General features: G+C 70.2%; 57 protein-coding genes and 3 tRNA genes (2 of these 60 cut by a window edge). 34 read left to right on the top strand and 26 right to left on the bottom strand.

Annotation, left to right across the window (positions count from 1 at the left end; translation table 11 throughout):
- Positions 1 to 756, bottom strand: partial view of a transketolase family protein gene (locus tag AC507J_RS00510; protein WP_496287021.1) — the 5' portion only. 135 nt of this gene lie to the left of the window's left edge; 756 of the gene's 891 nt are visible here — the first part of the coding sequence; it begins with the start codon at positions 754 to 756; its stop codon lies beyond the left edge, outside the window.
- 2 nt (positions 757 to 758) lie between these two features.
- On the bottom strand, positions 759 to 1,409 hold the full coding sequence (locus tag AC507J_RS00505; RefSeq protein ID WP_496287355.1) for a thiamine pyrophosphate-binding protein: 651 nt from the start codon (positions 1,407 to 1,409) through the stop codon (positions 759 to 761).
- Between the two features lie 277 nt (positions 1,410 to 1,686).
- Here AC507J_RS00505 and soxR point away from each other — a divergent pair, with 277 nt between their 5' ends.
- On the top strand, positions 1,687 to 2,124 hold the full coding sequence (gene soxR / locus AC507J_RS00500; RefSeq protein ID WP_496287020.1) for a redox-sensitive transcriptional activator SoxR: 438 nt from the start codon (positions 1,687 to 1,689) through the stop codon (positions 2,122 to 2,124).
- 112 nt (positions 2,125 to 2,236) lie between these two features.
- Here the strand turns inward: soxR and AC507J_RS00495 are convergent, their stop codons facing one another.
- The gene (locus AC507J_RS00495) at positions 2,237 to 3,229 is read right to left on the bottom strand and encodes an NAD(P)H-quinone oxidoreductase (protein ID WP_496287019.1); all 993 of its coding nucleotides are present in this window, start codon (positions 3,227 to 3,229) and stop codon (positions 2,237 to 2,239) included.
- A 151-nt stretch (positions 3,230 to 3,380) separates the two neighbouring features.
- Here AC507J_RS00495 and AC507J_RS00490 point away from each other — a divergent pair.
- Positions 3,381 to 3,467: transfer RNA gene (locus AC507J_RS00490), tRNA-Ser, on the top strand.
- 198 nt (positions 3,468 to 3,665) lie between these two features.
- Here the strand turns inward: AC507J_RS00490 and AC507J_RS00485 are convergent.
- Positions 3,666 to 3,893: a winged helix-turn-helix domain-containing protein gene (locus AC507J_RS00485; protein ID WP_496287018.1), complete on the bottom strand. Its 228-nt coding sequence runs from the start codon at positions 3,891 to 3,893 to the stop codon at positions 3,666 to 3,668.
- Positions 3,894 to 4,089: 196 nt separating this feature from the next.
- On the opposite strand from AC507J_RS00485, the gene AC507J_RS00480 reads away from it, so the two are divergent.
- The 3 genes from AC507J_RS00480 to AC507J_RS00470 are packed head-to-tail and all read left to right on the top strand — an operon-like array spanning position 4,090 to position 4,672.
- On the top strand, positions 4,090 to 4,278 hold the full coding sequence (locus AC507J_RS00480; RefSeq protein ID WP_496287017.1) for a hypothetical protein: 189 nt from the start codon (positions 4,090 to 4,092) through the stop codon (positions 4,276 to 4,278).
- Positions 4,275 to 4,469 (top strand): hypothetical protein, encoded by a 195-nt coding sequence (locus AC507J_RS00475; protein ID WP_496287016.1) that lies wholly within the window; start codon positions 4,275 to 4,277, stop codon positions 4,467 to 4,469. Before AC507J_RS00480 ends, AC507J_RS00475 begins: the two co-directional genes overlap by 4 nt.
- Complete coding sequence (locus tag AC507J_RS00470; RefSeq protein ID WP_496287015.1) at positions 4,469 to 4,672, top strand: hypothetical protein; 204 nt, start codon at positions 4,469 to 4,471, stop codon at positions 4,670 to 4,672. The genes AC507J_RS00475 and AC507J_RS00470 overlap by 1 nt, the downstream gene beginning before the upstream one ends.
- Here AC507J_RS00470 and AC507J_RS00465 read toward each other — a convergent pair.
- Positions 4,669 to 5,409 carry a phosphotransferase gene (locus AC507J_RS00465; RefSeq protein ID WP_496287354.1) on the bottom strand — a complete coding sequence of 247 codons (741 nt, stop codon included), beginning with the start codon at positions 5,407 to 5,409 and terminating at the stop codon, positions 4,669 to 4,671. The two genes, AC507J_RS00470 and AC507J_RS00465, sit on opposite strands and share 4 nt — an antisense overlap.
- A gap of 128 nt (positions 5,410 to 5,537) precedes the next feature.
- On the opposite strand from AC507J_RS00465, the gene AC507J_RS00460 reads away from it, so the two are divergent.
- Positions 5,538 to 6,071, top strand: coding sequence for a YbhB/YbcL family Raf kinase inhibitor-like protein (locus tag AC507J_RS00460; RefSeq protein ID WP_496287014.1), 534 nt, complete (start codon positions 5,538 to 5,540; stop codon positions 6,069 to 6,071).
- Between the two features lie 100 nt (positions 6,072 to 6,171).
- On the opposite strand, the gene AC507J_RS00455 is transcribed toward AC507J_RS00460, so the two are convergent.
- Entirely contained in the window at positions 6,172 to 6,882 is a 711-nt protein-coding gene (locus AC507J_RS00455) for a class I SAM-dependent methyltransferase (RefSeq protein ID WP_496287013.1), read from the bottom strand.
- Positions 6,883 to 7,092: 210 nt separating this feature from the next.
- On the opposite strand from AC507J_RS00455, the gene AC507J_RS00450 reads away from it, so the two are divergent.
- A complete protein-coding gene (locus AC507J_RS00450) occupies positions 7,093 to 8,904 on the top strand; it encodes a DUF6311 domain-containing protein (protein ID WP_496287012.1) in 1,812 nt (603 codons plus the stop codon).
- A 5-nt stretch (positions 8,905 to 8,909) separates the two neighbouring features.
- On the opposite strand, the gene AC507J_RS00445 is transcribed toward AC507J_RS00450, so the two are convergent.
- On the bottom strand, positions 8,910 to 9,632 hold the full coding sequence (locus tag AC507J_RS00445; protein WP_496287353.1) for a hypothetical protein: 723 nt from the start codon (positions 9,630 to 9,632) through the stop codon (positions 8,910 to 8,912).
- A 348-nt stretch (positions 9,633 to 9,980) separates the two neighbouring features.
- Between AC507J_RS00445 and AC507J_RS00440 the strand changes: the two genes are divergently transcribed.
- Positions 9,981 to 11,495 (top strand): peptide deformylase, encoded by a 1,515-nt coding sequence (locus tag AC507J_RS00440; RefSeq protein ID WP_496287011.1) that lies wholly within the window; start codon positions 9,981 to 9,983, stop codon positions 11,493 to 11,495.
- A 150-nt stretch (positions 11,496 to 11,645) separates the two neighbouring features.
- On the opposite strand, the gene AC507J_RS00435 is transcribed toward AC507J_RS00440, so the two are convergent.
- Entirely contained in the window at positions 11,646 to 12,764 is a 1,119-nt protein-coding gene (locus AC507J_RS00435) for a globin domain-containing protein (protein WP_496287010.1), read from the bottom strand.
- Positions 12,765 to 12,913: 149 nt separating this feature from the next.
- On the opposite strand from AC507J_RS00435, the gene AC507J_RS00430 reads away from it, so the two are divergent.
- The gene (locus AC507J_RS00430) at positions 12,914 to 13,684 is read left to right on the top strand and encodes a CPBP family intramembrane glutamic endopeptidase (protein ID WP_496287009.1); all 771 of its coding nucleotides are present in this window, start codon (positions 12,914 to 12,916) and stop codon (positions 13,682 to 13,684) included.
- Between the two features lie 125 nt (positions 13,685 to 13,809).
- Here the strand turns inward: AC507J_RS00430 and AC507J_RS00425 are convergent, their stop codons facing one another.
- Positions 13,810 to 14,631 carry a hypothetical protein gene (locus AC507J_RS00425; protein WP_496287007.1) on the bottom strand — a complete coding sequence of 274 codons (822 nt, stop codon included), beginning with the start codon at positions 14,629 to 14,631 and terminating at the stop codon, positions 13,810 to 13,812.
- A gap of 651 nt (positions 14,632 to 15,282) precedes the next feature.
- On the opposite strand from AC507J_RS00425, the gene AC507J_RS00420 reads away from it, so the two are divergent.
- Positions 15,283 to 15,373, top strand: a tRNA-Ser gene (locus AC507J_RS00420).
- A 113-nt stretch (positions 15,374 to 15,486) separates the two neighbouring features.
- Here the strand turns inward: AC507J_RS00420 and AC507J_RS00415 are convergent.
- Complete coding sequence (locus AC507J_RS00415; protein WP_496287006.1) at positions 15,487 to 16,152, bottom strand: hypothetical protein; 666 nt, start codon at positions 16,150 to 16,152, stop codon at positions 15,487 to 15,489.
- 338 nt (positions 16,153 to 16,490) lie between these two features.
- Here AC507J_RS00415 and AC507J_RS00410 point away from each other — a divergent pair.
- Positions 16,491 to 16,563 (top strand) — tRNA-Arg (locus AC507J_RS00410).
- 947 nt (positions 16,564 to 17,510) lie between these two features.
- Here AC507J_RS00410 and AC507J_RS00405 read toward each other — a convergent pair.
- From AC507J_RS00405 to AC507J_RS00385, 5 genes are all read right to left on the bottom strand, one after another.
- Positions 17,511 to 17,732 carry a hypothetical protein gene (locus AC507J_RS00405; protein WP_496287005.1) on the bottom strand — a complete coding sequence of 74 codons (222 nt, stop codon included), beginning with the start codon at positions 17,730 to 17,732 and terminating at the stop codon, positions 17,511 to 17,513.
- 106 nt (positions 17,733 to 17,838) lie between these two features.
- A complete protein-coding gene (locus AC507J_RS00400) occupies positions 17,839 to 18,918 on the bottom strand; it encodes a sporulation protein (protein ID WP_496287003.1) in 1,080 nt (359 codons plus the stop codon).
- A gap of 163 nt (positions 18,919 to 19,081) precedes the next feature.
- Positions 19,082 to 19,498: a hypothetical protein gene (locus tag AC507J_RS00395; protein ID WP_496287002.1), complete on the bottom strand. Its 417-nt coding sequence runs from the start codon at positions 19,496 to 19,498 to the stop codon at positions 19,082 to 19,084.
- A gap of 150 nt (positions 19,499 to 19,648) precedes the next feature.
- Entirely contained in the window at positions 19,649 to 19,909 is a 261-nt protein-coding gene (locus AC507J_RS00390; RefSeq protein ID WP_496287001.1) for a type B 50S ribosomal protein L31, read from the bottom strand.
- Complete coding sequence (locus AC507J_RS00385; RefSeq protein ID WP_496287000.1) at positions 19,906 to 21,201, bottom strand: CobW family GTP-binding protein; 1,296 nt, start codon at positions 21,199 to 21,201, stop codon at positions 19,906 to 19,908. The genes AC507J_RS00390 and AC507J_RS00385 overlap by 4 nt, the downstream gene beginning before the upstream one ends.
- A gap of 45 nt (positions 21,202 to 21,246) precedes the next feature.
- Here AC507J_RS00385 and AC507J_RS00380 point away from each other — a divergent pair, with 45 nt between their 5' ends.
- The 13 genes from AC507J_RS00380 (at position 21,247) to AC507J_RS00320 (ending at position 32,898) form a co-directional block, all read left to right on the top strand.
- Entirely contained in the window at positions 21,247 to 21,756 is a 510-nt protein-coding gene (locus tag AC507J_RS00380) for a winged helix-turn-helix domain-containing protein (RefSeq protein ID WP_496286999.1), read from the top strand.
- 66 nt (positions 21,757 to 21,822) lie between these two features.
- Positions 21,823 to 22,059, top strand: a complete 237-nt coding sequence (rpmB, locus tag AC507J_RS00375; RefSeq protein ID WP_496286998.1) for a 50S ribosomal protein L28 — start codon at positions 21,823 to 21,825, stop codon at positions 22,057 to 22,059.
- Positions 22,059 to 22,226 (top strand): 50S ribosomal protein L33, encoded by a 168-nt coding sequence (rpmG, locus tag AC507J_RS00370; RefSeq protein ID WP_091439946.1) that lies wholly within the window; start codon positions 22,059 to 22,061, stop codon positions 22,224 to 22,226. The genes rpmB and rpmG overlap by 1 nt, the downstream gene beginning before the upstream one ends.
- Positions 22,226 to 22,531, top strand: coding sequence for a 30S ribosomal protein S14 (gene rpsN, locus AC507J_RS00365; protein WP_496286995.1), 306 nt, complete (start codon positions 22,226 to 22,228; stop codon positions 22,529 to 22,531). The genes rpmG and rpsN overlap by 1 nt, the downstream gene beginning before the upstream one ends.
- Before the next feature lie 51 nt (positions 22,532 to 22,582).
- A complete protein-coding gene (locus AC507J_RS00360; protein ID WP_496286994.1) occupies positions 22,583 to 24,055 on the top strand; it encodes a choice-of-anchor M domain-containing protein in 1,473 nt (490 codons plus the stop codon).
- A gap of 131 nt (positions 24,056 to 24,186) precedes the next feature.
- Positions 24,187 to 25,365 carry a WxL protein peptidoglycan domain-containing protein gene (locus tag AC507J_RS00355; protein ID WP_496286993.1) on the top strand — a complete coding sequence of 393 codons (1,179 nt, stop codon included), beginning with the start codon at positions 24,187 to 24,189 and terminating at the stop codon, positions 25,363 to 25,365.
- A 174-nt stretch (positions 25,366 to 25,539) separates the two neighbouring features.
- Complete coding sequence (locus AC507J_RS00350; protein ID WP_496286992.1) at positions 25,540 to 27,132, top strand: TIGR03773 family transporter-associated surface protein; 1,593 nt, start codon at positions 25,540 to 25,542, stop codon at positions 27,130 to 27,132.
- Positions 27,129 to 28,718, top strand: a complete 1,590-nt coding sequence (locus AC507J_RS00345) for an anchored repeat ABC transporter, substrate-binding protein (RefSeq protein ID WP_496286991.1) — start codon at positions 27,129 to 27,131, stop codon at positions 28,716 to 28,718. The genes AC507J_RS00350 and AC507J_RS00345 overlap by 4 nt, the downstream gene beginning before the upstream one ends.
- Positions 28,719 to 28,729: 11 nt before the next feature.
- Positions 28,730 to 29,710: a choice-of-anchor M domain-containing protein gene (locus tag AC507J_RS00340; protein WP_496286990.1), complete on the top strand. Its 981-nt coding sequence runs from the start codon at positions 28,730 to 28,732 to the stop codon at positions 29,708 to 29,710.
- Positions 29,707 to 30,450, top strand: a complete 744-nt coding sequence (locus AC507J_RS00335; RefSeq protein WP_496286989.1) for an anchored repeat-type ABC transporter ATP-binding subunit — start codon at positions 29,707 to 29,709, stop codon at positions 30,448 to 30,450. Before AC507J_RS00340 ends, AC507J_RS00335 begins: the two co-directional genes overlap by 4 nt.
- Positions 30,450 to 31,388, top strand: a complete 939-nt coding sequence (locus AC507J_RS00330; protein WP_496286987.1) for an anchored repeat-type ABC transporter permease subunit — start codon at positions 30,450 to 30,452, stop codon at positions 31,386 to 31,388. The genes AC507J_RS00335 and AC507J_RS00330 overlap by 1 nt, the downstream gene beginning before the upstream one ends.
- Before the next feature lie 212 nt (positions 31,389 to 31,600).
- The gene (locus AC507J_RS00325; protein ID WP_496286986.1) at positions 31,601 to 32,248 is read left to right on the top strand and encodes a choice-of-anchor M domain-containing protein; all 648 of its coding nucleotides are present in this window, start codon (positions 31,601 to 31,603) and stop codon (positions 32,246 to 32,248) included.
- On the top strand, positions 32,245 to 32,898 hold the full coding sequence (locus AC507J_RS00320; RefSeq protein ID WP_496286984.1) for a choice-of-anchor M domain-containing protein: 654 nt from the start codon (positions 32,245 to 32,247) through the stop codon (positions 32,896 to 32,898). The genes AC507J_RS00325 and AC507J_RS00320 overlap by 4 nt, the downstream gene beginning before the upstream one ends.
- A gap of 376 nt (positions 32,899 to 33,274) precedes the next feature.
- Here the strand turns inward: AC507J_RS00320 and AC507J_RS00315 are convergent, their stop codons facing one another.
- Entirely contained in the window at positions 33,275 to 33,832 is a 558-nt protein-coding gene (locus tag AC507J_RS00315; protein WP_496286983.1) for a helix-turn-helix domain-containing protein, read from the bottom strand.
- A gap of 76 nt (positions 33,833 to 33,908) precedes the next feature.
- On the opposite strand from AC507J_RS00315, the gene AC507J_RS00310 reads away from it, so the two are divergent.
- On the top strand, positions 33,909 to 35,528 hold the full coding sequence (locus AC507J_RS00310) for an FAD-dependent oxidoreductase (protein WP_496286981.1): 1,620 nt from the start codon (positions 33,909 to 33,911) through the stop codon (positions 35,526 to 35,528).
- Positions 35,529 to 35,660: 132 nt separating this feature from the next.
- Here the strand turns inward: AC507J_RS00310 and AC507J_RS00305 are convergent, their stop codons facing one another.
- The 4 genes from AC507J_RS00305 to AC507J_RS00290 form a co-directional block, all read right to left on the bottom strand.
- Positions 35,661 to 36,077 (bottom strand): PIN domain nuclease, encoded by a 417-nt coding sequence (locus AC507J_RS00305; protein WP_496286980.1) that lies wholly within the window; start codon positions 36,075 to 36,077, stop codon positions 35,661 to 35,663.
- Positions 36,068 to 36,292, bottom strand: a complete 225-nt coding sequence (gene vapB / locus AC507J_RS00300) for a type II toxin-antitoxin system VapB family antitoxin (protein ID WP_496286978.1) — start codon at positions 36,290 to 36,292, stop codon at positions 36,068 to 36,070. The genes AC507J_RS00305 and vapB overlap by 10 nt, the downstream gene beginning before the upstream one ends.
- Positions 36,293 to 36,579: 287 nt before the next feature.
- Positions 36,580 to 37,200, bottom strand: a complete 621-nt coding sequence (locus tag AC507J_RS00295; protein ID WP_496286977.1) for a class I SAM-dependent methyltransferase — start codon at positions 37,198 to 37,200, stop codon at positions 36,580 to 36,582.
- A gap of 112 nt (positions 37,201 to 37,312) precedes the next feature.
- A complete protein-coding gene (locus AC507J_RS00290) occupies positions 37,313 to 38,065 on the bottom strand; it encodes an SDR family NAD(P)-dependent oxidoreductase (protein ID WP_496286976.1) in 753 nt (250 codons plus the stop codon).
- A 483-nt stretch (positions 38,066 to 38,548) separates the two neighbouring features.
- Between AC507J_RS00290 and AC507J_RS00285 the strand changes: the two genes are divergently transcribed.
- The 4 genes from AC507J_RS00285 to AC507J_RS00270 are packed head-to-tail and all read left to right on the top strand — an operon-like array spanning position 38,549 to position 43,457.
- Positions 38,549 to 39,010 carry a (2Fe-2S)-binding protein gene (locus tag AC507J_RS00285; RefSeq protein WP_496287352.1) on the top strand — a complete coding sequence of 154 codons (462 nt, stop codon included), beginning with the start codon at positions 38,549 to 38,551 and terminating at the stop codon, positions 39,008 to 39,010.
- A complete protein-coding gene (locus tag AC507J_RS00280) occupies positions 39,010 to 39,987 on the top strand; it encodes an FAD binding domain-containing protein (protein WP_496286975.1) in 978 nt (325 codons plus the stop codon). Before AC507J_RS00285 ends, AC507J_RS00280 begins: the two co-directional genes overlap by 1 nt.
- Before the next feature lie 48 nt (positions 39,988 to 40,035).
- Positions 40,036 to 41,247 (top strand): XdhC family protein, encoded by a 1,212-nt coding sequence (locus AC507J_RS00275; RefSeq protein WP_496286974.1) that lies wholly within the window; start codon positions 40,036 to 40,038, stop codon positions 41,245 to 41,247.
- Positions 41,244 to 43,457: a xanthine dehydrogenase family protein molybdopterin-binding subunit gene (locus AC507J_RS00270; protein WP_496286973.1), complete on the top strand. Its 2,214-nt coding sequence runs from the start codon at positions 41,244 to 41,246 to the stop codon at positions 43,455 to 43,457. The genes AC507J_RS00275 and AC507J_RS00270 overlap by 4 nt, the downstream gene beginning before the upstream one ends.
- Before the next feature lie 71 nt (positions 43,458 to 43,528).
- On the opposite strand, the gene AC507J_RS00265 is transcribed toward AC507J_RS00270, so the two are convergent.
- Positions 43,529 to 44,413, bottom strand: coding sequence for a helix-turn-helix transcriptional regulator (locus AC507J_RS00265; protein ID WP_496286972.1), 885 nt, complete (start codon positions 44,411 to 44,413; stop codon positions 43,529 to 43,531).
- A 441-nt stretch (positions 44,414 to 44,854) separates the two neighbouring features.
- Between AC507J_RS00265 and AC507J_RS00260 the strand changes: the two genes are divergently transcribed.
- Positions 44,855 to 46,525: a right-handed parallel beta-helix repeat-containing protein gene (locus AC507J_RS00260; protein WP_496286971.1), complete on the top strand. Its 1,671-nt coding sequence runs from the start codon at positions 44,855 to 44,857 to the stop codon at positions 46,523 to 46,525.
- A 105-nt stretch (positions 46,526 to 46,630) separates the two neighbouring features.
- Here the strand turns inward: AC507J_RS00260 and AC507J_RS00255 are convergent, their stop codons facing one another.
- The gene (locus AC507J_RS00255; RefSeq protein ID WP_496286970.1) at positions 46,631 to 47,494 is read right to left on the bottom strand and encodes a helix-turn-helix transcriptional regulator; all 864 of its coding nucleotides are present in this window, start codon (positions 47,492 to 47,494) and stop codon (positions 46,631 to 46,633) included.
- Positions 47,495 to 47,719: 225 nt separating this feature from the next.
- On the opposite strand from AC507J_RS00255, the gene AC507J_RS00250 reads away from it, so the two are divergent.
- Together AC507J_RS00250 and AC507J_RS00245 are read left to right on the top strand one after the other, a co-directional pair.
- Positions 47,720 to 48,664, top strand: a complete 945-nt coding sequence (locus AC507J_RS00250) for an SDR family oxidoreductase (protein WP_496286969.1) — start codon at positions 47,720 to 47,722, stop codon at positions 48,662 to 48,664.
- 33 nt (positions 48,665 to 48,697) lie between these two features.
- Positions 48,698 to 50,062, top strand: a complete 1,365-nt coding sequence (locus tag AC507J_RS00245) for an MFS transporter (RefSeq protein WP_496286967.1) — start codon at positions 48,698 to 48,700, stop codon at positions 50,060 to 50,062.
- A gap of 23 nt (positions 50,063 to 50,085) precedes the next feature.
- Here AC507J_RS00245 and AC507J_RS00240 read toward each other — a convergent pair whose 3' ends face one another.
- Entirely contained in the window at positions 50,086 to 50,925 is an 840-nt protein-coding gene (locus AC507J_RS00240) for a helix-turn-helix transcriptional regulator (RefSeq protein ID WP_496286966.1), read from the bottom strand.
- A gap of 241 nt (positions 50,926 to 51,166) precedes the next feature.
- Between AC507J_RS00240 and AC507J_RS00235 the strand changes: the two genes are divergently transcribed.
- Positions 51,167 to 51,733, top strand: coding sequence for a nucleotidyltransferase family protein (locus AC507J_RS00235; protein WP_496286964.1), 567 nt, complete (start codon positions 51,167 to 51,169; stop codon positions 51,731 to 51,733).
- A 141-nt stretch (positions 51,734 to 51,874) separates the two neighbouring features.
- Positions 51,875 to 52,720, top strand: a complete 846-nt coding sequence (locus AC507J_RS00230; RefSeq protein ID WP_496286963.1) for a class I SAM-dependent methyltransferase — start codon at positions 51,875 to 51,877, stop codon at positions 52,718 to 52,720.
- Positions 52,721 to 52,822: 102 nt separating this feature from the next.
- Here the strand turns inward: AC507J_RS00230 and AC507J_RS00225 are convergent, their stop codons facing one another.
- The 3 genes from AC507J_RS00225 to AC507J_RS00215 all read right to left on the bottom strand — a co-directional run.
- Positions 52,823 to 53,866 carry a medium chain dehydrogenase/reductase family protein gene (locus AC507J_RS00225; RefSeq protein ID WP_496286962.1) on the bottom strand — a complete coding sequence of 348 codons (1,044 nt, stop codon included), beginning with the start codon at positions 53,864 to 53,866 and terminating at the stop codon, positions 52,823 to 52,825.
- 371 nt (positions 53,867 to 54,237) lie between these two features.
- The gene (locus AC507J_RS00220; RefSeq protein ID WP_496286961.1) at positions 54,238 to 54,603 is read right to left on the bottom strand and encodes a GntR family transcriptional regulator; all 366 of its coding nucleotides are present in this window, start codon (positions 54,601 to 54,603) and stop codon (positions 54,238 to 54,240) included.
- Positions 54,600 to 55,094: the 3' portion of a hypothetical protein gene (locus AC507J_RS00215; RefSeq protein ID WP_496286959.1), read on the bottom strand. It continues 282 nt past the right edge of the window; only the last 495 of its 777 coding nucleotides appear in the window; the start codon falls outside the window, past its right edge — the gene reads right to left on this strand; it ends in the stop codon at positions 54,600 to 54,602. Before AC507J_RS00215 ends, AC507J_RS00220 begins: the two co-directional genes overlap by 4 nt.

The raw sequence follows: 55,094 nt of genomic DNA, 5'->3' as shown, positions 1-55,094 counted from the left end.
CCGATGCAGCCGGTCCGCCAGCGCTGCCGTGACCACCCGGGCCGAGGTGCCGGCCAGGTAGGGCTCGACCAGAATCACCGCGCTGCCGGCCAGGGCACGCAGGCCGGTGGTGTCGAACGGGCGCGGCCGATGGGTGTACGCCACCGTCACCGGTAGGTCCGCCGCCGCCGCGAGCGCCGCGTCCAGCACCGGGCCGACCGCGACCAGCAGCGGCGCGCCCGCCCCCGCGTCCCGCACCACCACCAGGTCGCCGTCGCCGCCGTACGGGCGCGCGTTGCGCTGCGTCGACAACCGCAGGTACGCCGAGGAATCACCGCCCACGGTGGTACGCAGCAGGTCGGGCAACTCGGCCGGGTGCCCCGGCACGTGCACCGTCCAGCCGGAGAGCGTGTCGAAGAGCGCGACGTCGGCCGGGCTGAGGTGGGTCCGGCCAGCCGCCGCCCGGTCGTACGAGGCACCCACGCTGACCAGCACCGCGCTGGCCGCCTGGTGGTCGAGGTCAAGCTTGATCTGCTCGTACGCCCGCTCGACGAGGAACGGCGCATAGCTGTGCACGATCGGCCGGAGCCCGGTCAGCGCCAGCCCACCCGCGACGCCGAGCATCAACTGTTCCCGGATGCCTACGTTGATCACCCGGTCCGGGTGCCGTCGGGCGGCCGGCGCGAACGCGTCGGCGGAGATGTCCGCGAGCACCAGCGCGGTACGCGGATCCTCGGCCAGCAGCGTCGTGGTGGTCTCGATGAAACTCTCTCGCATGGCTACTCCTTGCTGTCCACGACCGCGACGACGGCGTGCGGCCGGTGTCCGTGATGTCCGGTGAGCGCGGCGTGCAGCGCGTCGTGGTCCCGCCCGTCGACCGTGGCGGCGGTCCACCCGTTTACCGTGAACCGGCTCGCCACCCCGCCCGGCCAGCCGTGCGTGGCGGAGGAGTTGTCCACCACGATCGCGGTCAGGTTCGCTAGGCCGGCTGCGCCCGCGTACGCGATCGCCTCGTGGTTGGAGCCCTCGTCCAGCTCGGCGTCGCCGACCAGGACGTACACCTGCGGGTCGAGCAGGCCCTGGGCGCGCAACCCGAGCGCGGTACCGACGGCCAGGCCGAGGCCGTGCCCGAGCGAGCCGGAGCCGATCTCCACCCCCGGCACCAGCGTGCGGTCCGGGTGGTCGCCGAGCCGGCTCTCCGGCCCGCCCTGGTCGTCCAGCCAGTCGGGCGGTACGAAGCCCTTCGCGGCCAGCACCGCGTAGTAGCCGGCTACCGCGTGCCCCTTGGAGAGCAGGAACCGGTCCCGGTCGGGATCATCGACGGTCGCGGGGCTGACCCGGAGAATCCGGTCGTAGAGCACCCAGAGGACGTCGAGGGTCGAGTAGACGTTCGAGCCGAACTCCCGGCCGGCCCGGATCCGCTCCAACAGCGGCCCGACCGGATGCCGCCCGCCGGCGTCTCGCCCAGTCGCTTCGTGTCGTCCGTTGTCGTGTCGTCCGTTGTCGGGGCGCCCGGTGTCGTGTCGTCCGGTGTCGTGTCGTCCGGTGTCGGGGCGCCCGGTGTCGTGTCGCCTGGTGTCGTGTCGCCTGGTGTCGGGGCGCCCGTTGAGCGGTGCGGCGGCCTCGGCGATCCGGGGCGTGCTGGTGGCGAGTGAGGTCATGCGGATAGCCTGCAAGTTGAAGCGAGGTTCAACTCAAGGCAAAGTGATGCAGGAAGCTCTCACCATCGGTCAACTCGCCGCCCGCAGCGGGGTGGCGCCCTCCGCGCTGCGCTACTACGAGCGACTGGGGCTGATCCGCGCCGACCGCACCGGCGGCAACCAGCGCCGCTACCACCGTGGCGAACTGCGCCGGGTGGCCTTCATCCGGATCGCGCAGCAGGTAGGTGTGTCGCTGGAGGAGATCCGGTCCGCGCTGGACTCACTGCCCGCCGCGCGTACGCCCACCGCCGAGGACTGGACGCGGATCTCCACGGTCTGGCGGGAACGGCTGACCGAGAAGATCAGGCTGCTGAACCGGCTCCGGGACGACCTGGACGGCTGTATCGGTTGCGGTTGCCTGTCGCTGCGCCGCTGCTCCCTCTACAACCCCGAGGACCAACTCTCCGACGAAGGCCCCGGCCCCCGCCTCACCCTCCCCCGCTGACCCCCGCTGACCCCCTCAGGCCCCTTTTGCCCCCCTCCTGCCCCCTTTTGCCCGCGTTGATCATGAAGTTATTGCCCGCCCCGCCCGGCGTGTCGTGACAATAACTTCATGATCAACGGGGGGTGGGTCGGGGCAGGGTGAGGAGGACCTTGCCGAGGTGGTCGTTCGACTCGACCAGGTGGTGGGCGGCGGGGGCCTCGGTGATGGGGAAGTGGCGGTCGATGATCGGGCGGATCCGGGCCGCCTCGATCAGGGGCCAGATTTGGTCGCGTACACCTTGGACGATTGCGGCCTTCTGGTCCAGTGGGCGGGAGCGGAGTGCGGTGGCGGCCACCGTGCCACGCTTGGCCAGCAGCGCGCCGAGGTCCAGTTCACCCTTGCGGCCGCCCTGCATGCCGATGACCACGAGCCGCCCGTCGGCGGCCAGGGCGGCGACGTTACGGCCCAGGTACGACGCGCCCATGATGTCGAGGACCACGTCCGCGCCCCGCCCGTCGGTGAGCTTGCGGACCTCCTCGACGAAGTCCTGCTCCCGATAATCGATCACCTGATCGGCGCCCAGGGCGCGCAGCCGGTCATGCTTCACCGGCCGGGCGGTCGCCACCACGGTCGCGCCCAGCGCCTTGCCCAGTTGGATCGCGAAGGTACCGATCCCGCTGCCACCACCGTGCACAAGCAGCGTCTCGCCGGCCACCAGCCGACCCACACCGACCACATTGGACCAGACCGTGCACGCCACCTCGGGCAGCGCGGCGGCGTCGACCAGCTCCACCCCGGCCGGCACCGGCAGCAACTGCCCGGCGGGCACGGCCACCCGCTCGGCGTACCCGCCGCCGGCCAGCAGCGCGCAGACCTGGTCACCCACCCGCCAGTCGGTCACCTCTGGACCGGTCGCGCTCACCACCCCAGAACATTCCAATCCCGGGTACGCGGGCGCGCCCGGCGGCGGCGGATAGTGCCCCTGCCGTTGCAGCAGGTCGGCCCGGTTGACCGCAGTGGCCCATACGTCGACCAGCACCTCATTCGGCCCCGGCTCCGGGTCGGGCACCTCGCTCCAGCTCAGCACGTCGGGTCCGCCAGGCTCCGGGATCGTGATCGCACGCATAGGCCCAGTCATACCCGATCAAGCTGCCGTACCACGTACCATTCCCGGCGCCACGCAGGGTGAGTGATCATGGCCGATCGGGTAGCCCTCGCCCCGTCCCCGCTCTGGCGGGCATGGCAGACTAGGCACGGCCGCGCGGTGCGCGGCCCCGGGAGGGTTCGCCTAGTGGCCGATGGCGCTGGTCTTGAAAACCGGTAAGGCAGCGATGTCTTCGTGGGTTCGAATCCCACACCCTCCGCTTTGAATCCCAGATACAGGTCAAACCTCCGGCTCCCGGGGACGGCGACCACGCAGCACACCCGCACGGGACGTCGGCTTTTGCGCGAGTTGCGGCGACGCGCTTCTTCGGCGGCTGGAGCGGGCACGGTTTGCGGTATCTCGGCCCTTCCTGTCGGCGGGAACACCCGAGATGCCGCAACTCGCGACATGCTGCGGGTCAGATAGGCGGGTGGGCCGCCACGAAGCTGCCCTTTCCCTGATGGGTCTCGATCCAGCCCCGGTCGTCCAGCGCCCACAGCGCCCGCTTGATTGGCGTGTCGGACGCGCCGTACTGCTCACACAGTTTCGCGATGCTCGGCAGCTTGTCGCCCGGCTTCAACGCGCCGGTGCGGATCGATGCGGTGATGTCATCGATGACCTGCTGGTAGACGGGCTTTCGGGGCATGTCAGGTCCCTCTCGTCGGCCCCTACAGCCTTGCATCAGGTGCGACTCACCGTGGGCACACCGTTGCCTCTGGGTACTTTGGGTCCTATGTTGGCGACAGGGCATCTCGTCGGCAACCTGGTGCCCGCCGGGCCGGGAGTGTCCCCCGTTCGCCCTCGGCCCGGCTCCCATCCCTCCCAGCACCGAGGAAGCGTCAATGGATGAGCGATCCATCTCTGTCAACAGTGTTTCGTACGCTCAGTCGCCGATTCCTGACGGCGACCGCTACCCGGTCCCGATGCCTTCGGCGGGGTGTGGTGGTCGCCGGGCCTGGGTCATTGTGACCGTGATCGCCGTGGTGGCGCTGCTCGTCGGGGTGGTCTTAGCGATCGGTGTGCTCGGATGACGTGGTCGGACGAGCGGGTCGATCGGGCGGTGCTCGCCTTCTTGGCCTATCGGAGCGTCGTCGCCCACGCCGCCAACCGTCGTTGCTGCCTCGACTGCCCCGGCGAGGGCTGTCGCCAGTACGCGTGGGCGCTGGAGACCCTCATCGTGCACGGGCGGAGGGATCAGGACGACCAGCTGGCGGACAGGTGATGACGGACTCCGTCGAGCAGGTGCGGGCCCAACTTGTCCTTTCCGCGCGGGTAATCATGACCGACCACTGGCCACCGTCCGGCGGACGGCGTGACTGGTGCCCGATCTGCAACTGCCACTGGAAGTGCCGGGCGATGCTCACCGCGTACGCCTATCTGCGGCTGGTCGGCGCGCACCACTGGTGCCCGCCGCGCATCGGCTAGCTCGGTTCGAAGGCGGCGCGCAGGATGTCGCGGTGGGTCCGTACGTAGCGGATGTCCGCGTCGTACAGATCGGCGTGCCCTTCCGCGATGTGCCGCTGGAACGCCTCGTTGCCCTGGTCGGCCTGATCGTGCATGAAGTCGACGAGCGCCTGCAAGCGGTCCGGGACGACGTCGATGACCTCGGCACCCACCTCCGGCCCGTACGCGCGGCAGAAGTCGGCGACGCGACGGCCCTGCTGCTGCGGTGTGCCGAAGCTTTCCGGGTTGTCCGGTCCCTGCAACGGTGCGAACCGGTAGACGGCATAGGCGACGTCCCAGCTGCGTGGTCCCGGGTGGGCCGCGTCGAAGTCGATGAAGCCGACCGCCCGGCCGTCCTTGACCACGCAGTTGTACTGGGCGGCGTCGCCGTGGCACATGACTTCGGCCGGCTGCCGGGCCGGCACGAGCCAGGGGTCGTCGGGGCGCGGCCGGAACGTGACGCTCGCGTCGTGCAGCTTCCGTAGCAGGGTGGCGGCGGAGGTGAGGAGATCGTGCGTACGCAGGTCCGGGGTGAGCGCGTCGGGCACCTCACCGTCGAGGAAGGTGACCATCTCGTTGCCCTCGCTGTCGAAGCCGCGTGGCTCGGGAGCGCCATGGAACCCGTGGTCGTGCAGGTGTCGCAGGAGTCGATGGATCGCTGGCGTGGCCGGTGACACCGGCCGGTGGACGATGTCACCGTGCCGGTGCACGACGTTCATCCCGCCCCGGAATTCCATGTCGTGCCCTCCTCAGGACCAGGGTCGGTACGCGGTTTGCTCGAATGGGGGCGGTTCGCGGGGTATGAAGGGTGCGCAGAGAAGCACATCCACCGGAAGGACCTGTGTCGATGTCCCTGGAACGACCGATCGCCCCGGACCCGTACGAGATGCTGCCGACCGTTGCCTCGTTCACCGTGACCAGCGATGACGTGCGCAACGGCGAGCCGATGGACGCGGCGTACGCGCACCCCAGCACCGGGGGCGACAACGTCTCGCCGCAGCTTGCCTGGTCGGGGTTTCCGGCAGAGACCAAGAGCTTCGTGGTGACCTGCTTCGACCCGGACGCGCCGACCGGGAGTGGATTCTGGCACTGGGTGCTGGTCAACCTGCCGGCCGACGTGACGGAGTTGCCGCGCGGCGCCTCCGGCGATGACCTGCACGGGGCGTTCACGGTGCGCAACGACTACGGCGAGCAGGGTTACGGCGGTGCCGCGCCGCCGCCGGGGGACCGGCCGCACCGGTACGTCTTCGCGGTGCACGCCCTCGACGTGGAGCGCCTCGACGTGACGCCCGACGCCACCCCGGCTTACGTCGGCTTCAACCTTGCCTTCCACACCCTGGCCCGAGCCACCACCCGTCCCACCTACCAGATCGCCGGCTGACCCAGCCCAGCCAGCCCTAGTTGACCAAGAGGTTTGCGTCGGCGATCCGGCGGACTCTGACGCAAATCTCTTGATCAACGCCGAAGAAAGGGGAGGGGGGTCAGGAGGGGGTGCGGGCCACGGCGAAGACGGACTGGCCGAAGGGCGGGCGGACGACCTGCTCGGCGGCCTTGGTGGCGGGGAGGACGAGGGTGTCGTAGACCTTCACCATCGGGCCCTCCTTCGGCATCAGCCGGAACACCTTGGTGGCCATGAAGTAGCCGATCAGGCCGAGCGCGTTCGCGTAGTGAATCTTCTCGACGCGCAGACCGGCCTCGGTCATCGCCGCCGACAGGGTCTTCTTGGTGTAGCGGCGGACGTGGCCGGTGGCGACGTCCGCCGGGCTCATCGCGAACTCGAACGCCGGCACGATGATGATCACCGCGCCGCCGGGCCGGACCAGCTGGCGCATGCTGCTCAGCGCGCCGACGTGGTCCTCGATGTGCTCCAGCACGTTGTACGAGACGGCAGCGCTGTAGTCACCCTGCTCCGAGTGCGGCAGCAGCATCTGGCGTACCTCGATGCTCGGCCGGTCGGCGAGCCGCTCCTTCAGCGAGACCAGGCGGTCCGGGTCGGCCTCGGTGGCGGTGAACCGGGGCAGGTGGTCGGACCACTCCAGCGCGTAGTCGCCGAGACCACTGCCGATCTCGATCGGATTGTCGCCGAGGTAGGGCAGTGCCAGCTCGACGAACCAGCGCCGGTGGTTGACCGCTGTGGCGAGGCCCTCCAGGACCTCGGACTGCACGCGCTGATCCCCAGTGATTTCTGCCATGCGTCGATTCCTCACGATACGACTCGACCCGCGCCGGGACCGACTGAGTGAACCATCCGCTCGGACGGCGGGTATATCGGGGCCCGCGGTGGCCGAATTGGTCGGGGTTATGGGCACGATCGGTGGTGGTCAGCGAACCCGGAAGATACTACGCGAGGGGCCCGAACCCTGCACGGTGACGGCATTGGGCCAACTACGCTCTGAATTGTTATGACTACTCCTGATTCGGGGCGATCCGCCGAGAAGCCCACGGGGCCGGGGGAGGCTGGGAGGCTCGGGAAGCCTGGTTCCGGGTGGCGGTGGGACCTGGCTGCCGTGTTGAGTTTCGCGGCGCTCGGCTTCTGGATCACGGCCAGGATGTGGCGAAATCCCGGTGATGGCATTCGGGACAATCCGACCGATATGGCGCAGTTCGAATGGATGATGGCGCACGGTGCCCGGGTGGTGACGGAACTTGCCTACCCGTTCTCGTCCGATCGGATGAATGCCCCAGAATCGGTAAATCTCATGGCAAACACCTCGGTGTTGTCTGTTTCACTGCCGATGACCCCGATAACCCTGCTTTTCGGTACGCGTACCGCCTTTCTGCTCTTCCTCACCCTCGGGATGATCGCCACGGCGACCGCCTGGTACTTCGTGCTCTCCCGGGTGCTCATCGGCGCTCGTGGGCCGGCCTGGCTGGGCGCGACGTTCTGCGCGTACGCGCCGGCCATGGTGTCGCACGCCAACGCGCACCCGAACATCGTGTCGCAGTACGTGGTTCCACTGATCATCTGGCGTACCGTGCGGCTGGCCGAACCCGGTCGCTGGCTGCGCAACGGCGCGCTGCTCGCGCTGATGATCGTCTGGCAGGCGTTCCTGAACCTGGAGATCCTGCTGATGACCGCGATCGGTCTCGGCGTGGTGATCGTCGCGCTGATGCTCGGTCGGCCCGAGCTGCGTGGTCGGGTCCGTCCAATCCTGGCCGGGCTGGGCGTGGCCGCGGTGATCTCCGGAGTGCTCCTGGCGTACCCGCTCTACGTGCAGTTCTTCGGTCCGGGCGCCTATCGCGGGCTGCCCTGGCTGATCCGGGGCTACTCCACCGACCTCGCCTCGTTCTTCGCGTACTCCCGGGAGTCGCTGGCCGGCGACGCCCGCGGCGCGGCCGGTCTGGCCAAGAACCCCACCGAGGAGAACGCCTTCTTCGGTTGGCCGCTGGTGATCCTGGTGGCGGCGCTGGTCTGGTGGCTGCGCCGCAACGTGGTGGTGCTCGGCCTGGCGGTGCTCGGGCTGGTCTTCGCGCTGCTCTCCCTCGGCCGGGAGATCCGCTTCGAGCGGAAGGGGACCGGGGTGCCGGGGCCGTGGGCGGTGCTGGAGGAGCTGCCCGTGCTGCACTCGGTGGTGCCGACCCGCTGGTCACTGGCCATCACCCCGATCATCGGGCTGCTGCTCGCGTACGGCACGGCGCGGGTCCGGGAACTGGCCGCCCGTTATCCGGACCGGCGCTCACAGATCCGCTTCGGCACGGTGACCGTACTGGCCATGGCGCTGGTGCCGCTGCTGCCCACCCCGCTGCCGACCAGGCGCCTCGATCCGACCCCCGAATTCGTCACCTCGGGCGCCTGGCGGCCGTACCTGGCCGGCGGGCGCAGCGTGGTGACCCTGCCGCTGCCCGACACCGAGTACACCGACCCGCTGCGCTGGTCCGCGCAGACCCGGCTGGCGATGCCGATCGCGCGGGGTTACTTCCTCGGCCCGGACACCCGGCCCGGCAAGGACCGGGTGGCCCTGTTCACCGCGCCACCGCGCCCGACGAGCAGCTTCTTCGCCAGCATCCGGCGTACCGGCGAGGTGCCGGCGGTCGCCGCGCAGACCCGCCGCAACGCGGTCGAGGACCTGCGCTACTGGCGGGCCGGCGTGGTGATCCTCGGGCGGCACGAGCGCGCGGACGCGCTGCGCGCGGGCATGACCGAGTTGACCGGGATCGAGCCGACCTACACCGGCGGCGTGTGGCTCTGGGACGTTCGCCCCCTGACCGACTGAGCCGATCAGGGGGTACGGATGCAGCAGCCCTGGCAGACCTTCGGCTTGGGCAGGGTGAAGGCCAGGCAGCAGGTGCGCCGCTGCACGGTGGGTTTGCCGTTCGGGCCGGGCACCAGCTCCACCAGGTCGGCCAGGTCGAGCGTGTCGAGCAGCGTGTCGACCCCCTCGACCGCCGAGCCGGGCAGCCCGTCGGCGGCGTGCAGCAGGCCGTACGCGATGCCCGAGGCAACCGAGCCGAGCAGCGTACGGGTGCCGATGCGGACCTCGCCCTGGATCGCGGTGACCATCGGGGCGAGGTGGGCGTCCAGCAGCGTGCGGCGCAGCACGGTGAGCAACTCCCGCTCGTCGGCCACCACCTGCACTCCGGGTGCCCCGGTGACCGCCAGCGGGTCGGTGGGCAGCACCGCGACCGGGATCGACCGGCGCAGGCCCAGGGTCACCAGCGTGCGCCGATCCGCGAAGTGGATGAGCGTGGCGGTGGGGTCGAGCAGTGGCACCCGCCGGGCGGCGGCCCAGCCGAGCACCACCGGCAGGGCGGCCCAGTAGCTGTAGGCCTTCCAGGCGAGTGCCGCGGAGGCGTGCGGGGTGCCGCCCCAGAGGCGGACGGCCGACTCGAGCAGCTGGGGTAGCCGGCTGCCGTCGGTCAGGGTGGTTGCCGGAGCCCAGCCGGCCTCGTCTGCGACGACCAGCCCGGGCGCGAGACCGGGTAGGACGTCGGTGCCGAACATGGCCCGCAGGGTCGCGGTGATCGGAGCGAGCGGGGTGGCCGGGGTGTTCACGGGCAGCACGGCTGTCACCTGCTCCACCTCCGTCCGGCACGCCAGCTGTTGACTAAGGCTAGCCTAACCACACTTTCGAGCGGCGGGGAACCCTCGACGTGGTGGCAAAGGGAGAGGTTCGGATCACTCGCACGCGACTGCCGCCCGGCCGGGGTTACTCAGCGTGCATATCCGGAAACTGGGCGCAGTATCGGCAGAAATCGCTCATGGGTCAAGCGTCTTGTCGAGAAGGTGCCAGTACCTGTGCGTGTCCGCCGACCAAACGTGAAACTTGTACTCCCGGCCACGAGGAAGCTGATGACGACCTCACCGCTCGATCGGGCTGCCGACTCCTTCGCCGCCGAACTCGCTCGGCATCGAATGGAGCGGGGGCTGTCCAAGAAACAGCTGGCAACGCTCATGGGCTTCGACCCTTCCTACGTCAGCCACGTGGAAGGGCGGCGGCACCGGCCCACCGAGGACTTCGCCCGCCGGGCCGAGGCCGTGCTGGAGGCCAGCGGCGCGATCTGGCAGCGCTTCCGAGAGTACGACCACCTGCGCCACGCCCGCACCGAGCGCAGCCAGCGGGAGCCCGGCCCACCCGACCGCTGGCTGCCGCCCGGCACCGGCCTCATCGTCGAACGCGAGACGGCCAACCTGATCCACACCGAACACGGCTACCGCTGCGTCATCCGCCGCGAGCTGTACAACGCCGGCACCGAGCCGGTCACCCGCTACCTGGTCCGGGTCGCCGTCGACCGCTACCCGAACGATCCGGGCCGCTCCAACCGGCACCACCGGGAACGCCCACTCACCTTCGCCGAGCTGCACCTGCACGCGTACCGGGAGGAAGCCGGCGAGCAGGAGATCATGCACTGGCGGGCCAAGCATGACCGGGACGCGTTCAAGGAGATCTGGCTGCTCTTCGAGAACGCCGAACGGCGGTTCCCGCTCTACCCCGGCCGGCGCGCCACCATCGAGTACACGTACCTGGTCGGGCGGGACAAGTGGGGTCCGTGGTTCCAGCGGGCCGTCCGCGTACCCACCCGCCATCTCGCCATCCGGCTGGACCTGCCGGCGGAGCTGGACCCGCAGGTCTGGGGTGCGGAAACTTCGCTCTCGGCTGAGGAGGGACCGCTGCGTACGGCGATCGCCCGGCGCGACGAGGGAGAGCGGGCGATCTTCGAGTGGGCGACCGACGAACCGCCGCTGAACGCGCGGTACCGGTTGCAGTGGCGCTTCCGCGCCCAACCGGACATCGAGCCGGAGGGTGACCGGGTGAAACCGTCCGAGCGGATGCGCGCCTTCGGCATCGTCCAGCGTGGCGCGGACCTGCTTCGGCAGCCGGCCCGTCCGTTCGACCTGCCCGGGGAGGAAGCAACCGCCCGGGAGACCGTCGAACGCCTGTTCACGGCGCTGGCCCGGCTCGACGAGTTGCATCCGTTCGCGAAAGGGGTGGGGATCGCCGCCCCGCAGCTGGGCGTCGATCGCGCGGCTGCGGTGGTCCGCCCACCCGACCGCACCGCCGAGCCCGTGGTGCTGCTCAACCCCCGGGTGGTCGACGCCTCCGTGGACACCGACGAACAGTACGAGGGCTGTCTCTCCTTCTTCGACCATCGTGGACTGGTGCCCCGACCGTTACGACTGGACGTGGAGCACGCGCAGCTCGACGGCAGCCGGTTGATCACCTCGTTCGAGTTCGGCATGGCCCGGTTGGTGGCACACGAGGTCGACCACCTGGACGGCCGGCTCTACGTGGACCGGATGGCACCGGGGGTGCCGCTGGTGCCGATCGAGGAGTACCGCGAGACCGGCCACCCCTGGCGGTACTAGCTAACCCAGTGGCACGACCATGCCCGCCCGGTGGGAACGACGGCGGGCGGACATGGTCGTGCGGGGCGGTGCGGGTCCGCCCGATCGGGGGACCGGGGCGCGTGCCCCAGGGGGCAGGGGCACGCGCCCCGGTGCGGGGGGAGGAAAGCTTTACAGGTTGCCGAAGGTGTCGTACCGGATGCGTTGCGGGGGAACGTCGTCGGCGGCGAGTACCCGCAAAGTGGCCCGGACCATCGAAGCCGAACCGGAGACGTAGCAGTCGTGCGCCGTCCAGGGGCCGTAGCGGGAGACCACCTCCGGGATGTCACCCTGTTCGCCGTCGAAGTCCGGGTCGTCGCCGCAGGCGGCGGTGATCGACAGCCACGGATGGGCTGCCACCAACTCACGCAACCCGTCGAGCCCGTAGAGGTCCGCCTCGGTCCGGGCGCCGTAGAAGACGTGCACCCAGCGAGCCAGGTTGAAGCTCGCCAACTCCTCCACCAGCGCCTTGATCGGGGCAAGGCCCACTCCGCCGGCGACGCAGAGGATGTCCCGCTCCGACGACCGGTCCAGGGTCATCGAGCCCATCGGCGCGGCCACCCGCAGCAGCTCGCCCGGTTTCAGCCGACGAACCAGGGCGCCGGAGAGCCAGCCGGCCCCCTCGGGCGTACGGACGTGGAACTCCAGCACGTTGTCGTCGTTCGGCGCGTTGGCCACCGAGTACGTCCGCCACACCCGGGGGTGGTAGCGCGGCGCCTCGACGCTTACGTACTGCCCCGCCTTCCAGGAGAGCGGATACTGCAACGCCCGGCAGGTGAAGACGGCGGTGTCCGAACCGTACCGCTTGTGGGTCAACACCTCGGCGTGCCAGAACGGTGGGTTGGTGTCCGCCGCGGCCCCGGCCAGCATCTTCTCCACGATCGCCGCGTACGCGTCCCGCCACGCCTGGTCGTACGCCAGGTTCCAGCCGTTGCCGGCGGTGCTGCGCAACGCGTCGAGCAGCGCCTCGCCCATGGTGTCGTAGTGGGCCGGGTCGACGTGGTACTTGCGGTGGTCCCGGCCGAGCGCCCGGAGGAACTCGTCGAAGCCCTCCGGGTCGTCCACCGTGTGGATCGCCGCGATGATCGCCTCCAGCAGCCGGTCGCCCTGGCCGGTCATCTGCACCGGGAAGAGCCTGCGCAGCTCCGGGTCGAGGAGGAAGGCCCGCGCGTAGAAGTGCTCGGTCAGCCGGATCCGATCCTGCTCGACCAGGGTCCAGCTCTCCTTCAGCAGCCGCGCGAAGGTGTCCACGGGGGCTCCTTAACTCTGCTGGGCGGATCGGGCCCCCACAGAATGTCCACGGAGCGTGTCGGTGGGTCGCACAGAATGTGCGATCGGCTCGCGACGGCCGCTCGCGGCCCTGGCTGTCACCGGCGCGTCCGGTCGGGCAGAGTGGTCCGGTGACCATTGAGCTCACCCGGCCGGTGTCCCGTCGGATGCTCGGCACCGAGACGTTGCTGGTGCTCGGCCTCTCGCTCGGGCAGTCCGCCGTCTACGCCACCGTGTCGATCATCGCGAAGCTCACCGCCGAGGGTGGGCTGTCGAAGCAGACCGCCGCCCTGAACACCTCCGCGTCGACCCGGCCCTACCTCGACCTGACGTACCAGCTGCTCGGCATCGTGTTCGCGTTGCTGCCGGTGCTGCTCGCCGTACATCTGCTGGCGCGGGACCCCGGAGACCCGGTGCGCACTCTCGGCCTGGACGGTCGGCGGCCCGGGATCGACCTCGCCCAGGGTGCCGGGCTGGCGGCGCTGATCGGGCTGCCCGGCCTGGTGCTGTTCTGGGCGGCGGCCCAGCTCGGCCTCAACGCCACATTGGTGCCGGCCGCGCTCCCCGACCTCTGGTGGACGGTGCCGGTGTTGATCCTCGCCGCCTTCCAGAACTCGATCCTGGAGGAGGTGATCGTGGTCGGCTACCTGATGACCCGGCTGCGTCAGCTCCAGTGGCGGGTCGCCGCGATCATCGCGACCAGCGCCCTGCTACGCGCCTCCTACCACCTCTACCAGGGCTTCGGCGCGTTCGTCGGCAACGCCGTGATGGGCGTGGTGTTCAGCCTCTTCTACCTGCGTACCCGCCGGGTCATGCCGCTGATCGTGGCGCACGCCCTGCTCGACATCTTCGCCTTCATCGGTTACACCATGCTGCCGAAGTCCTGGTTCACCTGGCTCTGACCCTGCGCGGTCAGCTCGGCTGGCCCCTGGCGACGCTGGCCCTGTCGGCGGCAGCTCAGCTTGCCTTGTCGGCGGTCAGTTCGGCGGGCCCTGTCGGCGGTCAGTTCGGCGGGCCCTGTCGGCGGTCAGTTCGGCGGGCCCTGTCGGCGGGGCGGGCGGTAGCTGGCGACGGCACGGGCCGCCAGGCGCTGTGCGGCGGCCGAGTCGCCAGCCGCCGCGGCGAGCACCGCCGCACCGGGGAGCAGCCGGGACACCAGCCGCAGGGCCAGCCAGCCACCAGCCTGCGCGGTAAGCGGGGCGGCCAGCCGCCAGGCCGCCTCCACCGCGCGCGGCCCCGGCGCCTCACCCGGCCCGTCGGCCTCCCGCGCCGCCGCCAGCGCCGTCCGTGCGCTCGTCAGATCTGGGTGTACCTGGGTCAGGACCAGCAGCTCCGCCGCCCGCTCGGGATGCGCCGGATCGCGGTCGTACGCCGCCGCCAGGTGCAGCACCAGGTTCGCCTGCGACCAGAGCACCGCGACCAACTCGACCGCCGGAGCGAAGGCACCAGCGAGGGCCGCGCTCGCCCCACCGACCGCGGCCTGCCGGACGAAGCGCTGGGTCGCCAGCCGGGCCAGCCCGTCGCCGTCCGCCTGCGGGTAGGTCGCCCGCAGCCGTCCGGCCCACGCGCCGGCCTGCGGGCCGAGCGCCTCGACCGCGGCCAGCGCCAGCAACTCCGGGGCAAAACCCGGATGATCGAGTACGCGCGCCACGAGCGCCCGCAGCTCGCGTTCCTCCGTACCCGCCGAGATCTCGTCCGGCCGGGCCCCGCCGGTGATCGAGTCCGGGCCGCTCTCCCGTACCGGGGCGGCCTGTTTGGTGGCCTTGCGGGGCCGCGTGACCTTGGCCGGTGCCGCAACCGCCTTCTTCGCGACCGCCTTCCTGGCCGGTGCCTGCCGAGGACTGGTCACTTGCGGTTCGGCACCAGTCTGTCCGGCTTCGGTAGCTGCTGGCTCGGCCTTCTTCGGAGCTGCCTTCCTGGTGGCGGCCTTCCTCGGCCTCGGGGCGACGCCCTCTTCCGGGGCGGTGGGTCCCTGCACCGCGACGGCAGCCGGCCGGCGGCTCCGGGCACCCGGCGCCGGTTCCGCGCGCTCACCGACACCGACGAGGTGCTCGCCCTCGACGTTCCGGCGCTCCTCCGCATCCGCTGGCGCCACGGCGAATGGCGCCGCTGGTGTCACCGGCGGCGCGGCCGATCCTGGGCGGGACGGTGGCTGCTCCGGAGCGGGCGGCGGTTGGAAGAAGACGCTCGGGGCGGCCTTCGTCCGCCGAGGCCGTGGTGAGTCGGAGCTGCCCGGCGGGTCCTGGGCCGGCGGTGGCGGCGCGGGCGGCGGGGTGAAGGTCGCCTTCGGGGAGCGCCGGCGTGCTCGCTCGGCAGATTCTGGCTTGGTCTGCTCGCTGGGCGGCTGCTCCTGCATGTCGATGGAGCGTAGTCCTGATCACGGCGACGCACAGCGGTGGAAAGCGGCCGATCCGACCCGGGACGCCTGGTTCCGGTAGTCGCTTTGCCCCCGGCCGGGCGTGGCCTGTATTCTCGGGCGCGGTGGTCTGCAGGCCACCAGGGAGACTTCGCCTAGTCTGGTCTATGGCGCCGCACTGCTAATGCGGTTGGGGTCTTAAAGCCCCTCCCGGGTTCGAATCCCGGAGTCTCCGCGCTACACCGTTCAACACCAGGATTTCAGGCCGCGTCCGCTGGGACGCGGCCATCTTGTTGTTTCGGCCTCGTTGTGTTCGGCCTTGTTGTGTCGGCCCGCCCCGGATGCCGGTCAGAGTCGCCGGGCGACGCTGAAGCCCGTGCCCGACGCTCCGGTACAGGTCTGGAGAACGAGGTCGGCACCGCTCATCCACGAGGGGATCGGTCCGCCCTTGCGCGGCTGCCACCGGTGGCCGACCACTCGGTAGCGTCCGGCACAGGGGCCGGCTGTGACCTTGACGATCGTGCCCTTCTCCAGGTCGTCGAGCCAGTCCCAGCCGGCGTAGTCGTGCCCGGCGAGGAGGCAGGTGGGCGACGTCATCCAGGTCACCAACCTCCTGCTGTCGATGGTCGCCTGAGAGCCGAGCGCGGTGACCGGGGTGAGCCGGACGATCTCCGGCTTCACGACCGGTGGCTTCTCGGGTTTCCCGGTGGGTGGCTTCTCGGGTTTCCGGGTGGAGCCGGTCGGGGTTGGCGCGGGTTTCGCGGTCGAGCGGGACGGCTCAGGCGCTGACGCGCTCGACGGCGTGGCCACCGGGTACCGCGGCGGTGCCACATGCGCCTGCCAACCCGGCGGCTCTGGTGTGGGAGTGGGGAACGGCTGGGTCGCGGGCGGTAGGTCGTTCTCGGCCCAGCCAGCGCTGGGCGGCAGCAGTGGGCGCGACGTCGCGGCGGCGGAGGCGGAGAGAGCAAGGGTGACGATGCCCAGCGCCCCGCCTATCCGAATGGACCTCTTCATGATGATTCGACTCCTCTGAGAAGCAGAGGCTGTTAGCGTGGTTTGCCCGATTGTCGCGGTGGGGCAGACAATGTCCAAGGCGACCTGCCGCAGCATCGGTGCTCGATCCTCCTGGCTGCCGAGACCCGTGCCCGGCTCGCGACTGCGGTGCCTGGCTGCCGCCCTCGGCCCGCCAGCGGCCAGCACCGCAGAAGGCGGCAGCGGCGGTAACCCGGTTGCGCGATTGAGCTGCCCGTCGGGTAACGTGGTCGCCGAAGGCAGGCGATCTGGGGCGAGTCGACCGGCGGATCCCGAAGTCTGCACGCGAAGGTCAGGTGTGTAAACTGGCCGAGCAACCAGCGCCCGTAGCTCAACGGATAGAGCATCTGACTACGGATCAGAAGGTTAGGGGTTCGAGTCCCTTCGGGCGCGCAAGATCATGAGGGGCCTGGGCTGCGGAGACGCGGTTCGGGCCCTTTCTGCTGTCTGGCCTGCGTGGACGGTGGGTGTCACGTGGGTGCGACCTGGGTGCAGCCCCGGAGACGGCGTTCTCGCGGATTTGTTGGGACGTGACCTGCGGCTTTGCGGCCGGCTTGCGCTTCGCTGGGGCTGGAGCACCTGTTTTCGGTTCCGTCTGCGCCGGGGTAGCCGGGGTACCGGCTTTGGGGCCGCGGTCGAGCCGGTTCTTGCGGGCGCTGGCTTTGATCTTTTTGCGGGTGCGGCGGGCGGCGTTGAGGACCAGTTGGGCGGTGGCGTCGGCGCAGCGGCGTTGGATCTGCGGTAGGACGCTGGTGTAGGTGTCGGCGGTGACCACGATGCTGGAGTGCCCGAGGAGGTCCTGCAGCGTTTGAGGTCGGCGCCGGCTTCGTGGGCGAGGGACGCGGCGCCGTGGCGCAGGTCGTGTAGCCGGACCGGGGGCAGTCCGGCGCGGCGCGGCCGGGGACGCCGGCTACGCCGGGATCGCGCTGCTCGCGCCGGTCGGTTACCTGGCGTCCGCCGCGTTGGCCCGGTTCTCCTTCGCCGGCGACGAGTTGGGCCCCGACCAGGTGCTGCCGCACCCGCCGGGCCTCGCCGGGGAGGCGGCGGCGGTGCGGGGCATGGTCGACGGGGTACGGCATCTGGGGCGGGCGCGCGGTGCCGCGTACGCGATGGAGGCTCAGTCGGGGTTCCGGCTGTTGTTCGGTGCTGGCGCTGGCGATGCTGCTGCTCTACCGCAATCGGTTCGCCGGCGAGGACCTCGACGGCGTACCGGCGCAGTTGGCGCAACTACCGAAACCAGCCACGCCAGCCGTAGCGGACGACGCAGGGACGGAAGGGGGACAAGCCGATGCCCGGCGGCTCGGAGCGGACTCCTGAGCCACCGGGCATCCGCGGTGGTGCTACTTGGTGCCGGTGAGCGCGACCAGGGCGTTGGCGGTGCGGAAGTACGGGTTGCGGCCGAGGTCGCCGACGGTGGTGATGTTGAAGGCGTCCTTGAGCAGCTTGGCGTCGCCGTCGCTGACCCCGGCGAGGGCGGACACCGGGGCGTCGACGATCTCGCTGAGAGTCTTGTCCTGGTATGCCTTGTCGACCAGCTTGGTGAGGTCGGCGGTGACGGGCATGCACACTCCTTCGAAATCCTGGTCGGACATTCCGACCAACTGCGGACGAACCTGCCGAATTAGATCATGGATCGGGTGCGCTAATCCACTGTGGATCGAAGGCGATTCAGGCCTCCTCGTCGCCGCCCTCGTCGTCGCCGAAGGAGTCGAAGACCTCGTCGGCGACCATGCCGCCGGCGAAGCCGAGCGCGGCGCCACCGACCACACCCGCGGCGACGGCGCCCATACCGGGGCCACCGTGCCGCTCGTGGTGCTCCTCCTTGTAATGGCCGCCGGGGTGGCCGTACGCGGCGTGCCCGTGGCCGGGTGCGCCGTAGGCGGGCTGCCCGTAGCCGGGCGGCGGGGGCGGGTAGCCGGGGGTGCCGTAGCCCTGGGCGGGCGGGGCGTAGCCGTGGCCGGCGTGCAAGCTCTGGTAGCCGTCGAGGGCCTGGCGGACCCAGCCGTCAACCTGCGCTGCCCAGTCGACGCGGTCGGCGTCGGCGTGCGCGACGTGGTAGCGGCCGAACGAGTTGTGGCCGCCGGTGAACAGCCCGCCGCGCTTGTCGAATTCGAGGACGACGTTGACGCCGTGCTCGTTCGCGACGAAGGTCAACTCGACCTCGTTGACGGCGTGGGCGTACTGCGGGGCGGCGTAGTACTCGATCTCCTGGTAGAACGGCAGGCTCTGGTGCAGCCCAGAGATGTGCCCGCGCTCCAGGTCGGCGCCCTTGAACGGGAAGCCGAGCCGGCCGAAGGCCTCCAGGATGCGTTCCTGCACCGGCAGCGGGTGCACGTACACCGGGTCGAGGTCGCCCTTGTCGACCGCGCCGCGGATGGCCACCTCGGTCCGCAGGCCCATGGTCATGCCGTGCAGGTGCTGCCCGTACAGGTCGGTCACCGGGGTCTCCCACGGCATCGCCACCTGCAACGGCAGCGACAACTGCTGGCCTTCGCGCAGGTGCAGGCCACCGGCGACATGAACACGGTGGAACTCGACGAGCGCGTCGTGCTCCTCCTCCGCGCCCTCCATCTCCACCCGGGTGACCAGCCCGACGGTGATGTGGTCGATCTCCACATCGTGGCTGCCCCCGGTCAGGTTCACCTGCCCGGCCAACATCAGCCCAGGGCGGGTGCTCGGATTGGACAGGACGGTATCGACGCTCGGGCCGCCCACCCCGAACGCGCCCAGCATCTTCTTGAACACCACGAACCTCTCCCTCGACGGCCACTGGACGCGCGACACCCGGATCCGGTGGAAGTTCCACACGGAACCCTTGCGCCGCAACGAGGTCAACGGCGTCCATAATGGATGCCGTTGCGCCGGGAAACTACCAACGCCACCTGAGAAATAGCTGAGTGCATCCGAAGCGTTACTCTCGGGTGGTGCCGTGTGCGTCTCGGGTCCGGCCCCTGAGGAGTGCGGCCCTCACCGCCAGCGTTCGCTTGCTGGTTCGCTCAACCAGCACGATCGGATCAGGACCAGCAAAACGCGTCACGCACGCCCGATCACTTCGCGTGCGGATCCGGTTCCCCATTTGCTGTATCGCCCTGACCAGCAGATCTTGTGCCGCATCAAGGGCGTGACCAGCCTGTCGCTCGAGGCCAGCGACGAACCAGCGGTCCTGGGCGGCGTGCAGCCGGACTTCCAGACCGGGTTCGCCCAGTCCGACGTCCCAGGGCAGGTGGTGCTCCGGCAGGCCGCCCTCGGCGAGGGCCAGCCGTCCACCGGGGGCGAGCAGGCTGGCGAGGGCGGTGACTGCCGCCTGCTGGTCCGCGACGTGGTGCACCGAGGCCGATGCCCACACCAGGTCGGCGGGAGCGTCGAGCGTCTCTCGTAGGGCGTTCGTCTCGGCGGGGATGTCGGCGCGCAGTGGCTCGACGCGGACGCGTGGGCCAGCTGAGGCGCCAGCTCGGCCCAGTCGACCGGGGTGTCGGTCTCATCCGCCCTGGGGGCCGCGGCGGGCGTACTTCTGGCGGAACTTCTCGACCCGGCCGGCGGTGTCGAGCAGGCGCTGCTTGCCGGTCCAGAAGGGGTGGCTGGCCGAGGAGATCTGGACGTCGATGACGGGGTAGGTGTTGCCGTCGCTCCATTCGATCGTCTGGTCGCTGGTGGCGGTGGAGCGGGTGAGGAAGGCGAAGTCGGCGCCCTTGTCGCGGTAGACGACGGGCCGGTACTCCGGGTGGATGCCGGGCTTCATGCGGGTTGCGCTCCTTCGGTGTCGGTGTCGGTCAGTTCCTCGGTGCCGAGGGGGAAGCAGCCGTTGAACGGGTCGGGGTAGGTACGCCAGATCTCTTCGCCGTCGGCGAGTTCGGCGTCGGTGAGCAGGCAGCCGGCGAGGGTGCGGTGCAGCTCGACGGGGTCGATGTCGAGGCCGATGAAGGCCAGGTGCTGGTGTCGGTCGCCGTAGTAGGGGTCCCAGTCGAGGGCCGCGGCGAGGCGGCGCTGGTCCTCGACGTGGTCCCAGCGGTCCTCCGGCAGGCTGACCAGCCAGTGCCCGAGCGACCCCATGGACAGGCCGCCGCCGGCGAACTCCCAGGCGATGACAGTGTCGGGTTGGCTGGCCAGCCAGAAGTGACCCCGGGAACGGATCATCTCCGCGTTGACGTCCTCCAGGACGTCGTGCAGGCGTTGCGGGTGGAACGGACGGCGGGCGCGGAAGACGGCCGAGACCACACCGCAGTCGGGCTCCGGCTCATGCGCGCCGAGGGTGTAGCCCTGCAGGCCGCGGGCGAGTACCCCGGGTATCTCGGGGCGGTGCCGGTGGGTGTGTCGCAGCTGGCGGGTCAGCGTGCCGGCGTCGACGAGGTCCCCGTCGACGCGGATGTGGGTGGCCCAGGGTGCCATCCGCTGCAGCAGGACCGCCATCCTGCTGGTGTCGAAGGCGCCGTCGCGGGACTGTCCCCAGAGCACCAGGGTGTCGGCGTACTCGATCTGCCGGACCACGACGTCGGCGAGCGCGCGGTGGTCGTTCTCGGCGGCCTGGATGCCCAGGGTGGTGAGGTCGTCGGTGCTGGCGAGGCCGTCGAGCAGGTGTTCGGCGTCGAGGACGGTGACGTAAGAGTCGACCCGGATGAGGTCGGTGATCGGTGCGCCGTCGACGAGGCAGTGGGCGCAGGCGGCGGCGACCGCCTCGGGTTCGACCACTTCGGGCAGCATCAGCATCAGGTCCCGGCCGGGGTGGCTGCGGGTGAGCCGGACGAGGGTGGGCAGCACGTCCTCGCGCAGCGTGCAGGAGACGCAGCCGTGCCGCAGCGTGATCTGCTCGTCCTCGACGATGCCGATGCCGGTGCGGACCACCCGGCGGACGACGCCGTCGCGGATGCCGGCGAGGTCGTGCCGGACCAGCAGCAGCGAGGTGTCGGCGGCGAGCAGGGCGCGGGCGACGGCGAAGGTCGCCGCCGGCCAGAACCCGGACAGCACCGTCAGCGACGGCCGGGTATCGGCGTCGGCGGTCACGGCGCGGGTCGGGGCCTGTGGTGACGACGACATCGTGCTCCTCTCGACTTAGTTGAAAACGATTGTCATTCTAAGCACATGCGAGCCGTTGACGTGAACAGGGATGTGCCGGTGGGTGCGGCAGGGGCGGAGCGGGGCGGTGACGTCCTGACCGTCACGGTTCACCTGAAGCTCGGCCCGGGCGGCGGTGACGGGGACGCCGATCGGCTCGCTGCCCTGCTGGCCTTCCTGGGCGGCGAGCCGGGACCGGTGTCACCGCTGGCGCGAGGGCCGGGCCTTCGCCTGCGTATCGATCCTCGAGCGCGGGCGGTCTACCGCGACCGCGCCGAGATCGTGTTGACCCGTCGGGAGTACGACCTGCTGCTCTGCCTGGCCCAGCATCCACGCCGGGTCTTCACCCGACGGCAACTGCTGGACCAGGTGTGGGGGCAGCCCTACACGGGTCTGCGCAGCGTGGACGTCCACATCCGGCGGTTGCGCGCCAAGATCGGCACCGACGTCCCGGTGGTGACGACGCTGCGCGGTGTCGGCTACCGCCTTGGCGCCGACTGTGACGTCGAGATTGTCGAGGACCCGTCACCGATGTGACCGAACGGTTGATGTAAGACTGAAAACGGTTTTCGTTACTGTCAAGACTCTCATCGAGGAGTGATCGTGTCCCGACGCTGTGACGTCACCGGCGCGGAGCCAAGTTTCGGCAACGCCGTGTCCCACTCCCACCGGCGCACCCGCCGCCGGTGGAACCCGAACCTGCAGAACCACCGCTACTGGCTGCCCTCGGAGCGGCGGTGGGTCAGCCTCACCCTGACCGCGAAGGCGCTCAAGACCGTGGACCGCAAGGGCATCGAGAAGGTCGTCGCCGAACTGCGCAACCGGGGGGTGAAGCTCTGATGGCCCGGCAGACCGACGTCCGTCCGATCGTGCGGCTGCGCAGCACCGCCGGCACCGGCTACACGTACGTCACCCGGAAGAACCGCCGCAACGACCCCGACCGCCTGGTGCTGCGCAAGTACGACCCGATCGTGCGCCGACACGTCGAGTTCAAGGAGGCCCGCTGATGGCGAAGAAGAGCCTGGTCAACCGGCAGGCCCGCCGCGAGGAACTGGTCGCCCGGCACGCCGCGGCGCGGGCGGAGCTGAAGCGGGCGGTCGCCCACCCGGACACCGACCCGGACGCACGCGCTGAGGCGGTCCGCCGGCTCAGCCGGTTGCCGCGCGACTCCAGCCCGGTGCGACTGCGGTCGCGGGACCAGATCGACGGCCGCCCACGCGGCGTGCTGACCCGGTTCGGACTCTCCAGGGTCCGGTTCCGCGAGCTGGCCCTGCGCGGCGAGATGCCCGGGATCCGCAAGGCGTCGTGGTGATGTCACCACACGAGTCACCGCGTGCAGGGCGCGCGGTGTGAAAGGGGAGGTATGAATGCGACGGTGAGGGCTCGCGGTTTCGCGGCCCTGGTCGCCGGGGCGGTGGTGGTCGCCGGCACGGTGCTGGCACCCACGGCCGCGTCGGCGGCGGAGAAGGTTGTGCTGTCCAAGGGGCACGCCGACGCGGTCGACGTGCATTACAGCGATGGAAAGTTGTCGTTGAAGGTCAACGACGACACGGTCAGCCCCGCGGTCAAGCGAGACCCGGCGGACGTGACGTTCCAGGTCCTACCGGAGGCGGCCATCACCGTTCCGGACGATCCCCGCTTCGCCTTCCTCGGGCCGGCGGGCAGTCAGGTCTGGGTGCTGCCGTTGACCCAGGACCCGGATCTGCTCTGGCCGGGCTGGAACACCACGACCCTCGACTCCGGGGTGTTCGAGGGAAACACGGTGCGGCTCAGCCTGGTCGATGTGCAGGGTCCGGGCAACGTCACGCTGTTCACCCAGGACTCCTTCGGCGGTCCCATCATCAAGTTCCGCGGCGACGACGGGCTGCCGGACGCGATCGACGTCCCGGTGAAGACCCACGCGCACTCGAACTGGGCGTTCAGCGCGCAGGGCAGCTACACCCTGAAGTTCCAGGCCGACGCCACGCTGACCAACGGCACCACGGTCAGCACCGGGCCGGTCGACTACTCGTTCGTCGTCGGCGAGCTGCCCGGCAGTGGGCCCGAGGTCAGCCTGTCGGTCAGTGGCATGGCCGACGAGTACCAGCCCAACGACACCGTCACGCTCACTGCGGTGCAGACCCCGCAGACCGAGCTGGATCACTACCACTGGTTCAGCAAGTGCCCCGGCGCGGCCGACTGGACCGTCATCCCCGGGGAGGCGGGCGCCAGCTACTCCTTCACCGCGACCCGGGAGCTGAACGCCTGCGACTACGCAGCCAAGCTCTACAACGACGACCACGGCGTCGTCGCGACCAGCGAACCGGTGACCCTGTGGGTGGCGTTCCCGCCGCAGGACCCGGGCACCTCGCAGACGATCACCGCGTCGATCGACGAGACGCAGGGCTCGCTGGTGATCAGCGTCGACCCGGACGACCGGGCCGTGGTCCTGCCGCCCGCGCAGCTCAACCCCGTCGGCGACCGGTGGGAGAGCAACGGCGAGCTGCGGCCGGTCACGGTGACCGACACCCGCGCCGGTCAGCCCGGCTGGAGCGCCTCAGGCCAGATTCCGGCCGACTTCACGGGTCCGGACGGGGCGACGTTCAGCGCCGGCTACCTCGGCTGGAGCCCTCGGGTGCTGACCCAGGGTTCCGGGCAGGGCGTGGTCGCCGGACCGGAGGTCGCGCCGTACGTCGTCGGTAGCGGCGGTGGCCTCGGCACCAGCGCGGTGCTGGGTTCGGCGCTGGACGGTGCCGGGCGGGGTACCGCCCAGCTGGGCGCGGGACTGCGGCTGAGCCTGCCCACCGAGACGGCCGCGGGGACCTACACCGCGACCCTCACCCTCACCGCGATCTGACCGCCGGAACCCGTCCGGTGGCCCGGCGCTGAGCCGGCCGCCGGAGGGTCGCGGGGTGGGCGGGAAGTTGCCGCGACCCGCCCACCCCGCCCCATCCCCATCCCCATCCCAGGAACGGAAGCCGTCCCCCCATGCGTCTGCTCGCCGCCATCGCCACCGGCATCGCCCTGCTGGGTACGGCACCGGCACCGCCCGCGCCGACGCCTGGCGCATCGTCGACTCCGTCGGCCGTGACCTGGGGTGTGGCACCATCGACCGCGAAGGGCCCGAACGGCCGGCCGGCGTTCACCTACAAGCTCGACCCGGGCGCCACCCTGACCGACTATGTCGCCGTCACCAACCACTCGGCCCGCCCGCTCACCCTGAACCTCTACGCCAGCGACGCGTTCACCACCGCACAGGGCGGCTTCGATCTGTTGGCCGGTGGCCAGCAGCCTATGGACGTCGGCGCCTGGGTCCGCATCCCTCGGCGGACCCTGACCATTCCGTCGACGTCCCGCCTGAACGTCCCGTTCACCCTCACCGTGCCGGCCAACGCTACGCCGGGGGACCACGCCGGGGGAATCGTCGCCTCGCTCGCCACCACGACGGCGGACGCCCAGGGCAACCAGGTCGCCGTCGACCACCGCGTCGGCGCGCGCATCTACCTGCGGGTCACCGGTGAGCTGCAACCTGCGCTGACAGTCGAGAACCTTCGGGTACGGCACACCGGCTCGCTCAACCCCCTCACCGGTGGCACGCTCACCGCCACCTTCACCGTCCGGAACACCGGCAACGTCCGGCTCACGGGGCGGCCCGCGCTCGACGTGGCCGGCCCGTTCGGTCTCGGCCGGCGCACGGTGGAGGCGGCGGCCCTGCCGGAGATCCTGCCCGGCGGCGAGCTGACCACCACCGTACGCATGACCGGTGTGCCGCCGCTGTTCCGGCTGACCGGAAGCGCCGCCGTCACGCCCGCCGCCGTCGGCGACCAGGTCCTCGACCCGCCGCCGCGGGGCGAAATGGCCCAGGCCACCGTCTGGGCGGTGCCCTGGCCGCAGCTGGTCCTGCTGATCCTGCTCGCTCTCGCGGTCTGGGCGCTGGTCGCCGCCCGGCGACGGCGGGCCCGACAGATCGCGCGGGCGGTGGCCGCCGCCCGGGAGCAGGGCCGCACCGAGGCCAGCCGGGAGGCCGATCGGAACTCGGAGCGCACGGATGCCGTGCCCCTCGCCCCCGTCGGCCCGGGCTCCCGCGTCGAGGGTGGCGGCACGACGACGCCCGACCGCGCGACGCCTGCCACCGATCGCTCCGAACCGACCCGCGACAACTCATGACCGGACATCCACCCACGGGGAAGGACTCGCAGTGACACGGTCAAGCCGTATCGCAGACCTCGCACCAGCCCTTTCGGCCACGCCGCCGGATGCCGCCAGCAGTCCTGTCGTCACGACGCCGCACGACGACACGCCTGCACATCGCCGGGGGAGCGAGCAATGAGGATGAGAAGCATGCGTGCGGGCGCCGCCAGCCTCGCCCTGGCCGTACTGGCGCTCACCGCAGGGGCCGCACCGGCCGGCGCGGAACCGGCCACGGTCGATGTGACCGGCGCGGACCTCGTCTCGGTGGCGTTCGATGGTGACGCGCTGTCGCTGCGTCTCCGGGACGCCGCGCAGGTGGCGGGCGACGCCCCCGGCCGCGACCCGGCCGAGGTGGTCCTGGGCCCGACCGGCGGCCTGGCCGGCCGAGTGCCGGCCGGTAATGCCTTCGCCATCCTCGGAACGCCGGGCCAGCCGGTGTGGTCACTGTCCGCCGGCGACACCGGATTCCCGGCCCTGGACACCACCGCAGTACGCCCCGGCGTCGTCACCGGCGACGCGGTCGCCCTCACCCTGCGCTCGGTGGAGGGACCCGGTCACTTCACCGCCTACACTCTGGCCGGTGTCGGCGCGGCGAGCCCGCTCTTCGGCAGCCGCCCCGGCGTGCCGCGGACGGCGCAGCTACCGGTGGGCACGCGTACCGGCGGTGTGGTCTGGGCCTTCGACGCGGCCGGCGACTACCGGCTCACCCTGACCGGCTCGGTCACCCTGCGCTCGGGCCGGAAGCTCGGCGCCGACGCGACGTACCGGGTACGGGTGCCGGAGATCAGCCCCGGCGAACAGGCGCCGCTGCCGGCCGCACCCCGGCCGGCGGTGCGGCCCGACGGGCAGCCGGCGACGCGGCCACTGGCCGCGCCCGCCGCAGCGCCGAAGCCGCAAGCCGTGCCGGCGCCCGCCGCCGCGCCGCCCGTGAAAGCAGCGGCGCCCGCGACGGGCACCCGCCAGGTGATCGCCGACGGGCACGTCGACATGGGGCCGCAACTGTCCGGGGACACATGGAGGATCCGGATCAAGGACGACCGGACCAGCCCTCCGGTCTGGCGGGAGACCGCCGACGTGGTCCTGCATGTCAAGGACAATGCGAAGATCACGGTCCCGGCCGGCGCGGACTTCCTCGGCAAGCAGGGCGACGCCGTGTGGTTGCTGCCGCAGTCGCAGCAGGCGGGCGTCGTCTGGCCCGGCTGGAACACCCAGCACGAGTCCGTCGTGTCCGGCGTCAAGGGCAACGTCACCTGGACGCTGAAGGGGGTCACCGGGCCCGGCCGGTACGCCCTGTTCCTCACCGGCTCGTTCGGCAAGGCCGACGTGCTCTTCGATTCCGCGAAGCCGTTCCCGCAGGAGCTGAGCATCCCGCTCAACACCCACGCGCACGGCAACTGGGCGTTCACCAAGCCGGGTCTGTACCGCCTCGCGGTGCAGATGAGCGGCACCACCACCGCCGGCAGGGCGGTCACCGATACCAGGACGCTCACCGTCGCCGTCGGTGACAGCACCGATCCGAACGGCGGCTTCGGCTCCGGCTCCGGATCCGGCTCGGGCTCCGGTTCCGGTGACAGTGCGGGTGGCGCGGATCAGGCCAGCGGCCCGCTGCCCCGCACCGGGGCCAGCTGGGTGTTGACGGCTGCTTCGGCTGGCGTCGTCCTCGTGGTGCTCGGGGTCCTGCTGGTGGTGTCGGCCCGTCGCCGCAGGGCCGGACCCCCGAGCGGCGTTACGGCACCGGCGTGACGCGGGCGAGAGCCCACCGGCGGAGCCCACGGCTGTGGCTGCTGCCGCTGCTGCTCGCCCTGCTGGCCGGCGGCTGCCGGTCGGAGGTGGCACTGACGGCCGACGACGACCGCGTCCAGGTCATCACGACCACCGGGATCCTGCGGGACCTGGTCAGCAACGTGGGCGGTGACCGGGTGGTCGTCAGCTCGCTGGTGCCCGACAGTGCCGACCCGCACAGCTACGAGCCGTCGCTGCGGGACGTCCGGGACGTCGTCTACGCCGACGTCGCGTTCAGCAACTACCTCCTCCTGGAGGAGCAGGCCGTCATCAAGGCGCTGGACGCCAACCTGCGCGACGGTGTACCGAACATCTCGCTGGCCGAGGGGGCGGTGAAGTACGCCGCGGAGATCATCCCGCTGGTCGAGGACGTGTCGCTGGACACCCTCTGGCTCGGCATGCGGGTGCGCGGCACCGGGGCGGCGCAGGGCGCGAACCGTTCCTCCGACGTGCTGCTCAGCGCGACCGCCGCGAACGGGCCGGGTCGGATACGGGCGTACCTGACCGAATCCTTCGGCAACCCGTCGTTCTACGTCGACTCCACCGACGGGTTCGACGCCGCCAACGGCTACCGGGACGACACGGCCACCTTGCCACCCGACGCGCACACCCACATGAGCTGGGCCTTCAGCGAACCGGGCGTCTACCGGCTGACTATGCGGGCGCAGCTGGCGGTCACCCCCGACACGGCCCCCGTCCCGCTGGGCGAGCAGGTGTTCACCTTCGCTGTCGGGGTGGATCCCCACTCGGTGCCGGGCATGACCGGAGCGACGGTCCTGAACTCCGGGCATGCCGACGTCACCGTCGACCTCGACGAGCGGCGGCTGTACCTGTTCGCCGACCCGGAGGGCAGCGGCGAAACCAACCAGCGGGTGTACGACCCGGCCCGCACGGTCATCGAGGTTCCGAACAAGGCACTGCTGGAGGTCCCCGGCGACCGGAGGTTCCGGTTCCTCGGCCGACCCGGCACCCAGGTGTACCAACTTCCGCAGGCGGTCCTCGGCAAGCACGTGCACGGTGAGATCGACCCGCACCTGTGGCAGAACGTCCGCAACGCCATCTCCTACACCGAGCTGATCCGGGACACCCTGATCGGAACAGACCCGGAGGGAGCGGCGATCTACCGGGGGAACGCCTCGGCCTCCATCCGGGAACTCGAGCAACTCGACGCCTACGTCCGGGACACCGTCGCGCGTATCCCGCCGTCGCGACGCCACCTGGTCAGCACCCACGACGCGTTCGGCTACCTGGGCCAGGCGTACGGGATCCAGATCTCCGGCTTCGTCACCCCGAACCCCGCCACGGAGCCGAGCCTGGCCGACCGCCGCCGGCTCGTCGAGACGATCCGCAACCTGAGGATCCCCGCCGTGTTCCTGGAACCGAACCTGGCGGCCCGGTCCACCACCCTGACCGAGGTGGCCCGCGAGGAAGGACTACGGATCTGCCCGATCTACGGCGACACCTTCGACGAAGACGTCACCACCTACGCGCAGATGATGCGGTTCAACGCCGACTCACTGCACAACTGCCTGACCACCGACAACTGATGGAGGAGCCAGTGACGGCAGGACGGGCGCGACGCCGCACCCACACGACGACCGCCATCCTGCGCTGCGCGCTAGCCACGCTCGTCGTGCTGGCCACGACGCAGACCCCGGCGCGGGCCGAGCAGCCGACACCGGGCCTCGGCCAGTCGATCGCCGCCGACCAGCCGCTCGCAATCGGCCGGGCGGAACTCGCCACCGGACACGTCGACGTCGGCCCCCGCTACGTCGACAACCGCTGGACGCTGCTGATCCACGACGGCACGCAGGCACGACCGGTGTGGCGCAAACCGGACGAGGCGCTGCTCCGGGTCTCCGACGCCGCGCTGCAGACCGTCCCCGACGACCCGGCGTACGCCTTCCTCGGCGTCGACGCCGGCAAGGAGGTGTACGTGGTGCCGCAGGTCCAGAACCCGGACGTCGTGTGGCTCGGCTGGAACACCCAGGACCCCCGGGTGATGCAGACGATCGACCGCGGCGTCACCCTGACCCTGCTCGGCGTACGCGGACCGGGCAGCCTCACGATTTACCTGCAGGCGGGCAACTTCTCTCCACCCCAGCCGCTGTGGCGCTCCACCGAGCCGAAGGCGCAGCCCTTCTGGGCCGAGGTCAACACCCACACCCACGCCAACTGGGTCTTCAGCGCACCGGGGGTCTACCTGGTCGCGGTCGGAGTGTCCGCCGACCTGATCAACGGCGAGACGGTGTCGGCGACCGGCACGCTGCGCTTCGCCGTGGGAGACACCACCAGCGCCGACGAGGCCTTCGCCGCCACCGCGGACATCCCCGCAGCAGCCGGGCAGGCAGCCGCCGACGCGGACCGCACCACGACCACCGAGTCAGCCGGCACGTCCACGACACTGCTGTTCACCGCGCTGGCAGGCGCGGCTGTCCTGCTCGCCGTCGGCCTGGTCCTCCTGCTGCTGCGCGGACGCCGGGCGAAGCGGCGGGCCGAACAGGAACGCGCCGCAGCACTGCCGGAGGGCCAGCGGTGAGAGCACTCGACATCGAAGGGCTGGACGTCGACCTCGGCGGCCGGTCGGTCCTGCGGGACATCCGCCTGCACCTCGACCGGGGCGAGCTGGTCGGGCTGCTCGGACCCAACGGCGCCGGGAAGACCACCCTGCTGCGCGCCATCCTCGCACTGACCCGCACCCGCGGCGGCACGGTGACCGTGGAGGGCAGGCCGTCCCGCCCCGGCCGGTCCGGGATCGGCTACGTCCCCCAGCGCCACGAGTTCACCTGGGACTTCCCGATCTCCGTCGAGCAGACCGTCATGACGGGCCGCACCGGTCGGCTGGGCCTGCTCCGCCGCCCCGGCGTCGCCGACTGGCGGGCCGTCGGCGACGCACTCGACCGCGTACAGCTGACCGGGCTGCGCCGCCGGCCGGTCGGCGAGCTGTCCGGTGGGCAACGCCAACGCGTCCTGGTCGCCCGGGCCCTCGCTCTCGCGCCGCGCATCCTGCTGCTCGACGAGCCGTTCACCGGCCTGGACATGCCCACCCAGGAACTGCTGGGTGACCTGTTCACCAGCCTGGCGCGCGAGGACCGCGCGGTGCTGATGACCACCCACGACCTCGTCGCCGCCGTGGACTCCTGCACCCGCCTGGTCCTGCTCAACGGCCGGATAGTCGCCGACGGGCAACCGGCGGACCTGCAGGACCCCGAGCTGTGGACGACAACCTTCGGGGTGAGCGCGACCTCCCCGTTGCTGAAGCTCGTGAGGGCAGTCTGATGTCGATCACCGACTTCCTCACCGACCTGCTCAACCCCGACCTCGCGTTCCTGCCCAAGGCGCTGGCGATCGCGGTGATGTCCAGCATCGTCTGCGGCGTCGTCGGCTGTTACGTCGTTCTGCGCGGCATGGCGTTCATCGGCGACGCCGTGGCGCACGCGGTCTTCCCGGGCATCGCGGTCGCCTTCGTGCTGCAGGGCAGCCTGGTGCTCGGTGGGGCCGTCGCCGGCGTCGCGACCGCGCTGCTGATCGCGATCTTCTCCCAGAACCGGCGGATCAAGGAGGACTCCATCATCGGTGTCTTCCTGGTCGGCGCGTTCGCCCTCGGCATCGTGATCATCTCGCAGGCCCCCGGGTACGCCGGGTCGCTGCAACAGTTCCTGTTCGGCTCGATCACCGGCATCCCCGACCGGGACCTGTACGTCGTCGGCGGCACCGGCCTGGTCATCCTCGGCCTGGTGCTCGCTCTGCACAAGGAATTCGTCGCAGTCTGTCTCGACCGGGAGATGTCCCGATCGATGGGGCTGCCGGTCTTCTGGCTCGACATCGTGCTCTATGTTCTGGTCACCCTGGCCGTGGTGATCTCCCTGCAGACCATCGGCAACATCCTCGTCCTGGCCCTGCTGATCACCCCGGCCGCGGCGGCCCGCCTGCTCACCGACCGACTCGGGATGATGATGCTGCTCGCCCCGGTGATCGGCGGCACGTCGGCGATCGTCGGGCTGTACCTGTCCTGGAGCTACGACACACCGGTCGGCGGCACCATCGTCCTGGTCGCCACCGCCGTCTTCCTCGTCGCCTGGCTGCTCGCCCCACGACACGGCGTGCTCACCCAGCGGTGGAAGCGCCCGGCCGGACCGGAACTGGCCGGCGGCCCCGACCCGGCTCCTCCGCCCGGCCGCCCTCACCCGCAGGAACCGTCACCGGTCGCCGGGTAGGGGGACCGGATGGCCGGTCGCTCCGGCCTTGTCGGGGAGCGACCGGCCACCCGTGCCGGCACCCACCCGCACTGGGATCGGTGCGCCCTGTGATCGGTGCCGTCGACGGGTCGGTTGTGGACGCTCATCTGATCGGCCCTTCCCATGGACTATCTGAAACGACTATCGTTTTCAACAGCCGGTCCACTGGGGATCCGGGAGAGGAGTTCCACGTGCGTCCTTCCCTCCGCATGCTGCTCGCGACGGCAGCGGTCACCGCCGGGCTCGTCGCCTCCGCCATGCCCGCGCAGGCCACGACCACCGTCGTGTTCAGCACCGGGCACATCGACCTCGTCGACATCGCCTACGAAGCAGGCGCGCTCGAGATCGGCGTCCACGACGAGGACAACGACGTCGAGTACGCCACCGGCGACGTCGCCATCGTCGTCAAGCGCCAGGCCAAGATCACCGTTCCCAACGACCCCGCCTTCAGCTTCCTCGGCACCCCCGGTGTGTCGAAGGTGTGGGTCCTGCCCGAGATCCAGAACACCAACCTGGTGTGGCCAGGCATCGCCGCCGAGGAGATCGAGGCCGGCACGTTCGCGGGTGACCAGCTCACCCTGAACGTGCAGTCGGTCAGCGGCCCCGGCCAACTGGCCATCTACACCGAGAACGCCGTCGGCCAGCCGGTGGTTCTCGCCGACAGCGGCGACGGCCTGCCCGACGCGCTGACCCTCACGGCTGGCGACCACCTGCACGCCAACTGGGCCTTCGACGCCGCCGGCATCTACTGCGTCACCTTCCGCGCCACCGGCACCCTCGCCAACGGCCAGCAGGTGACCTCCGACCCGACCACCCTGCACATCGCGGTAAGGGCGTGATGACCATGCGTACGCCCCGTCGTATCCTCGCCGGTTTCGCCATCACCGCCGCCCTGCTCGCGGGAACCGCCATCCCCGCACAGGCGGCCTCGGTCACCCTCTCCAGCGGACACGTCGACGTCATCGACGTCGACTACGCCGCGGGTGCCCTCAGCGTCACCGTCATGGACTACACCGGCACCACCGATATCGAACGCAACCCCGCCGACGTCCTCTTCCGAGTGCCCTCCACCGCCAAGACCACCGTGCCCACCGGCTCGGCCTGGTCCTTCCTCGGCACCGGCGGCCAGGCATGGATCCTGCCCCAGTCCAACACCACCGGCCTGCTTTGGCCCGGCTGGAACACCCTCGAAGTGCCCACCGGGATCTTCCAGAACAACCGCGTCACCTTCAAACTCACCAACGTCACCGGACCTGCCGGATTCAGCGTCTACACCGTCTCCAGCGGTACGCCGACCGTGCTGTTCGACAGCGGCAACGGCCTGCCCGACAGCCTCAACGTCAACCGAAACGTCCACGCCCACGCCAACTGGGCCTTCGACGCCGCCGGCACCTACGCCGTCACCTTCGAGGTGACCGGCGTCCTCGCCTCCAACGGCAGCACCATCACCTCCGGCGCGAAGACCTTCACCTTCGAGGTGCTCGCCTGAACCACCCACCGCTGACGACCGTCAGCACGAAGGCGATCCGCTGAGGTAGGGGGTACCTCCGAATGCGGATCAGGCCGGCGCGGCAGCCCTCACCCACCGGGCGCCGCGCCGGCCGGCCATTGCCCAGAGTCGGGCCTCGTCTCCGCACCGAGTCGCCGCCCCTCAACCACGCGACAACCAGGACTGCGGGAAGCCAGATCCCGTTGGCCTGACGGTCTCAGGAGCTGATCGCGTGGTGCTCCGATGGTGCTCCGACGTTCGGCACCCCATCAGCACGGCGTGACTGTTCCAGCATCGCAGCGATGGGATTGGGAACGTGACCTCCGACCCGACCACCCCGCGTGTACCGCAGTCCCCGCCCTGCCCGGTTTCGCGCTCACTGGTGCAGATGGGCGCGCTGCCCCTCGCGGTCGAAGATCATGATCAGCTCGGCCGGCTCGTCGACTGCTGTCATCGAGTGTGGCGTCATCGTCGAGAATTCGGCTGCCTCGCCTTTCGCGACCTCGATCTGCCGCTCACCGAGCCACAGCAGCACCCTGCCCTCGAGCACCAGGAACCAGTCGTACCCCGGATGAACCCGCTGGGCCGGCATCGTCGCTTCGGGCTCCAACCGGAGCTTCATCGCCATGGTGCGCCCGTCGACGCGGCTCAGCGGCCAGGTGGTGCGCGAGCCCGAACGGTGCTGCACGGGTCGGATCACCACGTCCTCGTCGCTGGTTGCCTCGAAGAGGACGTCGAGGCTGACCTGAAGCGCGTGGGCCAGGGGCACGAGCACATCGAGGCTGAGCGTCCGTTTGCCCGTCTCGACCCGGCTGATCGTCGACGGGCTGAGGTTGGTGCGCTCGGCGAGTTCGTCCAGGGAGTAGCCGAGCGTGGTGCGGATACTCCGCAACCGAGTGCGCGCCAGCCGCTCCACGTCACTGCGGTCGTTCATCTCCCCAGCATGGTGGTTTCTTGCGAATCCCGCAAGCCTCCTTTCGGAAAACGCCAGGTGTTCCTACGCTGGGCGCATGACAGACCATGCCCACGTAGCCTCCGAAAACACACCGCACCAGAGCATCGTCCGCAGGTGCGACGTCGCTGTCATCGGCGGATCAGCGGCCGGTCTGGCGGCCGCGCTGCAGCTCGGTCGTCAGCGACGCTCGGTCATCGTCGTTGACGACGGCACGCCGCGGAACGCACCGGCGGAACACATGCACGGCTACCTCGGACGCGAGGGCACACCGCCCGAGGCGATGCGGGCCATCGGGCGGGAGGAGGTCCGTAGATATGGTGGCAACGTCCTCACCGGCCGTGTCCTGGCGGTGCGGAAAACGGACGACGGGTTTCACCTCGCCCTCTCGGGCGGCCACGGACTGGTCGCACGTCGGATCCTGGCCGCGACCGGCATCGTTGACGAGCTTCCCGACATCGAGGGTCTCGCCGAGCGGTGGGGTCGTCAGGTGTTCAACTGTCCGTTCTGCCATGGCTGGGAGGTCCGCGACCTGCGGGTCGTGCAGATCGTCACGTCGGCGGTCGGACTGCATCCGACCCAGCTGATGCGGCACCTGACCGATCGGTTGGCCGTGGTGCTGCATGACGCGACGGGGATCGACCCGGCCGCGGTGCAGACCCTCGTCGCCTCCGGGGTCCCGGTGGTCGAGGGTGCGGTGCGCCGGGTGGCCGACGCGGGCCCGGACGGGTCACTCGTCGTCGAGCTCGCGGACGGCCGCAGCCTGCCCGCCGACGCGATCCTCACCGGGGGCCGGTTCCGTCCCCGGGTCGAGATGCTCGCCGGGCTCGGCATCGACACCACGGCCCACCCCAGCGGACTCGGTGACATCGTCGCGGTCGACCCCACCGGACGTACCAGCGTGGAGGGCGTCTTCGCCGCCGGGAACCTGACGGACCCGAGCGCCCAGGTCCTGCAGGCCGCGGCGAACGGCAGCTGGGTCGGCGCCCAGATCGCCTTCAGCCTCGCCGCCGAGGACACCACGGCGGGTGTCCGCCCCTGCGGCGTCGCGATCGAGTGGGACAGCCGCTACGGGGACCAGGAACGCGTGTGGAGCGCCAACCCGAACGGCACCCTCGTGGCGGAGGTGGCGGACCTGCCTCCCGGGCGGGCGCTCGACGTCGGCGCAGGCGAGGGAGCCGACGCGCTCTGGCTGGCCGAACGAGGCTGGCAGGTGACCGCCTCCGACGTCTCCAACAGGGCACTCGACCGCATCCGGGCCGAAGCGGAACGTCGCGGGCTCGACGTGCGTACGCTGCACCGCGACGCCAACGACCCCGCCGCCTTCGCGGACGAGACCTACGACCTCGTCTCACTGCAGTACGGCTCGTTCCAGCGCACCCCCGAGCAGCGCGGACTGCGCAACCTCCTCGACGCCGTGGCCGTCGGTGGGACGCTACTCGTCGTCGGTCACGACCTGACCTGGCTCCAGCAGCCGTCGGACCCCGCCGAGCAGACCCGCATGTACGACCCGGAGGCGTACGTCGGCATCGACGAGATCACCGCCGAGATCACGGCCTCGGACGACTGGCGCATCGACGTGAACGAAACCCGCCCACGCCCAGCAGGGGCAATCAGCACACACCACGTCGACGACGTCGTGCTGCGCGCCGTGCGACTGGACCACCGCAAGCCGTAGGGCTGACGGACCGCAGGGAGTAACCCGAGACGGACGAGAGCTACTCGATCCCGCACCGGCCTGGCAGACCCCGCTCGGACAAGCCAGAGTCGATCATGCTTTCGCCGAACGCGACGGGCCCTGCTCATCTGCTCAGCCGGGCAGGGTTTCGATCGGCTGGCCGGTGAGCCCGGCGATGAGGTCGAAGTCCTTGTCGACGGCCAGGACGGTCAGCCCGGTCTTCTCGGCGGTCGCCGCGATCAGCAAGTCGGGGATTGACGGCGCGCGGTGCTGGCCACGGTCGGCGAGCAGCATCTGCACTTCTAGCGCGCGGTCCTCGATGGCGGGTGTGAGGTGTTCGATCGGCATCAGTGACAGCGGTGGGGCGGCGAACTGTCGGCGTCCCGCTTCTCCGGAGCGCGTCGAGTAGCCGAGTTCGAGGCGCGTGATGGTGGAGAGCCGGACCAGCCCTCGGCTGATGCGTGCGCTCCACTGGTCACGGTTCGACGTTTGGCCGAGTTGGAGCCGGACGTACGCGGACTTGTCGATCAGCCAGCTGGTCACCGCCACGCGGCCCCCATGACCGTGGGGTCGGCGAGGTCGGCGAATGCTTCTGCGGACCGTTGCCAGTCCTCGGCGGTGACCGTCCGGTCGCCAGCGGGGCTGATGTTCTCCTCGAACTTGCGGCGTAGGTACTCGTTGCGGGACAGCCCTAGGCTGGCGGCTGCCGCGTCGATGCGATCGATCGCTTCCTGACTGAGATCGCGGATGAGGATGTTGGCCATTTGACACCTCCGCAGGTGATGATATCACGATATCGCGCTTACGGGAGTGCGAGACGGATCTGGAGCGGTTGACCGCATGTTACCAACTAGTCACATAACGTGAGCGTCTCATGGGGGCTCGTCGACCGCTGCCGTCCGGCGCTCGGTACGCGCTCGCAGCGACGACCAGTAAGGCCCCTTCGCGCCGGTGGTTACCAGCCGTGGTGGTGCTCCGTTGATGCTCCAAGCGGCCCGGGAAACTCTGCCTGGTTCCCGGACCGTCCCGACGCGGGTGAAAGAGCCAGGGATCATGCGGAATTGCCGGCGAGTTCGCGCGGGACGGCTGGCGGAACGGCGGGGAGGGGGCGCCGGCAGAAGTAGACCAGGGCGGGCGGCAAGTTGGCCCAGACCGTCCGGCTGACCACCACCTCCTCGAACTGTGACCGCAGCGACCGCAGCAGCCGCTGGGCCGGCGGGGCCCAGCGGGCGTGCACGTAGGCGAAGGTGGTGAACACTCCGCCCGGTTTCAGCACCGCGACCACTTCGGACAGCACGTCGCGCTGGAGTTTCTCGTCGAATGCGGCCCAGGGCAGGCCGCTGACCACCACGTCGACCCGGCCGACGTCCCGCTGCGCGAGCACCTGCCGCAGCATCGCAGCGTCGGCGACCGCGACGTCGACCGTCGGGTGCCGCGCGGCAAGCTGATCGGCGAACCGCGGGTTGAGCTCGACGGCGATGTGTCGCCCGGCGCCGGCGAGCCGCCGCTGGATCGGCCCGGTGAACGCGCCGGTGCCCGGGCCCAGTTCCAGGATGACGGGGGAGCCCGTGCCGGGCACCGTCGCCGTGGCCACTTCCGCCAGGGCCGGGCCGCTGGGCAGCACCGCCCCCACGGTCAGCGGCGCGCGCAGGAACTCAAGGAAGAATGACACGCTTGCTGGTTCCTCTCACAGGTGGCTTGCGTAGAAGACGGAGAGCCGAGCGACGCGACCGACCATCGCAGCCACCGGGTGGCGGTGTCACCACGGGCCATGACGGCTGGGATCACCATGGGACGTGTACGCCATGCCAGGTGGTGAAGGTGCCGGTCGGTCCGTCCGGTCCGAGGCGGGCGACGCGTACCACCTCACGGGCGGCGTCCTCGGTCGAGTCCGTACCCTCGAAGTTCGTCAGGGCGGTGCTCGCGAATCCCGGCGAAACGAGGTTGACCTTGATGTCGGTCGCCTCCAGTTCGATCATCATGGTCAGGGTCACGGCGTTGAGCGCCGTCTTCGACGCGGCGTAGATCGGTTCGAAGAACGAGTGCAGCGGAAGGGCCGGATCGGCGGCCATCGTCAGCGAGCCCACCGCGCTCGTCACATTCACGATGCGCGCGTCCAGCGACCGGCGCAGCAGCGGCAGCACGGCCTGGTACACCGCCAAGACGCCGAAGACATTCACCTCCCAGACCGCCCGCACGTCGTCCAGCGGGGCAGTGCTGGGTTTGGCGTTGGCTCGGAATTCGGTCATGGTGAGGTCGGTGCGGGTGGTGGAGATGCCGGCGTTGTTGATGAGCAGGTCGAGTCGGCCCGCCTCGGCATCGATCCGCTCTGCGGCCGAGGCGATCGACGCAGGGTCGGTCACGTCGAGTTGGAGCGCGGTGGCGCCGCCGCCGATCTCGGCGGCGGCCTTCTCACCGCGGGCGAGGTCGCGCGATCCGATGAACACGGTGACGCCGTGGGCGGTCAATTCGCGGGCGACCTGCCTGCCGATGCCCTGGTTGCCTCCGGTGACCAGAGCGATGCGTTGTGTGGTCACGATGCCCCTCCTTCGTAATGGCTGGGCTTGGCGAGTACAGATGCGATCCGGCAAACCCCTGTAGTCGTCGGCGCCCGCGGCGATCGATGGTCCGGTCTGCCGCCCTCACCGAGACTCGTGCACTGCGTGGAGAGCAGCCAGGGCCTACCGATCCGTGGTTTCGGCCAGCGAGACGCTGCGGCCGACCCCGTTTGGCGGGGCGCCGCAGGGCGCGACTGTCGTCCCAACCTCGGATCGACAGACCCTGGCTGCCATCTCCCTGCGCGGTCAGGGTGATGGAGCACGCCCCGTTCGACGTCTATCCGGGGAGAACCGATGAATCCAAACGACGACGATGGCCAGGGCCGATCGGGCGTGGCCCGCCGGAGCGTTCTGGGTGGCGGTGCCGCCGCCGCGTTGGCGATACCGCTGCTGCGAGGCGAGGCGCAGGCCGCGCCGGCCACGCCGGCCACGCCAGCGGCCCCGGCGGGCAGCGCCGGACTCGTGACCGTCCAGGTCAAGGTCAACGGCGAGCCGGTCACGGTACGGGTGGACCCGCGAGTCACGCTGCTCGACACCCTGCGGGAGGAACTGGAGCTCACCGGCACGAAAAAGGGCTGTGACCGTGGCCAGTGCGGTGCCTGCACCGTGCACGTCGACGGTCGGCGGGTGCTGTCCTGCCTGACGCTGGCCGCCACTGTCGACGAGCGCGAGGTCACCACGATCGAGGGTCTGGCCCGGGGCGATGTGCTGCACCCGATGCAGCAGGCGTTCATCGAGCGCGACGGTCTCCAGTGCGGCTTCTGCACGCCGGGGCAGATCATGTCGGCGGTCGGCATGGTCCAGGAGGGCCCTGCCCGCACCGACGACGAGATCCGCGAGCGCATGTCGGGCAACATCTGTCGATGCAGTTGTTATCCGTTCATCGTGGACGCGATCCGTGACGCCCAGAAGGTGATGCGCTGATGCGGACCTACACGTTCACCCAGCCGCGCGGCGTCCGCGAGGCCCTCGCGGACGCCGGCACCGACACGGCCTTCCTGGCCGGCGGTACGACCCTCGTGGACCTGATGAAGCTCGATGTGATGGCACCGGCCCGGGTCGTGGACATCAACCGGCTTCCGCTGCGTGGTATCAAGCTCGACCGTGACGGGCTGCACATCGGGGCACTCGAACGGATGAGCGATGTCGCCGCCGACCGCAACGTGCGTCGGGACTATCCGATGATCGCTCAGGCGTTGGAGCTGAGCGCGTCCGCCCAGCTGCGCAACATGGCGAGCATCGGCGGGAACCTGTTGCAGCGCACTCGGTGCGGCTACTTCCGTGACGTGACCACCGGTTGCAACAAGCGGGAGCCCGGAACCGGCTGCTCGGCGCTGACCGGGATCAACCGTACGCATGCGATCCTCGGCACCAGCGACGCCTGCGTGGCGACGCACCCAAGCGATCTGGCCGTCGCCCTGGTGGCACTCGGCACCGACGTGCATCTGGTCAGCGGCCAGGGCACTCGTACGGTGCCACTCGACACGTTCTACACCCTGCCCGGCAGCACCCCCCACGTCGAGAACGCGCTGCGACCGGGCGAACTGATCACCGGCATCACGGTCCCGCGCTCGATGTGGGCGGCGAACTCCGTCTACCTCAAGATCCGCGACCGGCAGTCGTACGAGTTCGCCCTCACCTCGGCAGCTGTCGCCGTCGAGTGGCGCGGTCGCACCATCAGGCAGGCCCGGATCGCCGCCGGCGGAGTCGGCACCAAACCTTGGCGGCTGCCGGCGGTCGAACAGGCCCTGGCCGGTCGGCCGGCCACCGCGGACGTCTTCGAGGCGGCGGTAAGCGCCGCCGCGGACGGTGCCCGGCCCCTGTCGCACAACGGGTTCAAGCCCGCGCTGCTGCGTCGGACCCTGGTGCGGGCCCTCACCGTCCTGGCGGAGAACCGATGAACGACAGGCCCGAGGCCGTGACCGCACTGGCAGGCAGCGGCGGCGCTCATGCTTGAGCTCGCCACCGAACTCCTCGAACTGGTCCGCAGCCGGACCCCCTTCGTGACCGCCACCGTCACCCGGGTGGAGGGCAGCGCACCGCGCCAGCCCGGCGCGTCGCTTGTCGTCGACGCCGACGGTGCCGTGCTGGGCAACGTCTCCGGCGGCTGCGTCGACTCGGCCGTCTACCAGGCGTGCCGGGAGATGCTGCTTGGGGACCGCGGCCCGCAGAACCTGCGGTTCGGATACACCGACGACGACGCCATCGGCGTCGGGCTCACCTGTGGCGGGACGATCGAGCTGTTCCTGCGCCACCACGACCCCGGCACCGAACCCGGCCTGGAAGCGGCGTACATCGACGCCGCGCGGGACGAGCCGGTCGCCGTCGCCACTGTCGTGCGCGGCCCGGACGCCCACCTCGGACGGATGATCGTGGTGCGTCCCGGGCGGCCTGGCGAGGGAAGCCTCGGCGACGAACGGCTCGACGAGGTGGCTGCCGGACGCGCGACCGACGCCCTGCACGCCGGGACGAGCGGCATCGTGGAGATCGGGGTGGCTGACGGCTACTGCCAGGAGCCGATGACGCTGCTTGTCGAGTGCAACACCCCGGCACCACGGATGCTCATCTTCGGGGCGATCGACCATGCTGCGGCGCTGGCCCGGCTGGGTGTCTTCCTCGACTATCGGGTGACGGTCTGCGATGCGCGGGCCACGTTCGCCACGCCGCACAGATTTCCGTACGCCGACGAGGTCGTCGTCGACTGGCCGCACCGCTATCTGGCGACCCAGCGCCTCGATGGCAACACCGTCATCTGCGTACTCACCCACGACCCGAAGGTTGACGTACCGCTGCTCACCGCCGCCCTGCGACTGCCGGTCAGTTACGTGGGGGCGATGGGGTCACGGCGTACCCACGAGCAGCGGCTGGCGCGGCTGCGCGAGGCCGGCCTGACCGACGGGGAGCTCAGCCGGCTGCACTCGCCGATCGGGCTCGACCTCGGCGCCCGTACCCCGCAGGAGACGGCGTTGTCGATCGCGGCGGAGATCGTCGCGCACCGGCTCGGCGGCTCCGGGGTGCCGCTGCGCACCGGGGTACCCATCCACCGTCGCGCCGTGGTGTCGTCGGCTTCCTTCCCGCTGGCCTGGACGGCGGAACACCTCGCTCACGGCGCCGGCATCACCCGGCCTCGGTCCTCTTCTCGTAGTCAGGAGTCACGATGACCGTCTCCCCACTCGGCCGCGACATCGACCGCGTCGACGGCCGCGCGAAGGCCACCGGCACCGCCCGGTACTCGGCCGACTACCCGGCCGCGAACCTGGCGCACGCCTACCTGGTCACCAGCACCATCGCGCGGGGCTCGATCCGCACCATGGACGTCGCCGCCGCACAGCACGCCCCCGGTGTCATCGCGGTGTACAGCCCGTACAACAAGCTCGGGCTACGGCCCGTGCCCGGCGCCGGGGAGAACTACGCACCCCTGGAGGACACCCAGATCCGGTTCCGGGGGCAGATCATCGCCATGATCGTCGCCGAGCGGTACGAGCAGGCGCGGGACGCCGCCGGGCTGGTCAGCACGACCTACGACGAGCAGCCACCGCGTACGTCCCTCGCCACCGAGCCTCGTGTGCCGGCCACCGCGCCGCCCGGCCAAGCCGCGCCGAGCGGCCTCGTCCTCGCCCCGGGAGTCGACTCGATCGATGCGGCGCTGGCCGCGAGTGCCGTCGTCGTGGAGGCGTCCTTCCATCAGCCGATGCAGCATCCGGTGGCGATGGAACCCCACTCCGTGCTCGCCGAGTGGAACAGCGACCAGACCCAGTTGACGCTCTACAGCGGCGCGCAGTTGCCGCACACCTCCGCCATGGTGGCGGCCATGCGGATCGGTGTCGCGCCGACGGCGGTGCGACTGGTCGCCCCGTACGTGGGCGGTGGTTTCGGCAGCCGGGTCTTCCCGTGGTTCGACGCCGCCCTGGCCGCAGCCGCGGCCCGCCAACTGAACCGCCCGGTCAGGTTGGTGCTGGCCCGGGAACAGGTGTTCACCGTGGTCGGCCATCGCAGTGCGGTGAACCAGACCATCAAGCTGGGCGCCTCCCGCGACGGGGTCCTCAACGCGGTAAGTCACACGAGCGACGCCGCGGTGCCGTTCGTCGGCTACCGGTGGATGCATCCGGCCGTGGACACCTCGGCCGTGCTGTACAAGAGCCCGAACGTGGAGTTCGACCAGCGGCACGTCATGCTCGACGTACCGCCGACCTGCGCGATGCGGGCGCCCAACGAGGCCCCCGGCGCCTTCGCGTTGGAGACCGCGATGGACGAACTGGCGGTCGCCACCGGCCTCGATCCGGTCGCGTTGCGGCTGCGCAACTACGCCACCGTGGCGCCCGGGACGGATCGGGGGTGGTCGAGTAAGCACCTCGACGACTGCTACCGCATCGGCGCCCGACGCTTCGGCTGGTCGGCCCGCCGCGCCACGCCCCGCAGCCGGGTCGACGGGCAGTGGCTGGTCGGGATGGGAATGGCCAGCGCCATCTACCCGGGCGGCCGCAGGCCGGAACCCATTCAGGCCCGGATCCAGTTGCGCGATGACGACACCGCCGTGGTCTCCTCCGCGACCGCGGACACGGGCACCGGGGCGACCACGCTGCTGGCCATCACCGGAGCCCACGAGCTGGGCATCCCGCTGCGCCGGGTGAACGCCGAAGCCGGTGACACCGCACTGCCGCAGGGCGCGCCGTCCGTGGGATCGACCGCCGCGGCCAGTACCGTGCCGGCCGTCGAGGCCGCGGTCACAGCGGTGGTCGCCGTGCTCCTCCAGGAGGCGGTCACCAATCCGCAGTCACCCTGGCACGGTGCGAACAGCGAGGAGCTGACCTACGAGAACGGCCAAGTCCGGGGGGCAGGTCGCTCGATGCCCTTCGGCCGCCTGCTCACCACGATCGGCCGCCGGAGCGTCGAGGCCACCGCGACGGTTCAGGCCGGCCCGGAGGCGGAAGAGTACAAGTTCCACAGCTTCGGCGCGCACTTCTGCGAGGTCAGGGTCAACCGGTACACCGGTGAACCCCGCGTCACCCGCTTCACCACCGTCGTGGACGCCGGCCGGATTGTGAACGCCCAGGCCGCCCGGAGTCAGCTCGTCGGCGGCATCATCTTCGGCATCGGTCACGCGTTGCTGGAGGACAACCCGCTCGAACTCGACACCGGGCGGGTGGCCGCCGGCAACATGGCGGACTACATGGTCCCCGTCAACGCCGACATCCCCGACCTCGACGTTCACTTCCTCGACCGGCCCGACCCCGTCATCAACAGCCTCGGCGCCCGGGGTCTCGGCGAACTCGGCACCGTCGGCTCGGCCGCCGCTGTCGCCAACGCCATCTTCAACGCCACCGGCAAGCGGATCCGCGATCTCCCCATCACCCTCGACAAGCTGCTGTGAGCGCAACGAGCCCCTTGGAGGAGCCACGAAGAAGCCGGTTCATCGGGGCTGTCGATCGGTTGACGCCCGGGTCAGGCCATATCCGGCTGCGTGAACCATTCTTGCTCCGAGGCGCCGTCGTGCATGTCCTGCGCGCCGACCTCCGACAGCAACTTGAGCCTGCGGTGGCTCTCGCTGCCCGGGGCGGCGGTGTAGACCAGCAGCCGGTGTGACTGTGCCGGATCGTCGAGCACCTGGCAGTTGAGTTCCAGTACGCCGGCCTCCGGATGCACGAGGCGTTTGACGTCGGCGAAGGTCGCTCCGACCTCATGCCGGTGCCACAGGTCAGTGAACTCGGGGCTTTCTCGGAGCAGAAGTTCGGCAAGGCGCGCCGCCTTCGATCCAGGTCCGCGCAGCGTGGCCACCTTGCGCACCCCTGCGGCAAAGATCCGCGACATGCGCTCATGCTCCTCGGGGAGGTACGTGGCGCGGGTGGCGGGGTCGGTGAACCACCGGAAGGGCATGCTTCGGGCAGGGCCCGAGTATCGGGTGTTGTCGCCGACGAGCGCGACGCTCGGCGGGGTCTGCCGCAGCGTCTCGCTGAGCTCCGTGACGATCTCGGCGGGACTGTCGGCGAGCCGGTCGAAGATGCGCAGCAGTCCCGGACTGATGTGCTCGCTGTTCGGGCCGCGCGGTGGAGGCTGGTGTCCGGCGAGGCGGAACAGGTGGTCGCGTTCGTCGAGCGAGAGGCGCAGCCCCTGGGCGATGGCGGCGATCAGACGGTCGGACGGGAGGGGCCCGCGCTCCTGCTCCAGCCGGCTGTAGTAGTCGGCGGAGATGTGACACAGCATGGCCACCTCCTCCCGGCGGAGCCCGGCGGTCCTGCGTCGCCGTCCGCGAGGAACACCGACGTCCTCAGGCTGCAGGGACTCGCGCCGCCGGCGCAGGAAATCGGCAAGTCCGGCTCGGTCGATCATGTCTGCGTCCTCCATCGCGGTGATTTCGTTCCTCTACAGCTCTACAGCGGGCATCATCCGGCATCCACGGACCAGCGATCCCCCTTTCCTTGGGCGGTGCGCACGGGCGCGCGCTACGCGTCGATGGCCGGCGACGGCGCTGCCGTCGCGACGTCGAGATGGACGGGCACGTGCAAGACTGGTGGACCGCTGCACGTCGATGCAATGGCCAACCTATCGGCGCGGTGGCCACCGCACTTGGAGTCCTGTTCGCCGCCCGGATTTCTGCAACAAACCTGCACGTCCTCTGCTATTGCGTGGAGGCAAGCGCTTTCCTAGCCTGATGTTTCATCGATGTTTCGCTCTATCTGCAGTTCGATGGCGCGGAAACGTAGCCACCTGCGGTGTCGGGCCGTGCCGGCAGTGCCTCGCATCGCGTTCACTCCCGAGAGGAGACAACCAGTGAGAAAGGCAGTGCGACACAGGCTTCTGGTCGGCGGCGCCGCCGCAGCAGTGGTGATTGCGGCGCTTCCGGTGTCCCAGGCGTCGGGCGCGGCCGACGGTGCCCCGGCGGTCGTCGCCAACGCGACAAACCTCAGTCTCGGCGCCGGCTCCGACGGCTCCAGCAAGGCCAGCGGTACCAGCTACGGCAATGTGATCGACGGCGACCTGGGTAGCTACTGGTCGCCGACCGGATCGACCGGCCGCATCTCGGTCAAGTGGGGTTCCGCCACCACCGTGGCCTCGGTCCACATCCGGGAGGCGGCCGGGGCGGTCGGCGTCATCGGCGCCTGGCGACTGGTAAACAACGACACCGGTGCCACCCTGGCCAGCGGCACCGGAGCCGGGACCATCAACTTCCCCGCCACCTCGCTACGAAAGATCAACTTCGAGATCACCGGCGCGAGCGGCACGCCGAGGGTCGCCGAGTTCGAGACGTACGCCTCCGGCACGACGACCCCGCCGACCACGCCGCCGACCACGCCGCCGCCGACGACGGGGCCGACCACGCCGCCGCCGACGACCGGGCCGACCACTCCGCCTCCGCCGTCGGGCAACACCCTGTACGTGGCCCCGACCGGCACCGACAGCGCGGCCGGAACGTTGGCGAACCCGACGACGCTCACCTCGGCGATCACCCGGATCCCCGCCGGCGGAACGATCTTCCTGCGTGGCGGCACCTACCGCTACTCGCAGACCATCACAATCGCTCAGGGCAACAACGGCACGTCGAGCGCTCGCAAGAACATCTTCGCGTACGCGGGTGAGACCCCGATCCTGAACTTCTCGGCGCAGAGTGAGGATCCGGCGAACCGCGGCCTCGCGCTGGGCGGATCGTACTGGCACATTCGCGGCATCATCGTCGAGCGGGCCGGCGACAACGGCATCCTGCTCGCCGGCAACAACAACATCATCGAGCGTACGATCACCCGCCACAACCGGGACTCGGGGCTGCAACTCTCGCGGCTGATCGCGAACGCGCCCCGCGACCAGTGGCCCTCCAACAACCTCGTGGTGAGCACGGTGTCGCACGACAACGTCGACTCCGACGGCGAGGACGCCGACGGTTTCGCGCCGAAGCTCACCGTCGGCCCCGGCAACGTCTTCCGCTACACCGTGGCCCACAACAACATCGACGACGGCTACGACCTCTACACCAAGAGCGACACCGGGGCCATCGGCGCGGTGACCATCGAGTCCTCCCTCGCCTACAACAACGGCACGCTGAGCAACGGCGGTCAGGCCGGCAACGGTGACCGCAACGGCTTCAAGCTCGGCGGCGAGGACATCGCGGTGAACCACACCATCCGGGGCAACATCGCGTACAACAACGGCAAGCACGGGTTCACGTACAACCGCAACCCCGGCACGATGACGGTGTCGAACAACGCCAACATCGGCAACGCCGAGCGCAACTTCAACTTCGACGGCGGCTCCTCGGTGTTCCGGAACAACACCTCGTGCAACGGCGGCTCGAACGACCGGATCATCGGCAACTCCGACAGCTCGAACCAGTTCTGGTCCGGCACCAACGGATCCCGGTGCTCGTCGTACACCGGGGCTCTGGGCTGGTCCTTCGCCTCCGATGGTCGTCTCGTCGTGACCTTCGGCGGCCGAGTGGTCACCCCGTAACGAGCGCACGCCGGCGTCACCGCTGAGGTGACGCCGGCGTCGGCTCCCGGCCACCCGGTCGGCGTCTGCCGCTCTCCCGCCCGGTGAGCTACGAGACCCCGATGGTCAGCTCGCCACCTGCGGGACGCTCTCGGGCATCTGCTGCGCGGCGACACCGGCAAGTAGTTGCAGCTTGTGGTAGGCCTCGCTGCCGGGCGCGGCGGTATAGACGAGAAGCCGGTGTGACTGGCCCGGGTCGTGGAGTGTCTGGCAGTCGAGCGCCAGGACACCGAGTTCCGGATGCACGAAGCGCTTCCCATCGTTGAAGCGCACCCCGACTTCGTGTTCGTGCCACAGCTCGGCGAACTCGCGGCTCTCGGCGAGCAGGAACTGCGCGAGGCGGGCGGCCTTCGAACCGGGTCCGCGAACGGTGGCCAGGTTACGCGCACCGGAGGCGAAGACGCGGGACATCTGCTCGTGGTCCTGCGGGTGGTATCTGGCCCGAGCGGCCGGATCGGTGAACCACCGGTACGGCAAGCTGCGGGCCGGGCCGGAGTATCGGGTGGTGTCGCCGGTGAGTGCGACGCCCATCGGGGTCTGGCGCAGCGTCTCACCGAGTTCCGTGACGATCTCGGCGGGACTGTCGGCGAGTCGATCGAAGATACGCAGCAGGCCGGGGCCGATGTGCTCGCTGTCCGTGCCTCGTGGCGGCGGATGATGGCCCGCGAGGCGGAACAGATGGTCGCGTTCGTCGAGGGACAGGTGCAGGCCCTGGGCGATGGCGGCGATCAGACGTTCGGAAGGGTGTGGTCCACGCTCCTGTTCAAGCCGGCTGTAGTAATCGGTGGATATGTGACAGAGGGTAGCGACCTCTTCGCGGCGAAGCCCAGCGGTCCTGCGGCGTTGTCCCCGAGGCATGCCGACATCCTCGGGCTGTAGTGCCTGCCGCCGGTGACGCAGGAACTCGGCCAGTCCGGCTCGATCGATCATGTCCGTTTCCTCCAGCGCCGTACTTCTGTCCCGTTCTACCGTGGCTGCCCGTCGGCATCCACGGATTGTCGATCCCCCTCTGGCGGCGGTGAGAGTTGATCATGATCGCTGATCGCCTCGGCGGATCGACAGACACGGACTGACAGACCCTGGTTGCCGCTCTCGCTGTGCACGAGTCTCAGTGCCGTTACGACAAGACGACGGTCGAGCAGTAGGAGCAGGCAGATGCCACGTAAACCGATCGACATCGCGATCCCGGATCTGGCTGGGAAGTTGGCGGTGGTCACCGGGGCGAGTGACGGGATGGGGCTGGGGATGGCCGTCCGGTTGGCCGCAGCCGGTGCTGAGGTGATCCTTCCGGTACGTAACCCTGGTAAGGGTGCGACCGCGATCTCGACGATCCGGCGGGCCGTTCCCGGGGCGAAGGTGTCGCTGCGCAGCCTGGACCTCTCCTCGTTGGAGTCGGTCGCGGCCCTGGGTGACACCCTGCGGGAAGAGGGCCGTCCGATCCACATTCTGATCAACAACGCGGGTGTGATGCGACCGCCGAACCGCCAGCGCACCGCCGACGGGTTCGAGTTGCAGTTCGGCACCAACCACCTGGGGCACTTCGCGTTGGTCGCTCGGTTGCTGCCGCTGCTGTCTGCGGGTCGCGCCCGGGTGACCTCGCAGGTCAGCGTCGCCGCGCGTCGGGGCAGAATCAACTGGGACGATCTGAACTGGGATCGTTCGTACCACGTTATGCGTGCCTACAGTCAGTCGAAGATCGCGTTCGGGTTGTTCGGCCTGGAGTTGGATCGTCGTAGCAGGACGCACGGGTGGGGGATCACCAGCAACCTTTCCCACCCGGGGGTTGCTCCCACCAACCTGTTGGCCGCTCGGCCGGAGATCGGTCGGGGCCAGGCCATCCCGCAGTACCGGCTGATCCGGGCACTCTCCGCTCGTGGCATCTTGCTGGGCACGGTCGAGACCGCGAAGTTGCCCGCGTTGATGGCGGCCACCGACCCGGGCGCCGGGTCCGGTGTCCTCTACGGGCCCAGTGGCCCGGGGAACCTGGGGGGCCCGCCGGCTGTGCAGAAGATGTACCCGCCGCTGCGTAGCGCCGAGGAGGCCGCGCGGGTCTGGCGGGTCTCCGAGCAGCTGACCAGGACCGCGTTCGTCACGGCCTGAACCATCACCCCGCATGACCAGCCGAGGAGCCCGATGAGTACCGACGTCCATCGCACGTTGAAGACCCGGAGTCCGTGGTGGGTGGTTGTCGGCGGCGGCACCGCCGCCGCCGTCGGCCCCCAGATGTACCTGGCCACCATCGGCCTCTTCGTGCTGCCGATAGCCGAGGAGACCGGCTTCAGCCGAACCACGGTCACCGGCGCCTACTCCGTCGCTGCCGTCGGGATGGCCCTCGGCATGCTCATCGTGGCGCAGGTCGTGGACCGCTTCGCCGCGCGATACATCCTCGTGCCGAGTTTCGTGCTGTTCGCGGTCTCGATGGCGCTGATCGCGGTGGTGCCGCCGATCGCAGCGGTCTACTTCATTCCCTGCTTCTTCGTGGGCCTCTTCGGCGGCGGGACCGTGGTCCCGGCCACCCGAGCCGTGGTGAGCTGGTTCGACAACAACCGCGCCCTCGCTATCGGGATCGTCACCGGCATCATCGGCCTGGGCGCGGCCCTGGCCCCGGTGCTGGCGGGCGTGCTCATCGACGCCGTCGGGTGGCGACTGGCCTACGTGTGCCTGGCACTGATCACCGTCGTCGTGTCGGTCACGATGGTCACCTTGTTCGTGCGTGCCCGGGCGGAACGGCATGTCCACGGACGACTCGTCAAGGAAACGCAGGTGGCGGGCCGCGACGTCAGCCTCGAACTCCCGGGTCTGACGTTCCACGAAGCGGTCCGCACCCGGCAGTTCTGGCGCATCGCCCTCGGGCTCGGCCTGGTCGGAGTCGTGGTCATCGGCCTCCAGGTGCATCTCGTGCCGATGATGACCGATCGAGGGCTGAGCGATGCCCAGGCGGCTTCGCTGCTCGTCATCTTCGGTCTCTCCTCCCTGGTCGGGCGGGTGGCCGGTGGTTTCATCATCGACCGCGTGCATGGCGCCGTCGTCGGGCCGATCGTGATGCTCGCCCCCATCGCCGGCCTGTTCTTCCTGCATCCGCCGTTCACCAGCGCAGCCGTCGCGGTCGCCTTCATCGGTGTCGCCTTCGGGATCGAGGGTGACCTGCTCGCCGTGCTCATCACCCGCTACCTCGGCACCCGCAACTTCGGACGTATCCTCGGCCCGGTCCAGGCCGCGTTCCTCCTCGGCAGCGCCTTCGGGCCGCTGCTGCTCGGCCTGGGATACGACACGTTTGGCTCCTACGACCCGGTCATCCCGGTCCTGATGGGCGTACTCGTCATCGGCGCGGTCCTCATCGCGACCCTGGGTCCCTACGCCTACCCTGCCGTACACGGCTTCGATCGGCTCGCCGCACGCGACGAACTCGCCGCGTCCGCAGTCCTGAGCGGCATCGCCGAGAGCAACGTGACCGGTAGCTCATCGGGCCGGCCCCGCAGCCACGTCGTCCAGGGCTGAGTATCCCGTCGTCGTGGGCGAGCTCAGCGAAGCTTCTGGGTGCCGATGACGGAGAGCATCTGGAGTTTGTCGTAGCTCTCACTGCCGGGGGTGGCGGTGTAGACCATCAGCACGTGGGCCTGGCCCGGGTCGACCAGCCGCTGGCAGTTCAGCTCCAGTTCGCCGAGCTCGGGGTGGACGAAGCGCTTGACCTCGTGCGGTCGTATCCCGATCTCGTGGTCGTCCCACAACCGCCGGAACTCCTCGCTGCGGGCCAGCAGCAGCTCGGCCAGGTGTGCCGCCCGGGAGCCCGGCCCCCGGAGGGTGACCAGTTCGCGCAGCCCGGAGGCGTACATCCGGCTCAGGAAGGCATGCTCCTCGGGCGCGTAGATCTGCCGGCTGGCGGGGTCGGTGAACCATCGGTACCCGGCACACCGGGCCGGCCCGGTGTAGCGGGTCGTGTCTCCGGTGAGCGCGACGCCCAGCGGCGACTGTCGCAAGGTCTCGCCCAGTTCGGTGTTGATCTGGGCGGGGGTGTCGTCCAGGCGGTCGAGCACCCGCAGCAGGCCGGGGCTGATGTGGTCGGCGGAAGAGCCCCTGGGGGGCGGGTTCTGGCCGGCCAGGCGGAACAGGTGATCGCGCTCGTCGAGCGACAGGTGCAGACCCTGGGCGATCGAGGCGAGCATCCGGTGGGAAGGCTGGGGGCCGCGTTCCCGCTCAAGCCGGGAATAGTAGTCGGCCGACATGTGGCAGAGCGCGGCGACTTCCTCGCGCCGTAGCCCGTTGGTCCGGCGACGCTGCCCGCGCGGCAGACCGACGTCTTCTGGTTGCAGTGCCTCCCGCCGATTGCGGAGGAACTGCGCCAGCCCGCTGCGATCGATCACGACGCTCCCCTTTCGCGTACTGCTGGTTTCTACCGCCTGGGCGAAGAGGGAACCAGGTTCCGCCGATCCCCCCATCTCGATCCGCAGCGGTGACTCGCTGAGCTTTTGATCGACAGGCCGTGGTCGCCGCGGCGCTTTCGCTTGACGATCGATGGTACGACCCGGAAGAGCGGGCAGAATCAATGCGACATGACGACAAGATCGGATCAATGCGACATGACGACAAGATCGGCAGGTTGAGGTGAGTCCTCCCGACGTTGCGGGGGAGCGGGTCGCTGGCCTGATCCTGGCCGGTGGGGCGGGCCGCCGTTACGGCGGCCCCAAAGCACCCGTTTTTCTCGGGCAGGCCCTCGGTGTGCTCCGCGACGGCGGTTGTGACCCGGTTATCGCAGTTCTCGGCGCCGGAGCCCGTCAGACCCGAGCCGTCGTCGACCTGGCAGGCGTTCTGCTGGTCGACAATCCGGGCTGGGCCGAGGGCATGGGATCGTCGTTACGGCTCGGCCTCACCGCGGCCACCCGCATACCGGATGTCTCGGCCGTATGCGTGCACCTGGTCGACATGCCCGGGGTCTCCGCGACGGCGGTGGCCCGGCTGCTGGCGCAGGCACACGCCGGTTGCCTGACCCGTGCCTGTTACGACGGCGAACCGGGCCATCCGGTGGTGCTCGGTCGTGACCATTGGGCCGAGATCATCACCACCGCCCGTGGCGACCAGGGAGCCCGGGCATACCTACGCCGGCACGCCGCCCACGTCACCGTGGTCGAGTGCGGTGACGTGGCCGCCGGGTACGACATCGACGAACGGTGACGCCGCAACCGGTACACCGGTGAACCCCGCCTCACCCGGCTACGCAGGACGCTGGCGCGTCGGGCAGCCTGGTCGCCCATCGCCTTGCGCAATCGGCAAGCGACCGTGCCACAGCCGCATGATCGCCTTAACGTCGCGGGTATGGCCCACCACGCACCCCACCACGGCGACAGCCACGACGCCGGGCAGGCCGAAATCCTCGACCTGGACGCGCAAGTCCTCGCCGCGCAGCTCGCCGAGATCACGGCATGGCTCCCCCTCGACACACCCCCGCGCCACATCGTGGATCTGGGCAGCGGCACCGGAGCAGGAACCTTCGCCCTGCTTGACCGTTTCCCCGACGCGCACGTCACCGCGGTCGACTCCTCGGCCGGGCACCTCAACCGTCTGCGGGAAAAGGCGTACGCCCGGGGCGAGGCGGACCGGGTACGCACCGTACAGATCGACCTCGACAAGCCCGACTGGCCCGACCTCGGTACCCCGGACCTGGTGTGGGCCTCCGCCTCGATGCACCACATGGCCCACCCCGACCAGGTCCTGCGCACGGTCCACGACCTGCTGCCCGCAGGTGGCCTCTTCGCCGTCGTCGAACTGGCGGGCTTCCCACGATTCCTCCCCGAGAACGCCCCGGACGACCGCCCCGGCCTGGAAGAACGCTGCCACGCCGCCAGCGACCACCGGCACGCCCAGCGCATACCCCACCGTGGCACCGACTGGGGGCCGATGCTCGCCGCCGCCGGATTCACAGTCGAAGGCGAGCGCCGGATCACCGCGCACATCGAGGGGGCGGGCAACCCGGCCGTCGGCGCCTACGCCCTCGGTAGCCTCCATCGCATCCGCCACAGCGTCACCGACGTCCTCGCCCCCGAGGACCTCGCCGCACTCGACCGACTGCTCGACACCGACAGTCCGCACAGCATCCTGCGCCGCACCGACCTCGCCGTCCGAACCGAGCGCACCGTGTGGGCCGCCCGCCGCACCGGATGACCCTAGGCGTGCCCAGCCGGATCAGGTGGGCAGGTCCACTATCGGGTCGTCGCCGTCATGCGGGTCCTCCAGAGGTTTCGATGTTTGGTGGTGCGTTCGCGGTCACGCCTCGGCGACGATGACGACCTTGCCCATGACGGTCCGTGACTCGGCGAGCGCCAGGGCCGCTCCGGCCTGGGAGAGCGGGAGCTGGGCGGCGATCTGCGGAGTCAACGTGCCGTCAGCGACCAGGCGCAGCACGTGGGTGAGGTCTTCGGCCAGTCGGGCCTGGAACGCGGCGCGGCGGCGCCTGCCGGCCCAGAAGTTGTAGAAGTGCGCGCTCCTGCCGTTGGGCAGAAGGTGCCACGCGTAGATGCGGCCGAACAGCTTCAGTATTCCCAGCACCGGGTTGCCCGGTTGGCCCTTCGCCGCTGCGGCGCCGTAGCTGACAAGCGTGCCGCCGCGCCGCAGCAACCGCCACGACTGCGCAAGCCCCGCCCCGCCGACGTGGTCGAACACCGCGTCCACCCCGTTCGGGGCGAGCTCGCGGATCCGCTGGTACATCTCCGGCTCGCGGTAGTCGACCGGGATGGCGCCCAGCTCGCGTACCGCGTCGTGATGCCTGGCCGACGCGGTGCCGATGACCGTCATTCCGGCGGCCCGGGCGAGTTGCACGAGCGTGGAGCCGACTCCGCCGTTGGCCCCCAGCACCACGACGGTCCCACCCTTGCCGACCGCCGCCTTACGGTGCAGCATCTGCCAGGCCGTGACGCCATTGACGAGTACGGTCTCCGCGGCGGCGGCGGACACGCCGTCCGGCACCGGCACCAGGTCCCCGGCGTCGAGGAGCAGGTGACTGGCCCACCCGCCGACCTTGGTGACGGCGGCCACCCGACGACCCCGCAGCGCGCGGTCCACGCCGGGGCCGGTGGCGGCGACCGTGCCCACCACGTCATAGCCCGGCACGAAGGGAAACGGCGGCTGATCGTAGTAGGTGCCCAGGCGCATCTGCTGCTCGGCGAAGGACACGCCGGTGGCCTCCATCCGCACCATCACCTGCCCCTCGCCGGGAGCCGGCAGGTCACGGACCCGGACCTGCAAACCGTCCGGCACCACCTCACCGGGTAGCACGATCTCGGTCGCTTGCACGGCAACGGTGTTGCCCATGACACCCCCAAGCGGTTCGGCTGCCTACTCACGCAGGTGAGCCCACGTGCGCCGTGGATCAGGCGAGATATGAGAGCACTGCTCTCGAACTAGGTACATGCTCTCGCATGAGAGCGCCGATCGTCAAATGACCTGTTCGCGGGCAGGCGAAACCCGCCGGCCTGTCTGGCTGCCGGCCAGGGAAACGGAGATGATCAACGAGATCAGAGGGGCCGCCCCGCCGTTACCTCGCCGCGGAGAGGCGGCCAACCTGTCGCTGCGCGCGGTCGCCCGGGGGATGGGGAATGGCCCCGTCGGCGACGCGGCTCAGGCCGGCGACGCCCGCCGCAGGTCACTCGCCGGCGATTAGCGGCAGTGCGTAGCCGGCGGTTCTATGGCGTCGAAGTCTGGCCCAGTGCCGCCTCGACGATCCGGATCGCCTCGGCGGGATCGACGCCGATCCTGGTGATGACCGCCGCGTAGTCGTGAGCGGCCCGGCGGGCCTGTTCGAGGGCCTGCTCACCGGCGGCCGAGACGAACGAGCCGGCCCGCCCGCGAGTCTCGATCAGCCCGGCCTCCTCCAGCTCCCGGTACGCCCGACCGACGGTGTTCACGGCGAGGCCGAGGTCGGCCGCGAGCCGGCGGATGGTCGGCAGTCTCGTGCCGACGGCGAGCGAGCGATCCTGGATCTGCCTCGCGAGCTGGGCCCGGAGCTGCTCGTACGGTGGCGTCGGGGAGGTCGCGTCGATGACGATCATCGGGTGGCCAGGGCTCGCCGTGCCGCCGTCCCGGCACCCGTGGTCCGGGTCTGGATCAGGCAGAGCGCGAGGGTGCCCGCCACCACGAGCACCAGTGAGACCGCGTTCCACCAGCCGAGCGATTCGCCGTACAGGAAGATGGTCGGCAGCGACCACACCAGGCTGGGTGTGACGAGGGCGCGGGCGTCCTCGACCCGCATGATCATATCGGCGGTGAGCGACGTTTCGTCCTCCGCCACGGCCGGGCTCGTCAGTATCTGGCGCAGCTGCATGACGGTGCCGGCGGCGGTGCCGGCGAGACCGATCAGCACGACGGTCGCCCCGTACCGCAAGGCGGAGTCCGAAACCGGTAGCACGCTCACCGCGAGCAGCACGGCGCTGGTGAAGGCGGCGACCGTGAAGACGGCGTACGGCCGGTCCAGCACCGCTGGCCAGCCGAGCTTGACCGGGTGGGCGACCCGTCGGGACAGTTGCGCGCCGGCCCGCTGGTC

The sequence above is a fragment of the Micromonospora sp. PRAS1 genome, assembly GCF_059553435.1.
Note: the sequence above shows the minus strand (reverse complement) of the source record. Positions and strands in the feature narration are given on the sequence as shown.

Excerpts from the sequence above, each read along its gene's own strand:
- soxR (WP_496287020.1), top strand. The coding sequence starts at position 1,687 with ATGCAGGAAGCTCTCACCATCGGTCAACTCGCCGCCCGCAGCGGGGTG.
- AC507J_RS00495 (WP_496287019.1), bottom strand. The coding sequence starts at position 3,229 with ATGCGTGCGATCACGATCCCGGAGCCTGGCGGACCCGACGTGCTGAGC.
- AC507J_RS00485 (WP_496287018.1), bottom strand. The coding sequence starts at position 3,893 with ATGCCCCGAAAGCCCGTCTACCAGCAGGTCATCGATGACATCACCGCA.
- AC507J_RS00480 (WP_496287017.1), top strand. The coding sequence starts at position 4,090 with ATGGATGAGCGATCCATCTCTGTCAACAGTGTTTCGTACGCTCAGTCG.
- AC507J_RS00475 (WP_496287016.1), top strand. The coding sequence starts at position 4,275 with ATGACGTGGTCGGACGAGCGGGTCGATCGGGCGGTGCTCGCCTTCTTG.
- AC507J_RS00470 (WP_496287015.1), top strand. The coding sequence starts at position 4,469 with ATGACGGACTCCGTCGAGCAGGTGCGGGCCCAACTTGTCCTTTCCGCG.
- AC507J_RS00465 (WP_496287354.1), bottom strand. The coding sequence starts at position 5,409 with ATGAACGTCGTGCACCGGCACGGTGACATCGTCCACCGGCCGGTGTCA.
- AC507J_RS00460 (WP_496287014.1), top strand. The coding sequence starts at position 5,538 with ATGTCCCTGGAACGACCGATCGCCCCGGACCCGTACGAGATGCTGCCG.
- AC507J_RS00455 (WP_496287013.1), bottom strand. The coding sequence starts at position 6,882 with ATGGCAGAAATCACTGGGGATCAGCGCGTGCAGTCCGAGGTCCTGGAG.
- AC507J_RS00450 (WP_496287012.1), top strand. The coding sequence starts at position 7,093 with ATGACTACTCCTGATTCGGGGCGATCCGCCGAGAAGCCCACGGGGCCG.
- AC507J_RS00445 (WP_496287353.1), bottom strand. The coding sequence starts at position 9,632 with ATGTTCGGCACCGACGTCCTACCCGGTCTCGCGCCCGGGCTGGTCGTC.
- AC507J_RS00440 (WP_496287011.1), top strand. The coding sequence starts at position 9,981 with ATGACGACCTCACCGCTCGATCGGGCTGCCGACTCCTTCGCCGCCGAA.
- AC507J_RS00415 (WP_496287006.1), bottom strand. The coding sequence starts at position 16,152 with ATGAAGAGGTCCATTCGGATAGGCGGGGCGCTGGGCATCGTCACCCTT.
- AC507J_RS00405 (WP_496287005.1), bottom strand. The coding sequence starts at position 17,732 with ATGCCCGTCACCGCCGACCTCACCAAGCTGGTCGACAAGGCATACCAG.
- AC507J_RS00390 (WP_496287001.1), bottom strand. The coding sequence starts at position 19,909 with ATGAAGCCCGGCATCCACCCGGAGTACCGGCCCGTCGTCTACCGCGAC.
- AC507J_RS00385 (WP_496287000.1), bottom strand. The coding sequence starts at position 21,201 with ATGTCGTCGTCACCACAGGCCCCGACCCGCGCCGTGACCGCCGACGCC.
- AC507J_RS00380 (WP_496286999.1), top strand. The coding sequence starts at position 21,247 with ATGCGAGCCGTTGACGTGAACAGGGATGTGCCGGTGGGTGCGGCAGGG.
- rpmG (WP_091439946.1), top strand. The coding sequence starts at position 22,059 with ATGGCCCGGCAGACCGACGTCCGTCCGATCGTGCGGCTGCGCAGCACC.
- rpsN (WP_496286995.1), top strand. The coding sequence starts at position 22,226 with ATGGCGAAGAAGAGCCTGGTCAACCGGCAGGCCCGCCGCGAGGAACTG.
- AC507J_RS00360 (WP_496286994.1), top strand. The coding sequence starts at position 22,583 with ATGAATGCGACGGTGAGGGCTCGCGGTTTCGCGGCCCTGGTCGCCGGG.
- AC507J_RS00355 (WP_496286993.1), top strand. The coding sequence starts at position 24,187 with ATGCGTCTGCTCGCCGCCATCGCCACCGGCATCGCCCTGCTGGGTACG.
- AC507J_RS00350 (WP_496286992.1), top strand. The coding sequence starts at position 25,540 with ATGCGTGCGGGCGCCGCCAGCCTCGCCCTGGCCGTACTGGCGCTCACC.
- AC507J_RS00330 (WP_496286987.1), top strand. The coding sequence starts at position 30,450 with ATGTCGATCACCGACTTCCTCACCGACCTGCTCAACCCCGACCTCGCG.
- AC507J_RS00315 (WP_496286983.1), bottom strand. The coding sequence starts at position 33,832 with ATGAACGACCGCAGTGACGTGGAGCGGCTGGCGCGCACTCGGTTGCGG.
- AC507J_RS00310 (WP_496286981.1), top strand. The coding sequence starts at position 33,909 with ATGACAGACCATGCCCACGTAGCCTCCGAAAACACACCGCACCAGAGC.
- vapB (WP_496286978.1), bottom strand. The coding sequence starts at position 36,292 with ATGGCCAACATCCTCATCCGCGATCTCAGTCAGGAAGCGATCGATCGC.
- AC507J_RS00280 (WP_496286975.1), top strand. The coding sequence starts at position 39,010 with ATGCGGACCTACACGTTCACCCAGCCGCGCGGCGTCCGCGAGGCCCTC.
- AC507J_RS00275 (WP_496286974.1), top strand. The coding sequence starts at position 40,036 with ATGCTTGAGCTCGCCACCGAACTCCTCGAACTGGTCCGCAGCCGGACC.
- AC507J_RS00270 (WP_496286973.1), top strand. The coding sequence starts at position 41,244 with ATGACCGTCTCCCCACTCGGCCGCGACATCGACCGCGTCGACGGCCGC.
- AC507J_RS00265 (WP_496286972.1), bottom strand. The coding sequence starts at position 44,413 with ATGATCGACCGAGCCGGACTTGCCGATTTCCTGCGCCGGCGGCGCGAG.
- AC507J_RS00255 (WP_496286970.1), bottom strand. The coding sequence starts at position 47,494 with ATGATCGATCGAGCCGGACTGGCCGAGTTCCTGCGTCACCGGCGGCAG.
- AC507J_RS00250 (WP_496286969.1), top strand. The coding sequence starts at position 47,720 with ATGCCACGTAAACCGATCGACATCGCGATCCCGGATCTGGCTGGGAAG.
- AC507J_RS00245 (WP_496286967.1), top strand. The coding sequence starts at position 48,698 with ATGAGTACCGACGTCCATCGCACGTTGAAGACCCGGAGTCCGTGGTGG.
- AC507J_RS00230 (WP_496286963.1), top strand. The coding sequence starts at position 51,875 with ATGGCCCACCACGCACCCCACCACGGCGACAGCCACGACGCCGGGCAG.
- AC507J_RS00225 (WP_496286962.1), bottom strand. The coding sequence starts at position 53,866 with ATGGGCAACACCGTTGCCGTGCAAGCGACCGAGATCGTGCTACCCGGT.
- AC507J_RS00220 (WP_496286961.1), bottom strand. The coding sequence starts at position 54,603 with ATGATCGTCATCGACGCGACCTCCCCGACGCCACCGTACGAGCAGCTC.